A 57,671-nucleotide genomic window follows, 5' to 3' on the forward strand; every position below is an offset into this window, starting at 1 on the left:
ACAGGCCGGTAATTATGTAGGTATAAGTTAGGTTAGTAAAATGATGTAATCCCCCATAAGTGGCGGTACCTGTTAATAAAATACGGTGTACTAAATAAAACATCATCGAAGTTTGACCAAAAACTAACAATACGCCATTGGCACGTACACCTATTCGTTTCTCAAGTTGCATCATTCCCGCTAATATAATTGCCATTAGGCCAAGTTCAAGCATTAAGTAACTCGCCGAGGGTGGGTACTTACTTACATGTAACCATTGTTCCCAGGTATTATCTCCTCGGAATAAAAACATATTACCGTAGTCGTTAAAATACCTGATTACGGTAAAAGCAATTAAAGCGAGAAAACCTAGTCTAAATAATAATTGCGAGGGGGTTATTTTTATTTTCCCTTGCCCATAATCAAGAATATAGCGCCCAAATACCCAGCCTAATATCATTACAGCTAACCAAGGTATTACAGGATAAGAAATACTTAAATCATGGGTGTAATATTTACCAATAAGTAAAGCAACAATAATTGATTGCTCTTGCCCGTTAGTAAACCAAAATTGTGCCGTAACTAATTCACCACCTAGAATCCACGCCATGGCAATAATCAATAATTGCGCACTTGATAAACGCCTAAAAAATGCCATACACATCATGGCAACACCAATAGCATATAGCACTTGAAAAGTAAGGCGACCCGAAAAGAAGGAAGTAATAGTTGGGTCAAGTAGTGCGATAAAAGCACCACGCAACAAGATACCTTTATCAATACCTTTACTGTCGAAGCCTTTCGAAAGTTTTCGTTCGACACTAATGGCTAATGCAGTACCAGCAAGAAAAACAAACACTGGAGCACAGATGTGACTTATCCAACGAGTAATAAACTCCCATACCGGTAATGGCGTTCCAGCAACATAATTAGCAGCAGAGTCCGCCGCAATATGGCCTTTGTTATACGCCATAGACACATGATCAAGCACCATGATAATCATCACAAAGCCACGCATCCAGTCAATAGCAGCAATACGTGTACTTTTTACAGCTGGTGTCATTTACTATGTCCTTATTTTTTTATTAACGCGTGATATGTATTAACGCATGATATGAAAAATAAATTCTTTTGCTGGGGAGTTAGTATGAATTTTCATTTACACGTAAATCAGCTTAGCAAAAGACGAGCTAAGTTCTGCAAACTTTATGTATCAAATATTGTCATACCTTTCTGATGCCAGTTGAAGTTATAAATAAATCATCTCCAAATGGTCTTATCAAACTATAACATTATAACTTCCTTTATAAATACGAAATAAATACGAAAAAACGGTTAACACATTAGTTAATTTTACTAGCGTGTTAACCGTTTTTAATATCATTATCCAGAGTTCAGGTTAAATAAGGTGAAATCACTACAATTTTAACGATTACTTACCTAACCATTCTACTTTATACAAATCGCGACGGCGATCTAAGTAGTTTCTTACTGAGCCTTCATTTTGAAGCTTATTAAGCTTTTCAAGATCAAGGTCTACAATCAGGGTCATTTCAGTATTTGGTGTTGTTTCAGCCATAATCGCATCATGAGGAAACGAAAAGTCTGATGGTGAAAATACCGCTGATTGTGCATATTGAATATCTGCACCATCCACTTTAGGTAAATTGCCAACACTACCAGCAATAGCAACGTAACATTCATTTTCAATAGCACGAGCCTGTGCACAAAGTCGTACTCTAAGGTAACCGTTTTTAGTGTCGGTCCAAAAAGGAACGAAGAGCATTTGCATCCCTTGCTCTGACTGTAAACGCGCTAATTCAGGAAATTCAACATCGTAACAAATTAACACGCCAATTTTTCCAAAGTCGGTATCAAATACTTTTAATTCATTACCCCCTTGCATTATCCACGCTTTCTTTTCATGTGGCGTAGGGTGTATTTTATATTGCGCTTCTACCGTACCGTCGCGACGACATAAATATGAAACGTTTAACAGTTCATCGTCTTCTAAAACAGGCATTGACCCAGCAATAACATTAATATTATATGAAACGGCCAGTTTTGAAATAGACTCAACAATTTCCGCACTATATTCAGTTAACGCCTTAATAGAGTCGATAGAGTTTATATGATTTTCGATCCCCATCAACGGTGCATTAAAGAATTCAGGAAATAAAGCAAGATCACATTGATAGTCTGATAACGCATCAATAAAAAACTCAACCTGTTGCATTAATTCGCCTACTGAATTAAATGGACGCATTTGCCACTGCACACAACCAATACGTGCTGTGGTTCTATCCGCACCAATTAATGGCGATTTTTCAGGATCATAATAAAGGTTATTCCATTCTAATAAAGTAGCGTAACCATGAGATTCTTTATCTTCAGGTAAGTAACCTTTTATCACACGCTTAACATCAAATTCATTCGACAATTGAAATGTCAAAATAGGATCATAAATTTCTTTTCTTTTCACACGCTCTATATAAGCTTGCGGCGTTAATTCCTTAGAATAATTTTCGTAATTAGGAATACGACCGCCAGCAACAATCGCTTTTAAGTTTAGGTTTTGACAAAGCTCTTTTCTCGCTTCATAAAGACGTCGTCCTAAACGCATAGCGCGATAGTCAGGTGAAACAAATACGTCTACGCCATACAACACATCACCTAATGGATCATGTGTTGTTAAATACGCATCACCGGTAATTTCATCGTAAGTATGCTGATCGCCAAATTTATCGTAATCAACAATAACACTAAAAGCAGCGGCAACAACCACACCGTGATCTTCAATACAAATTTGTCCATCTTGAAAGACTTTGAGTTGCGCGCGAAACTTTTTCTCCGGCCAAGCACCGCCCAAACTAGGATAAACTTCATCCATTAATTTTTTAATATCAGCCCAATCATCAAGAGTTAGATGTCTTAGGTTAAGTTTATGCTCTGATTCTTCATTCATATCTATTGCTCACCGCTATGTGTTAGTTAATTAACTTAATCCTCAAGACTATTCTTAAAGAGCTAATTGAATAAAAGGGTGCTCTACTTCATTATTATGAATAGATAAATATCATAAAATATAGCGCGACACCTAGATTGCTAGATATACGACAGAGCTTAATAAAAGGCAAGAATTTAACATGACAATGTAAATATAATTTAAGGGCTAGATGACAATAATTTTGCTCGCCGCAACTACTTCGCGGCGTTAACTTATTTAATTAACTTAATTGATTAAGTCGTTAATTTACATTGTTCCACAATTTTTGATTAATTTTAGCAGAAAAATATTCATTGGCTTGCCAACATCGCGGTAATAAATCTAACTTTTTTCTCTCTTCGGGATTAGAACTTAACAGCTCTAGTATTTCATTTAAACGCGCTTTGCTTAGCCTAGCCAGTTTCTTAGCGGTTTGTGTAAAGTACAAGTTTTTATGAATCGGTACCGCAATATTTTGCCCATAACCGATATAAGCCAATTTTCTTGTCGCCATACGGCAATGTGGATGCTCAGGGTTATCAGGATATAGGGTATTTACGATAGCGAATTCGTAACAGTCTCCTTGTTCAATAAAACCACCATGTGGCATATAAACAACACCAAAACCCTGCGGAAACATGCCCGTTATTTTATATAGCGCATCAACAACTCTTTGCTCACATGCACCAAGTTCAGCATTTTTATTAAGCACTTGAAAAACTTGAGGCAATAATTTGTAGTTATAATTATCCTTGGTAGATAATATTATTGAGGTATAGATTTGTGGCACTTTTAAAATATTACCAACGCTGCCTTTAGGATTAACACTGGTTTTTAATAGTAATCTAATAAAAGCTAACTTGTCTTGCTCATCACGCTTAAATTGATCTCGCTCAGGCTTAGTATTTCCCTTAAAAGTAGGCATACCTATACCTTCTACAAGGTATCGAATAGTTTCACTGTAGTTTATTTGTAAAAGCTGTTTGCGTTGCTCAACTTCAAGTGTTCTAAATGGGTTTAAGTTACCTTCTTCTCCACACAGTATCGCTTGAGCTTTTGGGTGGTAGTTACCAATATCTTGTAATAATGCCGCCATGATTAATGGAATTTTAACTTGCTCTATAAATCGCTTGTACGCTTTATAATCATGATAGGCGAAATTAAGATATTGCTCCGCCGATACACCAACCAAAAACTTACTTATATAAGGCTCACTTATTTGCCCATTAATAATTAATTGGTCAAGTAAACGTAGTGATAATACAGCTTTATATACTGACTTACTCTGTTCATTGCTGGCAGCTACATTTTTTCCTTCTGTAGGACTAAGCAGTTGAATGGTTCCCAAAAACTGAGCCGATTTTTTATTATTTTCGACAAAATTTTCTCCTTCAGCTAACTCAAGAATATTACGAGTAATAGCCAATAAACTAGCATATCGTTCATCACTCAATATTTGTAAAACCTGAAGTTCTTGACCTGAGATTTGTTCATCTGTAGGGCGAAATTCTTCTTGAGAAAAATAACTAATCGCACGATCGAGTAAAGAGTCTTTTACGGCACTACGCCCGTAGACTTTTGCTAACAAAAAAGTAATTTGTCGTGTGTAATTTGTTTGGTGGGGAGAGTCTTTAGCCATTGTACCGCTAGGTTTAGTAAGTAATAACTATCATGTTAGTCATAATACCTAAAAACAATAGTTAGACAAGTACTGTTAGTTAACAAAACATTACGAAATGAAATCAGTCAATATCGTAATGTTTAAAGGCGAGGATATAAATGTCATCGCCTAACCTTTATCTTATTTTTGGCTTTGTTCTAGCCCGTGCGCTAAATCGGCCAAAATATCATCTATAAATTCGATACCAACAGAGATTCGAACTAATGACTGAGTAATACCTGCTTCTAACTGATCGGCTATTTCCATACCCGCATGAGTCATAGTAGAAGGATGACTAATTAAACTTTCAACACCGCCTAACGATTGTGCAAGAGTAAATAAGCTTAAGTTATCAAATAATTTTTTAACGGCTTCAACACCACCTTTAACTTCAAAGCTTAACATTGAGCCATAACCACTTTGTTGCTTTTTAGCAATTTGATGACCGGCATGATCTTCAAAGCCAGGAAAGTAAACCGCATCAACGCCAGAGTGGTTTTTCAGAAAGCTAGCGACTTGTAATGCATTTTCTTGATGTTGTTTTATACGTACCGGTAATGTTTTTAAGCCACGTAATGCTAAAAAGCTATCAAACGCGCTGCCAGTAATTCCAATACAATTGGCCCACCAAGCAAGAGTTTCACCTAACTCTTGAGTTTTAGTCACTAACACACCGCCAACTACATCACTGTGACCATTTATGTACTTAGTGGTTGAATGAAAAACAATATCAGCGCCCAGTGTTAATGGTAATTGCAACGCTGGTGATAAAAAGGTGTTATCAACCGCAACTAATGCCCCAACTTCATGGCAAGCTTTAGTAACTTCTTCGATATCAACTAACCGCAGTAATGGGTTACTTGGGCTTTCAATTAATACTAATTTAGGCTTTTGCGCTAAGGCATCGGTTAAAGCTTGCTGATCATTTTGATCTATCACAATAAGTTTAAACTGACCGCGTTTAGCTAAATGGGTAAATAGTCTAAAACTACCACCGTAGCAATCATGTGGAATAACAACGGTATCTTCGGGTGTTAGCAACTGACAAATTAAATGTACCGCTGCCATACCTGTGCCAGTAACAATACCTACACTGCCCTGCTCTAATTCAGCAATAGTTTCGCCAAATAATGCTCGCGTTGGATTACCGGTTCGAGAATAATCAAATTGACGTTTCTCATTAAAACCTTTTAATGCGTACGTACTTGATAAGTGGATAGGAGCAACTACGGCACCATGATGCGCGTCTTTATTAATTCCTGCAGTTACTGCTAAGGTATTAATATTTTTAATCGACATACTCTTCTCCGTTGGTAAATACGTGTTAACACGATTTTTTGAAATAATGATATACACAATAATGACATAAACATAGTTATGTATACATGCATCATGAGATATTTAAGTATCGATTTAAGTGACTATATTAAATAACCATAATACTAAATAAATTTAGATGTTTGGACGTCTATAACTCTAAACATTTTACTGATTTTGGTCAAGTAATTTTAGACATCTAAACTTCTACTTGACTGGTTTCTTCCAACAGGTAAAATCACTTATATAAAGTATTAATAGCTTATACCAATTTCATTAATTAAGTGCTCTATTTTAGACGGAGGAAAAATCATTAAATACAAGGCATTTATTTACATAACTAGTTGTTCTAATTATTAAATAAATAACGTTGTAGTTAGTGGTTTTAACCCGTATAAATGATCACTTAGTTTGTGATATTGGTATTATCATAGTATTACAGAGGAATACCCATGGCTCAGTGGAATGACGAGTACATAAATCCCTATGCCGAACACGGTAAAAAAAGCGAACAAGTAAAGAAGATTACTGTTTCTATTCCTTTACGTGTACTCAAAGTGTTAACGGATGAACGCACCAGACGACAAGTAAATAACCTTCGCCATGCTACTAATAGCGAATTATTATGTGAAGCATTCTTACATGCTTTTACTGGGCAACCGCTACCTGATGATGAAGATTTAGCAAAAGATAACAATGAAAAGTTACCTGCAAGTGTTAGGCGCTTACTCGAAGCAAAAGGCATCACCGATTTTAGTGCGTATGAAACTGATGACGCTGAACTTGATGATGTGAACGAATAAACGTTCATAATTTTTGAGTTAGAGCATTTAAAAAAGGTACTTTTATAAGTACCTTTTTTTAACCGCTAAAAACACCAACACTCTGTTAAAACTTCTCCGATAGACTAATGTAATTAAGCTCAATACTACTTTTTAAAGTTATGTGTTAATATCAAAAGCACTCTTTATACCTGCGTAAAATTAAATTACACCTACAATAATTTTATAGAGTAGTTCTTTTTATCTGTAAATAAGGCAACAATATTGAGTATAAATAAAAACACCGTAGCTGATTTTGATTACATCAAAGATCAAGTGCTCGACAGTATTGATTCATTTATTTATACCAAGGATTTACAGGGGAATTACACCTATGTAAACCAAGCCGTATTAAACCTATTTGAAAAATCACTTGATCAAGTGATCGGTTTTGCAGATACAAACTTTTTTGATTTATCACTTTCTAAAGAATTAAAAAATAATGACCGGGAAGTTATTGAAAAGGGTATACGAGTTGAGAATGAAGAAAGCAGCTTTATTCGTGCTAAAAATGAAGTGCGTATTTTTAAAGTTGTTAAAAAACCACTTTTTGATCTTCACGGAAATGTTATTGGTATTTGTGGCATTTCAACAGATATAACAGTAGAAAAAAAGCTACAAGAACAAGTAGCCGAGCAAAGTTTCTTACTGGACACTATGTTAAATAACATAGATTCACATATTTATGTTAAAGATTCAGAACGTACATTTTTATATGTAAATACCCGTACCGCAGATTTATTTGGCAATAGCGCAGCGAATATTATTGGTAAAAAAGATATTGATATATTACCCAAAAATATTGCCGATCATTTTTACACCTCAGACAAGAAAGTTTTCGAAACCAAGACTAAACAAGTTATTGAAGAGACAGTCAAAGATGAAAAAGGTAATAACTGTCATTATATCAGTACTAAAGTCCCTTTTAATCAACCCGGAAAGTTACCCGCGATAATAGGCTTTTCAACAGAGGTTACCGAGTTATTTGAACTAAAAGAGAAATTTAAACAGCTTGCCAATATCGACTCATTAACTAATTTGTATAATCGACGCTACTTTACACTACATATAGAAAAAGAATATTTGCGCGCTAAACGATATAGCCATCCAATGACACTCATTTCTATTGATATAGATCATTTTAAAAGTATTAATGATAAATACGGCCACCCTGGAGGAGATCAAATATTAATAGCAGTAGCCAATAAGCTTAAAGCGAGTTTACGACAAACAGATATATTGGCTCGTATTGGCGGTGAAGAGTTTTCGATAATTTTACCTAATACATCAATAGCATCTGCAATTCAATTCGCAGAGCGTATACGGGTAGAACAAAGTGAGCTGCGAATAACTGGCGAGTGGGATAGTGAAGCTTCTATATCGGTAAGTATTGGCGTATCTAGTTTACTCACTGGTGACAAGAGTTTTGATGAATTACTGTCTCGTACTGATAAAGCTTTGTATCAAGCTAAAAAATCGGGCAGAAATAGAGTTTGCCATCTATAACTTGTTTAAGCCTTCCGCCTAAATTTGAGCGATATTAACAAATGATAGCCAAACAGCACAAATTAAAAAGCCGCGGCTCAATTCTATAATAAGAAGTGAGCCGCGGCTTTTAGGTATAACATCACTTGGCTTTTCAGCTAATATTTTCAACTGAAAATTTACAGCTTACTTATGATAAGGCTTACTTAAACGGTGTACTGACTCAATAAAGTGACCTGCATGTTCTGGGTTCACGTCAGGGTGAATACCGTGACCTAAGTTAAATACATGGCCTGTACCGCCCTCACCAAAACCAGCTAATATTTTTGATACTTCTTGTTCAATACGAGGTAATGGTGCGTATAACATTGACGGGTCCATATTACCTTGCAAGGCTACTTTATCGCCAACACGTGCTTTAGCGTTTTCAATATCGATAGTCCAATCAAGACCAACAGCATCACAACCTGTTGCCGCGATAGACTCTAACCACATGCCGCCATTTTTAGTAAATAACGTTACTGGCACTTTACGTCCTTCATTATGACGCGTTAAGCCATCAACAATTTTAGCCATGTATCGTAATGAAAATTCATTATAATCACGTGGAGACAATACGCCGCCCCATGTATCAAATACCATCACTGATTGCGCGCCAGCAGCAATTTGTGCATTTAAATAGCTAATTACTGAGTCGGCTAACTTATCAAGTAATAAGTGTAACGTTTGAGGTTCAGCAAACATCATTTTTTTGATTTTAGTAAACGCTTTAGAACTACCGCCTTCAATCATATAAGTGGCTAATGTCCACGGGCTACCTGAAAAGCCAATAAGTGGTACTTCACCATTTAATTCTTTACGAATAGTACGTACTGCATTCATCACATAGCCCAATTCGTCTTCTGGATCAGGTATGCCAATTTTTTCAACGTCAGCTTTACAAGTAATAGGACGTTCAAATTTAGGCCCTTCACCTGTTTCAAAATATAAACCTAACCCCATTGCATCAGGAATAGTTAAAATATCACTGAATAATATAGCGGCATCTAAAGGAAAACGACGTAATGGCTGAATCGTTACTTCACAAGCAAGATCTGCATCTCTACATACCGACATAAAATCACCGGCGTCTTTACGTACCGCACGATATTCTGGTAAATAACGACCCGCTTGGCGCATCATCCATACCGGTGTGTAATCTACTGGTTGTTTTAATAGTGCACGTAAATAGGTATCATTTTTTAATTCTGTCACCAATAGTTCCTCTTATTTCTCATACTTAGATAGTCGCGTTAGATATCTTCTATAAATAAAAACAGGTTTGTTAGTACAGATAGTTGAAATGCCACTAAGACTTATTTGCTTAAATTAATTATTAGCACGACAGTTTAAATTTGTGACCATTAAAAAGTGTGACTAAAGAATTTATGCGCGCAGTTTAACACCGACTAGCCATTTGATCTATGTGCTAAATCAACACGACACGAAAAACCCGTCGTTAACCAAAATAACAGAAATACACAAACATATTACAAAAGTACAATTTATTTAACTTTATTTTATTTTGGCCATTTTATAGTTGATTTTTATCAACATATTTTGAATCAACAGCTTAGCGGCGTTTGCTTGTTAGACCAGTTTAGTACGAAAAAATTCGTGGAGTTTATGCTCTATTAAAGTTGTTGCGATGGCAAAAATGCTTTGATATAAAATGCCTGCGCTACAGAAAAACAATAATAAAAATAAGTAGTAGCAAGAAAAAATATAATAATAATAATAAAGAAAGTAAGCTGTTCTAGTAAATAAAAATAAAAATAAATGCGCTAGTGAACAAAAAATAAATAATAAGAAGCTTGGTACACAAGACCACAATGCGAGCATTTCAGGCCTTTCTCTATGAGAAAGGCCTTTTTATTTGCGGTAACATATTTCTTACTCTTTACTTTATATAGACTTAAGACCTAAAATTCAATTTCATAGTTCAATCAATATTGTTGCTAAATGTAAATAATAATGTTTTGGTTTTAATTAGATGTAATGTAAATCAAATTGAATGCTAAATTGAATGCTAAATTGAATAGAAATATATATTCAATTTAGCATGACCTATCCCACTTCATAACACTTTCATATAGGCGAGCTTCAATATAGGCGATTAGTGATGTCATTTTAATCTTGCACTACAATGGCGCAAAAATGCCACTTCAAGAAGCGTCAGTAAAAATAAGGCTTTACTGACTATAAATGTCATTGCCTCTCTAAAAAACAGAAAATAAATGCTAAAAAAATAAAAATTTATTTTAGTAAGGTTGATGCCAAAAAGTTATCCGCCAATATTATTTTATTTAATTAAATACAATAACTTAATAAAACAGGTTGTTAATAATTCGATATAATAACGAGAAAAAATACCAACTTCGGCTGAATATTCATGAAATTTATATAAATATTTAGTCAATGTTATTTGCTTATTAGTAATTAACACTATATTTTTGAAAATATATCTAATATCCACCAAATTAAACTAATTAACGAGAAAGAGTTCACCTATGAATGCACCACAACGCGACATTACCTTAAGATTTTTAGCCGAGCCACAAGATGTAAATTTTGGTGGTAAAGTTCACGGTGGCGCGGTAATGAAATGGATCGATTTAGCCGCCTATGCTTGCGCTGCTGGTTGGAGTGGCCGTTACTGTGTAACAGCTTACGCTGGTGGTATTCGTTTTATAGCACCCATTCATGTTGGTAGCTTAGTAGAAGTTGAAGCGAAAGTGATTTACACCGGTAATTCATCAATGCATATTGCCTTAGAAGTTAACGCATGTGATCCTAAGTCATTAAATCGTCGCCAAACCACAAACTGTATAGTTATTATGGTTGCCGTTGATCAAAATGGTCATCCTGAAAGTATTCCTCAATGGAAGCCAACAACGGAAGCAGATAAAAAACAAAACGCTACAGCCGTTAGATTAATGGAAATGCGTAAGAAAATTGGCGAAGAAATGGAAATTTTTGTAGATTAGCTAAGCGAAAATACTTGGTCGTTAATTCGCTTAGGTATAAGCTAGTATATAAATACTTTACCTATAAACATAATGACTAAAAACATACTACGTAAATCATTTTGTTTTCTCGCATTGCTCAGCGCAACACTCTTATATAGCCAACCAAGCTTTGCTTTAGCAAAGTTTGGTCATCAACTAGTTTGCCAGTTGGCCTTTGACCATTTATCTACAGCTAAGCAACAACGAGTTATTCAACTCTTGCATGCAGTCCCTAGAAAACATCAAACTTTAATCAATCAATACAATAACAATAAAATTGATTCACCAATGACTTTCGCCAAAGCCTGTACTTGGGCTGACGCTGTAAAAAAACAAAGTGAATTTAAACAATACAGCAGTTGGCATTATTTCAATGTTCCTCGAGATCTCGCACGCATAACAACTAAACCTTTATGCAGTAAAAACTGTTTACCACAAGCAATAATCACCCATCAAAAGCAATTACAAGCTAATCCGCGCTCATGGGAGTCAGCACAAGCATTATTATTTTTAGGCCATTGGTTGGGTGATATACATCAACCATTGCATGTAAGTTACGCCAGTGATTTAGGAGGCAATAAAATACGCTTTTCTGATACTAAAAGTTATTGTAAAAACTTACATAGTTATTGGGATACTTGCTTGATAAAAACGACCAGACGCACTAAAAAAGACTGGATAGCAAAATTAAACTCGCAATGGAATAGTATTTCCATTCCCCCATTTTATAATCAACAAGTATGGGGTTGGGCTGATGAATCATACCAACTGATACGCCAACCTGACTTTCAATATTGTAATTTATCAAGCCGAGGTGAGTGTCTTCAACCTCAAAATAGAATAACCTTAAGTGATAACTATGCACAAAAACACATACCACTTATGGAGCAGCAACTTTTAAAAGCAGCCAAGCGGCTAACACGATTGCTAGAAGTAAGCCTCTAAATCAAAACCGCAAATATCACTTTACCTCCGTTCAAATCATAAATAGCCGAAGACTTCTAAAACTTAACCTTGTCGTGGTGCACTATAGTTTTTTAAAAGTGTCCTCTTGGTGCATTTCTGCTTTAAACATCTATTTAAAAATAAAATAAACAACAATAACAATAACTTAATTTGTGGCTCGTATTTTGCTCTGCGATGCTAAGATTAATAAATTTCACTTATAAAAATAGTAGAAAATAATAAAATATTAACAAAACAAGGTATTGTATGAGTCAGTCGTCATTTAAACATAATTTTTTATCCTTTCAAGGTAGAGCCAAAATTCTTCATAGCACATGGCTTGCTTTTTTTGTTACTTTTCTGGTTTGGTTTAGTCACGCTCCTTTAATGTCAACCATACAAGAAACTATGGGGTTAACAGATATTGAAGTGAAAATACTTCTTATCTTAAATGTGGCATTAACTATACCTGCGCGCATTGTTACTGGTATGTTAGTTGATAAGTACGGACCTCGTAACTCTTATACTGCGATGTTAATAGCTACCGCTGTATTATGTTTTTTCTTCGCTTTTGCGCAAACATTTGAAACCTTAGCCTTAGCGAAGTTTTTAATGGGTTTTGTTGGCGCTGGTTTTGTTATTGGTATTAGGATGATCAGTGAATGGTACCCTGCCAATCAATTAGGTTTAGCTGAAGGTATTTATAAAGGTATGGGTAATGTTGGCTCAGCTGTTGGGGCTGGTAGTTTGGTTTATATAGCTAGTTTATTTGGCAGTGAAGACGGTTGGCGCTATGCAATTGCTTCAACAGGGGTTATAGCATTACTTTATTCCGCTTTTTATTATTTTGCGGTAACCGATACGCCTGTTGGTTCAACTTACTTTAAGCCCAATAAGTCGGGTGGTCTTGAACTAACCAGTAAGCGTGATTTTATATTTTGTTTACTGTTTAACATTCCTATGGTGGCAGCATTAGCTATTCTAACCTGGCGCGTAACAGACTCTGGTGTTGTAGCAGGAACAACGAACGAAGTAGTTGCAGGCGCAGGTTTACTCACAGATTTTTCAGCTTACTGCATCTATGGCTTATTATTAGCGCTTATCGGTTATCAGTCTTGGAAATTATACCAGGTCAATAAAGATATGTTGAAATCTCCTCCTGTGGATGAAATTTTACAATACAAGTTTAAACAAGTCGCTATTTTAAGTATTGGCTACGCGGTAACTTTTGGCTCAGAGTTAGCGGTTATTTCTATGTTGGCACAATATTTTGAAAATACCTTTTTGGTGGCGGCAGCGGCAGCTGGTGTTTTTGGTGCTTGTTTTGCTGCGGTTGATGTTATCTCTTGTCCATCTGGCGGTATGATCAGCGATAAGTTAGGAAGAAAAAAACCGTTAATTATATTACTCAGTGGGGCCGCTATTGGCTTTTTTATTATGTCGATGATAACGCCACAGTGGCCATTAGCTGCAGTTGTTGCAACCATGATGATTTGTTCGTTCTTCTTAGGCTCAGCAGCTGGCTGTGTATTTGCAGTAGTACCTTTAGTTAAACGTAAATTAACCGGCCAAATTGCAGGTACAGTTGGCGCTTATGGTAACGTTGGTGCAGTTGTGTTTTTATTAGTGTTCTCGTTTGTCACGCCGTCAGTATTTTTTATCACTATTAGTGCGGGCGTTGCCTTTGCTGTGATTTGCACTTTATTTTTAGATGAGCCAAAAGATAAAATGGCAGAAGTAATGCCTGACGGTACAGTACAAATGATTGATGTTCATTAGCTTAGTCGCTGATGGCAAAATAGATAATAAATAGTTTTATTGTCAATTAATTTTTAGCGACTTTACTTTTAACGACTTATACAAAGGTGAGAATAATGGCAGAGCAATCAAGTGAATTAAGCTTTACAGTAGCACAACGTTCAGTAGCAGGTAAAAAACCTCAGAACGAAGATGCTATTGGTATCCGGCTGCCTAAAGACTCTACCCTAATCAACAAAGGCGCTGTTGCCGTTATTGCTGATGGTGTTAGCGCTGCTGAAGCAGGTAAAGAAGCCAGTGAAACTTGTGTTCGCAACTTTCTTTATGATTATTATTCAACGCCTGAGAGTTGGAGCGTAAAAAAGTCAACTTCACAAGTGTTAACCGCACTGAACCGCTGGTTATACGGCCAAGGCCAACAATATAACGACGCCCAAAAAGGCTATATTAGCACCTTCAGTACAATTATCTTTAAATCACAAACCGCACACCTTTTTCATGTGGGTGATACTCGAATTTATCGTTTACGAAAAGGTGATTTAGAGCAGCTCACTCGAGATCACAGCACTTACGTTAACGCTACACAGACTTATTTAGCTAGAGCTATGGGGTTAGATGTAAAACTTGATGTTGATTATAAAAGTGTTGATATTGAACAAGGCGATATTTATTTTTTAAGTACTGACGGCATTCATGATTTCATTAGTCACAAAGTCATTACTACCGAGTTACAAGCACTTAAACCTGAAGATGATGAAATTTGTTTTGAGCAAGCTTGTGAAAAAATAATTGCTTTAGCTTTAGCTGCCAAAAGTGGTGATAACTTAAGTTGCCAGATTTTGCGTGTTGACAGCTTACCAACCAAAACAATAAGTGAAGTTGGCAGAAAGCTCTCTGAACTGCCCTTTCCACCCTATTTAGAAGAAGGTGTGATCTTAGATGGCTACCGCGTCGAAAAGTGCTTACATATAAATAACCGTAGCCAAGTGTATGTAGTGCGCGATGTAGACACTAATGAACGTTATTGTATGAAAACCCCGTCGGTTAATTTTGACGACGATCTTGCCTATATAGAGCGCTTTATCATGGAAAGCTGGATGGGCAGTCGTATATCAAATCCTCATGTCGTAAAAGTAATAGAAAATAACCGCGATAAAAAATGGTTATATTACTTAACTGAATACATTGAAGGTCGTACACTCGAGCAATGGATAAAAGAAAACCCAAAACCCGCGGTTCAAGATGTGGTTTATATTCTCGATCAAATTAGTAAAGGTTTACGCGCGATGCATAAGCGTGAAATCTTACATCAAGATATTAAACCCGGTAATATTATGATTGATAAGAATGGTGAAGCTACCATTATCGATTTTGGCTCATGTTATAGCAAAGGTATTGCTGAAATAGCCACTCCGCTAGACGAGCCCGGAATTTTAGGTACTGCTGGTTATTCTGCGCCTGAGGTTGTTATTACTGGCAAAAGTACTATTCAATCTGAAGTATTTTCTTTATCAGTACTTGCCTATGAAATGCTAACAGGAAAAGAGCCATTTTCAGGAAAACTTAGTAAATGTAGAACCAGTGAAGATTACTTAAAAACCAAATACACGCCGTGTTTTGATGAAAACCCTTTAGTGCCTATTTGGATAGATGGTGCGATTAAAAAAGGTTTACGTTTCAACGCTGAACGTCGTCACGAAGATGTATTAGAATTAATGCATGAGTTGCAAACTCCTAACTCTAAATATAAAACTACTCACAACGCCGCGTTAATGGATAAAAACCCACTGTTGTTTTGGCAAGTGATGTCTGGAGTTTGGTTTGTCGCTTTTATTGTGGCATTGGTATTTTAATTAAAAGTTAATTAATCAAGTCTAAAATAGGGCTAAAGTTACTCTCTTTTAGACTTGAAGCTTTTAGACTTGAAGGGCTTTTACGAAAGTTTATTAGCTAGCTGTTATCCTTTATTTTACCGTTATCGAATTCATCAATACTTTCAACAACTTTCGCCATCGCTTTCAGTCAATACTTTCAACTGAGTTTTAACATCAATCCATTGTGACATGTATTGTGTACTTTTATGGTGATGATGATTAAGCATACTGCCAATAAAATTGTTTTGTCGATGAGCATTAAGATCAGTAGCAACTTGCGTTAATTTGACGGCTAACTCGGTTAATATTACTTCGCTTTGATACATTAACTGCGCATTTTTTTGGCCTAAATCACTAGCAGCTTGCCAAAGTACTTCCTCTTGATAAAGCTTTACCGCTGCATCAGCAATAGCCTGGGGATCATTGGTTACAGCGCCAGCCCAAGGTAAACTTGTTTGCATGCTTTCAATGCCAATATCGGTAGTAACAGATGGTGTGCCACAATACATGGCTTCAGCTAACTTACCTTTAATGCCGGCACCAAAGCGTAGCGGCGCTAAACAGACTTTTGCACTTTGCATGGCAAGTACCGCATCATCAACCCAACCTTTAATTAGAAAGCCTGATTTTTCATCATGAAGATCTGTCGCTTTAGGCGGTGGATATGCACCGTAAACATTAAGCTTTACATGCGGTAATTGCTTACGTATTAAAGGCCATATTTGTTGCTTCAACCACAATACCGCATCCCAATTAGGCGCGTGTCTAAAGTTGCCAATTGCCATAAAATCATGACGTTGTGCATACTTAGGGTTAGTTTGAGTAAGTTGTGCTTGGCTTAACATAAACGGACAATAATGAATTAAGCTAGCATCAACCTTAAATAAGCGTTGTAGCAATTCAACTTCAACACTGGAGATCATCAAACTAATATCTGAGCGAAAAATAGCAGCTACTTCGCGCTTTGCCATATCACTTGTCAATAAATCAGTATCAGTCAGTGCACGTTGTTCCTTGTAAGCTTGATGGCGAGCATTGCGTAAACAAAATAAATCTTCTGTGTCTAAAATACGCATCGCATCTGGACAATGTTTACTTACCCGCCAGCCAAACTGCTCCTCCATCATAAAACGATCGAACATCACAACCGTAGGATTTAATTTTTTTATAAATTCATCAAAACTTGAGCAATTAAGGGCAATGTTTTCAACGCCAATATGCAAACTTCTTAAATCAACCATGTGCTCAGTTTCTAATGCAGGACTGGCAAAAGAAATGTCATAGTTTTGCATTTGAAAAAATTGAATTAATTGCATCATACGGCTACCTGCCGCCGAAGAATTAGGCTCGGGCCAAACATAACCAATAATAAGAAGTTTTTTCATGGAGGAAACATCAAGGTACTTAAACGTGGGTTTCATATTTTGCCATAAAATGAAAAGCAGTGTGTCATAAAACACCATCTAAAAATAAAAAAGCCACTCGTAATAACTTACGAGTGGCTTAATTTTTTGCTTAACCTTTGATAAAACTTAAAATAAATCTTATAAGGCTAAAGTTTTCTCGCTATATAAGGAGTGAAAACTAGTGAGCAGCGTGACCGTGCTCATCCATTTCTGCAGCTACAGCTTCAGCCGCTTGAATATCTAATAATTCAATTTCAAATTGTAATACAGCATTACCTGGAATACGTGGTGGGTTACCGTTAGGACCGTACGCTAATTCTGAAGGAATTGTAAATTTGTACTTAGAGCCAACAGGCATTAATTGTACACCTTCTGTCCAACCTTGAATTACACGATTAAGTGGGAAAACAGCAGGTTCGTTACGGTCGTATGAACTATCAAACGTTTCGCCATTTAAGAAAGTACCTTTGTAATGCACAGTAACAGTATCTTCAGCTGAAGGTTTAGCACCTTCACCTTCAGTTATTACTTCGTACTGAATACCTGAGTCAGTTACCATAACACCATCTTTTTTAGCATTTTCAGCAAGGAAAGCAACGCCTTCAGCTAAGCTAGCTTCAGAAGCAGCAACTAATGCTGCTTGTTGTTTTTCTTTCATACTTGCGTCAAGGTTTTGTAGTAATGCTTGAATTTCTTCTTTTTCGATTACTGATTTACCTTCAATGCTATCTACAAAACCACTAATGATTAGTGATTTATCTAGCGATAAACCTAATTTGTCATGCTCTTCTAAATTGCGTTGCATGTACATACCAATTGAGGCACCTAAACCATACGATTGTTTTTGAATTTCAGTATCAAGTACTGGCGCTTTTGCTTCTGCAACAACTTCTTCATTACAACCAACAACAGCAAATAATGCTAGGGCTACTAGGGTAGGTTTAAACAATTTCATTCATATCTCCATTTAATAATGTAATTGGAGTGTTCCCCAATCAAAACATAAAACTGTATTGTTAGCTTACAAATTTAAACTTGTCATTTAAGTTGCAAATTTAAGTAAGATAACAGTAAACAATTTCAAAAAAGAACTTATACTAACGATAAATGCCCAAATAAAAAAGTATTAATATCTTGTTAAATTGTAAATGGATTTTTCCATTAGTCTTATTCACCCTGATCGCTGCCTGCAAGCCCGTAACAGAAGAGCCATTACACCGTTGGCAACTTGCTGTAGAAGGTGCTTATGCCGGCGATATTTCAAGTAATGCAAAATATGCTGTAGTTTCTTCAATTCATCACGGATTAAGTGTTTGGGATTTAACACAAAATCAACGACTATATAATTGGGCTCAAGAGCAAGACAGCAGTGATAATTTAGTTCTTGCCATTGATATAAGTGATAATGCAAGTCATGTACTTACCGCTAACCGAGATAATTTTGCGCTTTGGAATTTAACAACGGGTAAATCTGAAGGCTATTGGCAGGTACGAGAATCTCATATTAGAGATATTGCAGTTAGTAATGGCGGTGATTACTTACTTATCGGTAAAAGCAATGGCACTGTGGTACATGTTAACGTCGATACTGGCAGACGGTTAGAGTTTTTAGGACACAAAGAAAAAATAAATACCGTAGATATGTTACCTAATGGCCGTGTCGCTATGTCAGGCGGTAATGACTTTACCGCTTATGTCTGGGACAGTGTATCTGGACAAGTCATTTATCAATTTAATCATAATTCACGAGTGTCTAAAGTCGCTTTAGATCCACACGGACGATACGCTTTTTCTGCGGATAGTATGCAAGGCGCTTATCTTTGGGACTTAAAAACGGGTAAACGCATCAGTAGTTTACAAGGGACTAAGCGACAAGAAGTATTTAGTTCAGTGAGTTTTTCACCCGACGGTAAAACCTTAATTACAGGCGCTGCGTCAAGAAAGGTCAGTATTTGGGATATTTCAACCGGTGAACGTCTTTCACATTGGTTTGTTACCCCTAAAGATGCAAATAGACCTACTGGCGCTGTTGTGTATAGTGTCGCATTTGGCGATAATAACAACCTCTTAACGATTAGCTCATCAGGATATGTTGAATCATGGCCAATCACGAAATAACTTTAAGTGCACACGGCACTAACACCAATTATGTTCAGCAACTTGAAGATCGTGTTGACGATTTAGAATCGCGCAACGTTTTTCAAGATGATGTAATTGAACAGCTAAGCCAAGAACTTGCCGCGCATAACAATCAAATATCGGAATTAAAACAACAATTACAATTAGTCGCGAATCGCTTAAAAGATGCAGGTACTTTATCAAGCGACGCTGAAGAAGTTGAACCACCACCACCGCATTATTAATCACCGAATAACTCAGTATTTAATAATGATAACCTTTGATGCTTTAAATATTTTCTAAATCCTTATTAATTTGAAGCTGTATGAGTTAATTAGAAAGAAGAACAGAGTTGACGCTAGTTAATAAGTACTTCTGATGCCCTAGTTAATTTATACAGCAATAAATAACGTCTTAAGGTTTAAAGACGCCAATAACCTGCTCATGCTCACGCACAACTTTTTCAACATGCTCTTCTGTTTGTACCATTTGCTCGCCACAACTTACACAGGTTACTTTTTCAACATTATTTTCTTTGGTTAATGCCATAGTGTCTATAGCTTTACATTTAGGGCAAACTGCGCCAGAAATAAATCTCTTTTTCGATACTTTACTCATTTTTATCTACTACTTATCTATTAATGTTCAATTATCACTATTTTACCTTGAATAGTGCCCATAGGAAAAGCGACAATGCATCAGCATTTTTTTAGCGGCACACAAAACGCTTGAATATCATCTCGCCACGCTATATTTATAATGCTTTTTATATTGTTATTTTACCGAGGAATTACCATTGATTATCGCCACAGACCTAAGTTTAGATAGAGGAGCTAAAAACCTCATTAAGTCATCTAGCTTTACAATTCATCCAAATCATAAAGTTGGTTTAGTGGGTAGTAATGGCTGTGGAAAATCATCTTTATTCGCCGCACTTTTAGGTGATTTAGCGCCAGATTCGGGTGATTTGTCTATGCCTACCAGTTGGGATATTGCTACGGTAAAACAAGAAACACCGTCGTTAGAGCAAAGCGCGATTGATTACGTCATGGATGGCGATACTGAGTTTCGTCAATTAGAAAAAGAGTTAGAACAAGCACGCCTTACCGAAAATGGTAACCTTGAAGCAACCATCATTAATAAAATAGACACTATTAACGGTTACAGCTTACCTGCTCGCGCCGGTGAATTATTACATGGTTTAGGCTTTTTACAATCACAACTTGATAACCCAGTAAAAGACTTTTCTGGTGGTTGGCGCATGCGCTTAAACTTGGCACAAGCGTTAATATCACGTGCTGATTTATTACTACTTGATGAACCAACCAACCATTTAGATTTAGACGCGGTAATCTGGTTACAGCGCTGGTTAAAGCGCTTTACTGGTACCTTAGTGCTTATTTCTCATGACCGTGATTTTCTTGATACCGTAATTGGTCAAATTCTACATATAGAGCACCAACGCGCCAACTTATACAGCGGTAATTATACGGCCTTTGAGCGTCAACGCAGAGAGCACTTAGCACAGCAAGATGCGCAATATCAAAAGCAGCAAAAAGAAGCAGCACACCTGACGGCTTTTGTTGATCGTTTTCGCGCAAAAGCCAGTAAAGCAAAGCAAGCGCAAAGCCGTTTAAAACGTTTAGAGAAATTACCTGATTTAGCGCCAGCCCATGTTGATAGCCAATTTACCTTTAGTTTTGAAGAACCAGAAAGCTTGCCCTACCCGCTATTATCATTAACCGAAAGCCAGTGTGGGTACGCTAAATCTGCCAAAGGTGAGCAAACTATTATTTTAGATGATGTTGGTTTAACTTTAGTGCCTGGTAGTCGTATTGGCTTACTCGGTAGAAACGGCGCGGGTAAATCGACCTTAATTAAATCACTCGCTGGTGAAATTGCCCTGCTTAATGGCGAACGTTACTGTGCTCAAGAATTAAAAGTCGGATATTTCTCGCAACATCAATTAGAACAATTACATGCGCCATCAAGCCCTGTTGATCATATTTTGCGCGCTAAACCTGAGTTAGGTGAACCGCAAGCACGTACTTTTTTAGGTAAGTTTGGTTTTAGTGGTGATCAAGCATTGTCACAAGTCGCAACCATGTCTGGTGGTGAAAAAGCGCGTTTAGTTTTAGCATTAATCGTTTTAGAGAAACCACAATTACTTCTACTCGATGAACCAACCAACCATTTAGATTTAGAAATGCGCCAAGCGTTAGTTATGGCTTTACAAGACTTTGGTGGGGCAATCATTTTAATTGCTCATGATAGGTTTTTATTAGAGTCTTGTGTTGATGAGTTTTATCTTGTTGCTAACGGTCGTGTAAGTGATTTTAGTGGCGATATTGATGATTATCAACAATGGCTGAACGATGATAAAAAACAAACCGTAAAATCAGTAAAAGCTGAACAACAAGGTAGTGACATTGGCAATGATAAAGGCTTAGACAAAAAACAACTACGCCAACAACAAGCCGAACTAAGAAAAAAAGCCGCACCACTGCGCAAAGAAGCCGATAAATTAGAGAAAAAGATCAATCAATGGCAAGCAGAAATAACCGCTATTGAAGTGTTACTAAGCGATACAGAACTTTATCAGGCGGAGCGCAAAACAGAGTTAACTGACTTATTAAAAAAACAGGCAGAATTAAAAAGTGACCTTGAAGAAAATGAAATGGTCTGGCTTGAGCTTGCTGAAGAAATAGAAGAGATAATGTCTGATCCTGAATAATACTCACCTATACTAATGAAAGTACTGAACAAAAATAAAATGAAACACAAAACACCAAGAGGAAATATTATGAACACTAAAATAGTATTGTTTACTTTAACACTACTTTGCACAGCACTAAGCAGTTTCTCTGTGTTAAGCCAAAACTATAGCCTTGATCAAGGTATTTATGAGTTAAATCGTGGTGAATTTCACGCCGCAATTGCGCAATTCGAGCCATTAGTTGCAGAAGGTTATGCACCGGCACAATACCAAATGGGCTTAATTTATCAAAATGGTTATGGGGTTTCTAAAGACGGTGCCAAAGCTATTGAATTATTCACTCTAGCCGCAGATCAAAATAACCCTGACGCACAATTTGAATTATCGCTTTATTACAGTAGTGGTAAATTTATCAAACAAGACCTAAAGAAAGCGTTTGAATTAACTCATAAAGCCGCTAAAAAAGACATACTCAGCGCACAATTTAATTTAGCGGTAATGTACGCTAATGGTTTAGGCGTAGAGCAAGATGATTTTAAAGCATCGCGCTGGTACAAAAGTGCAGCAAATCAAAACTATGCTTTGGCACAATATAACTTAGCGTTACTTTATAGTGAAGGTAAAGGCGTCGAAAAAAGTAAAGACTTATCATTTATTTGGAATACCATTGCAGCTTGGAATGGCTACCCAAATGCAGAAACAAGCCGAAAAATAGATGCTCGCGATATGTCACAAAGAATGATTGAAGAAAATACTCAAAAAGCAACCAAGCTTTACCACAAAATGGTTGCTGAACAAGAGAATGCAGCAAGACTAGCCGAAGCAGAGCTCTTATATTAATCGGTTCTTGAATTCATATATTAATCGATTATTATATTAAAAATAGCAAGTGTTAAAACAGTCGATGCCTCTAGGGTGAAAGAACTAGCATTAATGTTGATCTACATCAGGTAAATGAATGAGTTACTTAGTTACACTGAATATATAAATTTATTCAAACACTAACGGAGCTCATCATGAACCTATTATCTATGCTAACCAACGATCCTGTTGTAATGTTCGCTTTTGGTGGTATCGCTATAATGCTCGGTATTTGCACCTTTTATGTGTATTACTTTATGTCGCATATCAAAAACAACCAATAAAAAATATAGCCTAGCCATATTCATCTATATCACCGATAAATATGGCTAACTAATCGCTTCGCTTTAACTAATTAACCTTAGCAGGGATTAATTATTGAGAATACATTGGGTATTTTGTCATTCAGCGTTACAATCGATGCTAATACTAGTCCCATTAATTAAGTGTAAACCCTCCATATGATCATCCCTTTAGAACAACTATCTTCTGAAACCTTAGCCGCTATTATTGAAGATTTTATTTTACGAGAAGGTACCGAATACGGCGCAGAAGATGTAAGTAAAAAAGATAAGATATTTCAAGTTAAACAGCAACTTGAGCAAGGCAAAGCGGTTTTGGTTTATTCTGAATTACACGAAAGCGTAAATATTTTACCCAGTGATCAGTTTCAAGCAGGTATGGAAGAGCAAGAGTAAAAACCAGTATTTAGCACTGGTTTATCTATTGGCGAATTAACCGTATATTTTTCTATGCGGTTTAATAATTTGTTGCCAAGGAATATCTCTAGAACCTAAACTGACAAAATCAGGGTTAAGTAAACTTTCACGTTTATTATAACTAAGCGGGTTAAACTCGCTGTCAATAATATTACCGCCAGCTTGCTCTAAAATACATTGGCTAGCGCCTGTGTCCCACTCGCCGGTAACACCAACACGTAAATAACAATCGGCACCACCTTCCGCAATAAGACAATTTTTTAATGAACAACTGCCTAAAGCAACATGGTCATAATCAAAGTCATCATTCAGATATTGCCCCATTAGAGCTAACTGCTGACGACGACTTATTGCTACTTTGATACGGCGCTTTTCTTCATATTTTGCAACCTTTATGGCGTGGCTGGCTTCAAAGTTTTCTTTAAAAGCGCCGAGGTTGGTTTGCCCGTAATAAGTTAGACCATGATCAGGTGCATGAATAACCCCTATAGTTGGCCAGCCATTTTCAACCAATGCAATATTCACCGCAAAGTCGCCGCTGCCAATAATAAATTCACCTGTGCCATCAATGGGATCAAGCAACCAATATCGAGACCAATCTTTACGCTCACTTAACCCTACAGCACCAACTTCTTCTGAAATAATAGGAATATCTGGCGTTAGTGTTCGCAATTGATCCATTATAATATCATTGGCGGCAATGTCAGCACTGGTTACTGGGCTTTCATCAGCTTTTGTCACTTGCGTATAGTTACCTTGGCGATAATACTTCATTACTTCTACACCTGCTTTTTTAGCGCTCTGCAAAGCAATGTTTAGTAAGTTTTCTTGGCTCATATTTATATTCCGCCCATTTTTATTTAATCTTTGTGAGTTATTATCAAAATTAAGGCTTGTTCAATTTTTGAAAAATAACTACTTAAAATAACGTTATGAAAGTAGTTCGTAAAAACAGTTCATGAGGTAACGTTGTGAAAGGCTAGCTCAGCAAAAGCTAGCAGATGTAATACTAATCTTGCAGGAAATCACGCAATAACATTAATGCAGCAATACTACGTGCTTCAGTAAAATCTTCCTGCTGTAATAGTTCTTTATAGTCTTTAATTGACCAAGTTACCACCTCGAGTGGCTCTGGTTCATCACCTTCTAATACAGAACAGTATAGATCTGTTGCTAAAAATATTGTCATTTTGGCGTTAAAAAAAGCTGGAGCCATCATCAACTCAGACAGTTTATGTAATTGCTTACAGCCAAAACCAATTTCTTCTTGTAGTTCTCTATTGGCTGCATGCTCAGCTGACTCGCCAATATCAATAAGGCCTTTAGGAAAACCCAGCAAATAACTGTGCGTACCTGCACAGTATTCACGCACCAACATTAAAGTATCATCATCAACCATCGGCACTATCATTACTGCGCCACGCCCGCTGCCCATCATACGCTCGTATTGGCGTTGCTCACCATTACTAAACGTTAAATCTATTTGTTCAATACCAAATAGTGCACTTTTAGCAACTTGCTTTCGATGAGTTATTATTGGCAATTGGTTTTTATTAGGCATAATACAAACTACATTTGTTCATTATTTTTCGCTGAGTTATCACTATAATGCCACGATAAAGAATACTTTTGGAATAGCTAAATGGTAATATTTATCTGTATTAATCTGGTCTAAACATTTTTCATGAGGTTTGTCGTCAATGACGAATATTAATTGGTCAAAAATAAACACAGTTCTTCTTGATATGGACGGTACATTACTCGACCTTAATTTCGATACTGAATTTTGGTTGGAGCACATTCCTGACATTATCGCCCAAAAAAATAAGATCAGCTTACAGCAAGCAAAATCAGAAATGATGCAAAAATATGGCGCTGTTCAGGGTAAAATAGAATGGTATTGTTTAGACTATTGGCAAAAAGAATTAAACTTACCAATCCTCGAACTAAAACAGGAGCTAAGTCACTTAATAAAAATTAGAGATGACGTAATCCCTTTTTTAGACACGCTCAAAGCAGCAGGGAAAAGAATAGTTTTAGTAACCAATGCTCACCCAGATTCACTCAGTTTAAAAATTGAAAAAACACAGTTAGATTTACATATCAGTGAATTAATATCTTGTCATATTTTTGGTGTAACCAAAGAATGCCAAACGTTATGGCAACAATTACAAAGTACGCTTAATTTTGATAAACACTCAACCTTATTTGTTGATGATTCGCAGCAAGTTTTATTGGCAGCTCAAGAGTTTGGTATTAAGTACATTATGGCGGTGGCTAACCCCAATAGTACTATTCCTGCAAAGAACATTGACGGTTTTACCAATGTTCTTGACTATAGAAGCTTATTATCTGAAATTGAATAGAAATACATAACGATAGTATTTACACGTATAATCCAAATTCAAAAAGCGAAAATTACTGCCATATAAAAGAAGTTACGGCTTCGCTTTCTCGTATTGGACTACGAATAATTAAAACGATTGTAGATGCGCTAGTACAAATAGTTGATATTGTTATACTTTACAATTTCATTATCCCGAGTTCAGGTTACTTAATTGAGCTAACCAAATAATCTAAAATGCTCATTGGGCTATTCTGTTTAATCTCCAACGGAAATAATGATACTGGTTTATTAATAAGACCTCGTTCAATCATTTCTGAAATCACCCCGAAGTCTAATAAACCTGTTTTTCCAACCAATAAGTCTTCAATATTTGCTGAATTACGGACATTCAGAATATCTCTAAAGCCTTTCAAATAAAGGTGATCTTTAGTAAAGCCGCCACCTCGATAAACACGTGTAGTTAAGGTAAATGCATTAGCAGAGCTAACCCCATAATTAGTCATTAATAATTGATAGGTTTTAGTAAAGTCGCCATGCTCTAACATATACTTTACCGCTATCACGCGTAAGGCAAGTGTTTTTAAGCGCGATAAAGTTAAATTACCTGAGCAATATTCACTAAAAATAGCTAAACCTTCTTGGGTATGGGTATTACCAGTCAAACCTATTGAAAACACTTTCAGCTGAGACTCTTTCGCATTAATAGTCGTTAGCATGTGAATACCTAACTCATGAAATGCATAACCTTGTAATTCTGATTTAGTAAACGTGGCGTCTTTATTAATTAATAATAAACGTTTTTCATTATTCACCATGGCTTTAGCAACAAGCTTTGCTGATTTTTCTATTTTACACTGTAAGCCCCACTGACTCGCCTGCTCTATATAATATTTAACAGCGTAATCTGCGTCGTGAATAGACTCTTCAAATTCACCTTCTATTTCAGGTGCGCGTAAAATAAATTCAGCATTGGCAATATCTTGTCGGGTTGGCTCACCATAATAACGAAGAGAGTTATAAACAAAGTCGTCAGTACCAATGGAGGTTAACAAATCAATTTTGTTGGCCAAATTATCAATAGTATGACGGTACAGTTGTTGAATATCGGCATCCATAATGTCACTTACGGGTAACTTATAAAGCTGCTCTCTAAAATGATACGGGTCAATATTAAGTTGTTTATATCTAAAATCTGGTGAGCCGCTATTTTTAGGAGAGAAAAATTTTTTTCGCTCACTGGCAATGTTAATCGGGTTGATATAATTTAACGTTTCGACATTTTTACAAAGCTCAACCAGTTGTCGATCAAGATTAATAATTTCAGGCGCTAAAGAAGAAGTCAGAATGTCAGTGCTTTTTGCCGACTTTTGCTTATTATACTTACGCATGAAAAATGCCGTCGTTTCACCAATGGCTTGTTTAACACCCGCTTTTAGCTCTTCTAAAACTAATGGGAATAGTTCTCCATTGGTTTCATCCATAAACACTTTTTTAACTTCAATTGGCAATACCAAGGTATTATCGAAATGCGCACTAATATGGGTAATAAGATAGCCTCGACCGTGAAACACTTCATCAGTCGCCGCGTATGCATCCATATTAGGCAAGTCTATTTTATTTAACTCTAGCTGAAATTTTTTCGCGATTGCGCCCCAACGCTCCATATCAATTTGCGACGAGCCAATATTAAAGGTTGGCGAGGCTTTATTAATACGCTGGTAATTATAGGAGTGCACATCAAACACTATTGTGTTTTTAAATTGCTGCTCTAGTTTAGCTATTAATGCTTCAATCACATTATAAAATGAGTCGTGCTTGGCGTGGCTTATACTACGCTGCTTTGCAGTTAAGGCTTTTTTCCATACGGGCTTATCTTTTGTCGTTTTGGTTGAAGTAGATAAGGTTTTAGCGCGGTTAAGGTCGTATTCAAAGCGTGAATCATTACCAATAACAACTATAGGAAATGACGAAATTAAGTCTGCCGTATACGGTGACTCTTCATATCCTTGCTCTTTATTACTTAATAAAAACGTTTTTTGTAAATCTTCTCGAAGATGATGTCCATTATGGATGGCAGCACAAACTACAGGACTGTATTCATCTATTTTAATAATAAATGCGTCGTTTTCTACTGTCGCGTGAAAGCATTCACCTTTATTGATTAACTCAATACATTCAGTTTCAGATAATGTGAGCATCGTTTATCGCCTTTCTAAATTCATGTTTACGTTGTGCTAATGCCTCTTTAGCATTGACAACGCTTTCAACAAAATCGATTACTTTCTTTTGTAGTTTTACATTGTTCAATTTGTTAATACGCATAATACCACCAGGGCTTTGCACATTAACTTCAATCAATTTTTCATTAATCACATCAATGCCTACAAAATATAAACCATCGCGAACTAATTTAGGACCAATGTGCTTACACAAAGCTTTTTCATTTTTCGTCAGAACATGCTTTATTACAGAGCCACCAGCATGAATATTTGAACGTACGTCATTACTGGCTGGTACACGTTTCATAGCGCCAACAGGTTCACCATTTAACATCATAATACGTACATCACCAGCATCAGCGCCTTCTACATATTCTTGTAAAATAACGTAGTTACCACCTTTGCCACTATTAATATAAAACTCTAATAATGATTGGAAACTTTTGTGTGCGCTTTTTTCAACTAAAATAACCCCATGTCCGCCATAACCATCTAGCGGCTTCATGATCATTTTGTCAGACTTAGACTCTTTTAATACATCAACTAAGTATTCTGTTGTTTTAGATACATGCGTAACGGGAATAAAATGGTTAGTAGGATCATCAAAAGAAGCGGTATAAAGCTTAGTGTTAGCAATACGCAAACCATCTATATCGTTCATAATAAATACATCATCACGTACAGAATCTAGAAAATTTAGCGTAATAGGGTCTAATGGCGGATTAGCGCGCATGATGATGGTATCAAAACCAGCCAATGGTAACTGCGACTTTTGAAATTCCGCTTTTTTATAAAACGAGACAATATTAGCCGTAACTACATCGCTTTTCTTGAATACTTGGCAAAACGCACTGGAAACAGAATCACGCATGGTTAAGTTGTGTGGTGTTGCAATAGCAACAGTATGATTACGTGAAACGCATTCGTGGATTAAACGTAAAGTAGAATCCGTCTCAGGATCGATTTTATCCCAAGGGTACATCAAAAAAAGTATATTCATGGTATTACCTGTTTTGTAAAACGCTTATCCAAGGTAATAATGTATACGATGAATATTACAGAAACATAGTTAAGTGGAGTGATTTCACCTACGTTTGCGTTGATTACGCTTTTGAACGTATGAAAAAATAAAAATGGGAGTTATAAGATTAGTTTACAAAAAGCAGCTACATACGATAGCGTTAAACCTATTAGTTAAACGCTATCAGTCAAATTAAAGCTAAATTTGTTGATTAATCCCAATCATCATAATTGTCATCATCGAATTTGCTGCGTCGACTATCTTTTTGCAGTTGCTCTAACTTTTTCTTAGCAAGAAAGTTACGCTTGTTATTATGCTTAGAACTCTTCTCTTCAGTAGAGTGTACGCTTAATTCAAACTCAGCAATGTTATTTTCAATGTCGTCTGAAGCACCTTGATTGTCAAAGTATTCATTGTCAAAATCAGGTAATTCGTAATTTGTATTCATGGTCATTGTTATCTCACCAAAAGATAATCAGGGTTAAAATCGGATAGTCTACTTTTTTGACCACTAAGAAAAGCAAAAAATTTTTAAGCTAACGATAAATATAATTTACCTTTGTTGTAAATTCCGTCTGACCTGACTCTCATTTCATTATTAATAGCTAACCATAATTAACTTTATAGGATACTTTTTGAGTAATTATTTGAATAACTATTTGAGTTACTTTTTAATTAATAGCCCTTTCATTATACCAGTGGCGACATTATGGCTGGGGCTTCAGGTTGCTCTTTTCTGAGTAAATTTTTTATTTCTATAATGCGCTCTTCGTTTTCATTCTCTTTGTGAAAAGCACTAAACAATTCTCGCTCAAAAATAGGTAGGCTCTCAATCGCAAACAATTTGCCTTGTTCAATAAAAGGTTTTGCTAACATATCTGGTAAATAGGCGCTGCCACCACATTGCAACATTAAATCAAGCGCTATCCGTGCAGTACTCGTTCTAATAGCGGGAATAGAAATACCAGGTACTGCTTTGGCATGCCAATTTATAAAGCTAGTACCCCAATCAATCATAATATAGCGCTGTACTTGTGATGGGCAGGTAATCACATTTGTAAATGTAGTTACTGGCACCAAATTGAACATATGTAGCGATTCTATCCTCAACTCTTCGACTTTCGGCGGGTCAAACAAAATAGCTACATCTAAGGTCCGCTCAAGTAATTGCCGCGTTAATTGTTCACGCGAGAGGATCTCAGCAACTAAACTTATTTGCGGTTGATTAAGGTATATTTTTGAAATAGCGTCATGAATATAGACATCCCAAGTATTAGGTGTACCTGCAATAGAAATTTGGGTTACTTGCTCGGTGGTTAAGGCAACATCTTGTTTTGCCATGCGTAAAGTATTTAGCATGTTTTCTGCGTGCGGTACTAATCGCTCACCCGCCAAAGTCAGCTGAATATTGTTTCTTGCACGGTGAAATAAGCTGACACCAAAGTATCTTTCTAACTGCCTAACACGAGTGCTGATAGCGGCTTGAGTTAAATATAAGTTCTCAGCAGCTTTACCAAAGTGGCGACAATCTTTCACTTCTAAAAAAGTTTTAATTAACTCTATGTCCATCATGCATTCTCTTATCGTTACGATAAATATTAATTGTTTTACAGCCTAATTAGTTATCCGCATACTCCGCGAAAAGCTATAACCTGTCAACTGCGACAGCAGTGAAATGAATATAATAATTCACTAGGTTAAAGAATAAACCTGTAAAAAAGTATAGGCTTAAATTAACATAGAAAAACAGTAATATATCAAGTAAATATCAGGCTAAACAATGAATTTTAATCGAGCGGTAATCAAAGTAGGTAGTGCCTTAATTGCACCAGATAAAGACGGTTGTAGCGACAAGTATATTGCCGCTATCTCACACTTTATTAACCAGTGTCAAAAACAAGGTAAAGAGATTATTCTCGTATCGTCTGGCTCTGTAGCTGCTGGGCGCAGCCTAATTCATCATGGTTCTCCTGAGTTGTCAGGCGCTACCAGAAAAGCAATGGCTTCTGTTGGGCAAATGCAGATGATGGCTAATTGGCAACGTTTTTTTAGCATTCCTTGTAGTCAAATTTTAATAACCCAAGAAGATTTTACTAATAGAGAGCGCTTTATTAGTATTAAACACACCATAAAAATTCAGTTAGCTAATGGTATTTTACCAATTGTTAATGAAAACGACACAGTTGCGGATAAGCAAGCAACTGTTGGTGATAACGACAATCTTGCCGCTTTAGTGGCGCAAGTTTGTGAAGCCGATGCTTTATTCATTTTAAGTGATATTGAAGGAGTATTTACTAAAGACCCTAAAGTAAATGCTGATGCGGTTCTGGTTCCTGAAATAGCTGAAATTACCGATGAAATATATGCTATGGCAGGAGTAACACGAAGTCACCTTGCTACTGGCGGCATGAAAACAAAAATTCAAGCTGCTGAAAAAGCTGTTGAGCACGGTATAAATACTTATATTGTTAATGGTACACGTAGTGAAGTATTTGAGTCTTTATTAGCAGGAGTAAATCCTGGTACACGTTTTATTGCCAATAAGAATATCTCTTCGAGAAAACATTGGCTTAAACATAGTTTAAAAAGCCAAGGGAAAATTATTTTAGATGCCGGCGCAGTTAACGCTATTTTGAATAAAGGTGCGTCATTACTTCCTAAAGGCGTTAAATCAGCTGAGTCACCTTTTAAACCGGGTGATTCTGTAGATTTAATTGATGAGCGTAATAATAAAATAATAGCCAAAGGTATTAGTTTATACAGTCAACATGACTTACAGCGCATAATGGGTCAACACAGCGATAGCATTGACAGTATTTTAGGGCACGATCAAGGTGATGCTGTTGTACACCGTGATGACATGGTTATTTTATAAAAATAGACTACTTTATAAATATCAGAAGTGGTTAACAAACTAGCCGATAATACGTTTTGTAACCGGCTAGTTGTTTTGCTTGCTGTAGCTATTTGGCTTTACTAGTAGCTTGAGCCTGCTATAAATATTGTATAAGCAAGCTGCTAACTAAGATTTTAACCATACAGTCGCATCTGCAATATTGTCAAAATACTTTACTTCACCTGAAATAAACCAAGTACCAATTTTAGCTGCTAACTCTTGCCATTTTTTGTTACCTAAAATAGCAATCTTATGAAACTCATTATTATGTTTGAGACCTAATTTAAAGTCATCCCATGCAGCTCGAATTTCCCAACCATCTAATTCAGTACCATCAACTAACATGTCTACACTAGGCTGTTTTACTGTAGCTAATGCTGAGTCAATTAACGGCGTGATAACTTCATAGTCTGCATGAGTAAGTGTACCGACCGCTTTTAATGAAAGAAAAAAGTTATCTCCAGATCTTTCAATACCAATTGATAAACCGTGTCTATCTGTACTCATAATCAACGCTCCTTTTAAATTATAAAAATATTATACTAAGCAACAACACTAGTTTAATCCCCAGCTAACTTAGTACCTTCAATAGCTGATAAATAATTAAAATCAAAAACAACAGCGCTGTAGAATAAAAGGTTAAAGCAAAGCCTAAAGCACGGGAAGCAGCTCCATCTTTATAACCTTTAAAAAACAGCACTCTACCAATCACAAATAATAGCGAACAAAACGGTATCGCCGATAACCAAGTAATGGGCATTAATAAACACCATGCGCTATAAACTGCTACGGCAATAACAAATTGCTCCAGGGTATTTTGTAGTATACTTTGTAGCAGAATTGCTTGTTTCGAGCCTTTAGTTAAACCACTACCATCAATATCTTCAGCGCTTAAAAATCGAAATTTAGCCAATCGACCAATTGAAACGATAATAGTTAAAGTTGGTAGTATGAGTGAAAAACCAAACATTACAAATCTACTTTCAATGCTACTACCACCCTCGCCTTTAATATAACCAACAAAAGACGTTGAAAAAGGATCAAAATATATGCTGGCTGAAATAATAACCGCAACTAGCATCATAGCTGTTGCCATACCTTTAATCACACCCTTTTGCTTAACTGAAAGCTTCATACTTTGATCTCTTTTCTTCTCTTGTTTTTCAAAACATCTAAAATAAGTAAACACTGCGATTACGTTTAGTTGGCTCGGGTTAATGTTAACAAGAAACTACAACGGAAGTGATAAGGTTACAAAAGCAGAACCACCTTCAACACGGTGCTTTGCTGCGAACTCCCAGTAACCACGAAGATTAATATAAGCGGCTTGATTATTCATAGTGAATGAATAGCCAATTTCGGGGCCTACGGCTGCAATGCTAGATTTAATATCATCAGCAAATACCGAATCTCCTGAGTCAGCAGTTATTTGTCCGTAAACATAACCAACAATACCTATTTGCCAATGTTGGTTAAGAAACTGTGATACCCCCCAATCTAAATGCACATCGATGCCGTTTTGATAATTAGTATCATCATTTTCTATATTGTAGGTAAAACCAAGTACTGCTGAAAGCTCACGTCCTGTCGTTTCATTGAAATAGGTGTAACCACCGCCTAAATCAACTGCGCCATGACCAATACCAAGGTTACTTAAACTAGAAGCATTGTAATCACCCGTTGGTATATCACCAGTTAGGTAGGTCATCCAATTATCATTACCATTATTCCAAGCAAGACTTACAACAGGGTACAAATCTGTCATGCCTGTAACTGTATCTTTCTCGTTTTGCAAAAGTAATGGATCACTAATAGCTATATCAGCGCTTGTGGTATTACTACCCCAGCCAAAACCTAAACCAAAAGATAGTTGTCCATCCCAAAGTTTAGTATGTGGTGAATATGTTGGTTGCACAATCAGCACTGGCAAGCTTGAATCTACGTCACCTGAAAGCACATTACCACGTGGCAAGGTTTTACTCTTTGCTGCGCTACCATTGTAATAATAACCTTGCGCTGGTATTGACCAACCCGGTGTCGCCGGAACAGCAGCAAAGCTAGCATATTGGCCTGAAAACCAAAAAGCAACACCGCCTTCATCAGCCATTACAACAGGTGCAAAACTAGCTGAAAAAACGCTCGCTAATGTTACACGCAGCGGTGTTAATTTAATAATTTCTTTGATTCTACTCATTTTATATCCCTTAAAAATTTATATTCATCTTATCTAGACTGATTGTTTTTTCCACTAAATTTACAGCTGAATTTACAATTAAGTAACTTGTAGTAACATTAGTTAATCTTAGCAGCAGGTATTTAATCGATCTAACATGAGTTAAAAATAATGAAAGTGATTAGCACATAATATCAATCACTTAGATTTTTTCTTCGACAATAATTTTAAGTATTCGTAGTACTAGGCGGAAAAGCGAAGCCAATAAGTGGTTATAGTTAACTTTCATAACACAGCTAACTATAAGAAAAACGAATAAATAAGGCTGTTGTAGTATTTTGCTTATCGAACTCAGCTTTCTATATAAAACATCATCAATATCAAGATTAAAATTGTTTATAAAAAAATCAAAAAATAATATATTACAGCCAAACTCTATTTTGATTTTGTGATGTTTTAGTGCATTATGATCGGGTTTTAAGTGTAGTGCATCACTTAAAAAATTTTAATTTCTAAATAAATTTCTAAGTAATGAAGTTCACTAGCTTTACCTAAAAAGAGCTTATATTTTAATAAATTGCTCTTAACGATTAATAACTACAGGGATTTGACATCATTATTAAACACATTGTACTCATCATCGCCCTGTTTTCTTTATCAGTAAATGCCCAAGAAAAAGAAGCAGTAAAAGATAAAAAAAGCACTCTCAACAAGGCTACACAAGCCGTGGCTAATCTTATTCCTGAATGGACAACAGATTTACGCAATGAGAAAGAACATGCGCAAGGTCAAAAAGGATCTTTTTTTGCGGTGCCAATCCCCATTGTAGATCCAACTCTTGGCTCAGGCATTGTTATTGATGCCGCTTATTATCATAGTCAAAGCGCTGAACAGAAAGCAACGCAGCCTTCTTCGGCGACACAAGGCGTTGCAGCTTACACTAATAATAAAAGCTATGCTTATGGCTTAATTCAAAAAAACTACTGGGAACAAGACACTTGGCGTTTTGTTGGAAGTGGCGGATATACAGCACTGGAATTAAATTTACTCGATCCACAATATTCAGCAGATGGTAATCAGCTTGATTGGTATGTAGCAGGTACTTTATTTAAAGCTGAACTACTTCGTCGTTTTGGTAGTCATTGGTATATAGGCGGACAAACTAGATTCGTGCATAACACGCAAAGCATTTCAGGAAATATTGAAACTGATGGCAACAGTTCAACAACGACGACAACTACTACAGCGGGTAACTCTGGCTTCCAATCAACCACTGATACATCAAGCTCCAACGGACTAGGTGTGTTAATACAATATGACACTCGAGATAGCCAAACAAATGCTTATAAAGGACAACGGCTCAGCATAGATACTCTATTCAATAACACCTCAATGGGTAGTACCAACACCTACCAATCTTACAATGCGCGTTATCGTTATTATACTGAGCTGACTGACAACTTAGTGTCGGCAACGGAAATAAGAGCCTGTGCAAAATCAGGAGAAGCGCCTCTTTGGGATTATTGTACTATTTCATTACGGGGTTTTTCGGCGACAAATTATTTAAATAAAGCCTCTGCCTCAGCACAAACAGCACTTCGATGGAGGGCTTGGCGAAAACTTGGTTTTGTCGCTTTTGTTGGTATTGGCTATGACGCACAAACCATTAAAGAGTTGGGTGATCAAAGTAATGTAAATAGCTACGGTTTAGGTATGCGTTATATGGTATTAGAGTCGCAGCGTATTAACTTCCGCGTAGATTATGCCCGTTCTGGTGATAATGATGCATTATACGTTTCTGTTGGAGAAGCTTTCTAGTTATAGTTACTTAATTTTAAACATAAAAAAACACCGTCTTCTCAAAGAGAACACGGTGTTTTTATCAATAACTTGCATTAATAGCTTAACGCTATAATAAGTTATTCAGCTTCAGCGATAACTACCACTTTGATGCTAGTATCAACATCTGTGTGTAAGTGAATTGCAATTTCGTATTCACCTGTTTCGCGGATAGCACCTAAAGGTAAACGTACTTCAGCTTTTGTAACTTCTACGCCAGCTTCAGTGATCGCATCAGCGATATCACGAGTACCAATAGAACCGAATAATTTACCAGCTTCACCAGATTTTGATGCGATAGTAACTTCAGCTAATGCCACAACTTTAGCTGCGCGTGCTTCTGCTGCTGCTAATACTTTAGCTAGGTCAGCTTCAATTTCAGCACGACGTGCTTCAAAGTGCTCAACGTTAGCTTGAGATGCAAAAACTGCTTTACCTTGCGGTAATAAGAAGTTACGTGCATAACCTGATTTAACAGATACCTTGTCACCAAGGCCGCCTAATTTGGCGATTTTATCAAGAAGAATTACTTCCATTTTAAACCCCTATTAGCTTACTTATGTAAGTCGGTGTATGGTAACAATGACAAGTAACGAGCGCGTTTAATAGCACGAGTTAATTGACGTTGATATTTAGCAGCAGTACCAGTGATACGGCTAGGAACAATTTTACCACTTTCAGTGATATAATTTTTTAACGTTGCAATATCTTTATAATCGATAGATGTTGCGCCTTCCGCTGTGAAGCGGCAAAACTTACGACGTCTAAAAAAACGAGACATGGAGTTCTCCAATATGGTTTTATCTAATTAACCTGTTTGTTATAAACCGTTAGTAAATAAAGCCTAATTAATCATTTCAATATGCTGGGCGTGTAATACTAAAAGCGGATTACCGTTTCTAGATTCATGACGGTTTATAAAACCAGACACTTTTATTACCTTTCCAGCAACTAATTCACGTGTTAAGTGTGATAACTCACCTGTAGCCACAACCTGTATTCTGACAAATGCTTGTCGGTTCATACCAGCTTCATTTTGTATAGATTTGTGGTCTATTGAAAACTGACTATGAGCAATACCTGCAGGGCTTGTTGATTGTTTGGGGCTTCTAACCACCTCTCCAGTCAACACCAGATGATTCTCTTGCAAGCTACCTTGCGAGACAATCACAAATTACTCTTATTCAGCTGCTTCTTCAGAAGTCTCTTCAGAGTCTTCGTTAACTTCAGCTTCATCAGTAACATCTTTCTTAACTTCGCGACGATCGTCACGACGGTCTTCTTTAGCAGCAGCCATTGGCGATGCTTCAGTTACCGCGTCTTTAGTACGCATGATCATGTTACGAATAACAACATCGTTATAACGGAAAGCTGTTTCTAGTTCATCAATAACTGACTGAGGCGCTTCAATGTTCATAAGAACATAGTGTGCTTTATGTAATTTATTGATTGGGTATGCTAATTGACGACGACCCCAGTCTTCTAGACGGTGGATTTTGCCTTCAGCAGCATTGATCAAGTCTGTGTAGCGCTGGATCATACCAGACACTTGTTCACTCTGATCAGGGTGAACCATAAATACGATTTCGTAATGACGCATTACGAGCTCCTTACGGTTGTAGCCTCATAATCTGGCTCAGCCAAACACCAGTTGAGGCAAGGAACAAAAAGTTCAGGCTGAATTAAGGATGCGTATTGTAGGGAAAACAACCAGTAATAGCAAGTAATACTGTTAGAGCAAGCGCATTAAATTAACTGCTTGGTTAATTAATCTCAACTAGGATTAAAGGATATATTATGATATTGATTTTTAATAATATTTATTCAATTCAATTCAATATTATTTTCTGGTCCGTACCAGTATTGTCGTACTCGAGCTGGGGTTAATTATCCTTAATTCGCTCAAGGTTAACTATCTCAGAGCGGTTTAAAGTGATTTTAAAACGCTGTATAGATTCTTCATCTTTATATAAGTGTCGTAAAACAAGATTAATTTGATAACGACGCTCTACCGCTTGATTCGATATTTTTTGCCCATCTAAGCTATATAACCGACCTGCACCTTTCTTTAAAAAACGCACAAAAGGCGTTAAATTAAAAAAGGTTTGTTGCTGTATTTCATCGTAACCAGGTAAAAACTTTTTCGCTAATACCTTATTATCACAACGAAAATGCAACAACTGTGCATCCTGCTTATTTTGCTGGCCACGCTCTTGAAATAAATTGTTTACTGAATTAGGTAAATCTTTAGGGTTTATATACTCTAACCATAATATCTGACTCATAATACGTTTTTTAGTCACACTATGAGTAAATAGGTTTTGCCACTTAGGTCGACCTTTTTGAATTTTCCGCCATATAAGATCGGTTAAATCATCTTTAAATGTTTCACGTAAACCATAAATAACGCCTAAAAAGGCAACAAGTGCAATAGTTACTTCAGTGAAGTTGGTGCGCGCGTTAAGCACTAACAACATAACAAATGCCATAATAAAAGCGGTTACAACACCGCGAACAAAGCGCTTTAGGTTCACATTTAAATAGCGAGGCTTACGTTGAAAAACAACGCCGTACTCAATCAAGCGTTGCAATAATCGCATTTTATTGGTGATCCGATTAGCATCATCAAGGGTCACTTGTGAGTTATATTTATTTTCAATACGATACTCATTTTCTGAGCGACACAAAGTCAACAATAACTCACGTTCAGTGGTAAAGTCTGAGCTTTTTGGTCCTCTCGATAAAAGCCTTAAAAACGATTGTTCTATATGCCAGCTCAAATAGTTATCGGCATTTTCAAAGAATGAGTTCAATTTTTTGTCTGACGGCGTATATCGCCTCAACTTTTTAGTCAGCGCAATAGTTTGCTCAGCTAACTCAACGGCTGCAGGATAAAACTCCTCCGCGGTTTTTAGCTTTAAAGTGAACTTAATATCAGCATCAAGGGCTTTTTTAACTTGGTAAGAATATAAATTAAGATTTAACCGATAATCACCTTGTTCACCTTTATTTTGGCTAATAAAACGACTTCTCACTAAAGGCAAGTGTAATTGATCCGCGTAATAAGCACTCTGGTTTTTAATATTGGCGTAGAAGAATTCCTCTACATTTAGGGTGCTCGGATTTATACCCATTTCAACGGGTAATGAAAAGTAAAGATCGATACGTTGGTAGTCTTCTGGTAATAACTGATGACTAACCCTAAAAGACAAGTTTTCGTCTTGAATTAATTTAGCTCTATTCACTCGTAGAAAAGCCTATATTCTTACTATTATAATGATTAAAAAACTGCATTAAGAATAGCAAAAACAAGGCTTTTAGATAGTATTTTCAGTGCTTTTAGTTAAAAATTTAAACTAATGGCTATAAACGCTTAGTTAAACAGAGTTAATCTAAGTTATGGGTAAGTAACCTTAGTATAGGTTAAGCCATGCCACTTAAATCTTTATGAATATTTTACGTTGATATAATTTTAATGACACATACCAAAAAAATATAACATGCGACAAAGCAAATAAGAATGACGCCAACTTAAGCGGAAATATTATACAAAATTGCGCGTATAACCATCCATACATTGAACTGTCACCAATATGAATATTCAAATATAAAGTCACTACTAAAAAAGATAAAACGTAAACAAAAAGCGGGTTAGTGCCATATACCAATAAAGGCTCAGCCAACTTCATTTGTTTTTTTATGTCGATTAACCAAATAAAAGCCGCGAGTAATAAGCAAGCATAGCCCGTAGTATAAATAACATAAGACGGCGTCCAAAGTGATTTATTAATCGGCAGCACTAACCCCCAAAGTAAACCAAAGCCTATTGCTAACCCACCTATAATTATTAACCTAATGGCACTCGTTCTTTTATCTTCTATACTGGTTAAATACCGAGTTAACTCAAAACCAAGCAACATATTAACGACCGCAGGAATAGTACTTAATAATCCCTCAGGTTCAAAAGCAATACCGCGCATGTTATACATGTGATTAGCACCTAATACGGTTAAATCTAACTGGCGGATAACATTACCTTCAAGTGTTAAAGCACCATCACCAACACTTAACAATATCCCCCAGTAAACCAGTAAAATTACTGCTGATACAATAATAACTCCAGTACGATTAAGTAATAAAACTAAGCATGCAGCTATGACATAAGCGATACCAATACGTTGTAATACTCCCATAATACGCCAATCATCCATGTTAGTAGTAAAAGGGATAACATTGAGCATAAAGCCAATAAAAAACATAATGAAACCGCGTTTTATTATTTTTCTAAACTGCTCAGGCGAAGCAGTGAAATTGCTCTTTTTAAAAGAAAAAAACATGGCTGAGCCAATGATAAACAAGAAGAATGGAAAAATTAAATCTGTGGGTGTAGCGCCATTCCAATCTGCATGCAGCAAAGGCGCGTATACTTGTGACCAGTTCCCTGGTGTATTAACTAAAATCATTAAGGCGATAGTAATGCCTCTAAAAGCATCGAGCGCGAGATAACGAGTCATATTATTTTCCTAGCAGAATGAATTGGTTAGTCTATGTTTTATAAACTACACACATAAAAGACAGCGCTGTCTTTTTATTTTCATTCTAAACGAAGGGCTTATAAATGGCGAATGGTTTATAAAACGTTTTTTACTAGTAGTATGCCAGAACTTCCTATGTTTTTGATCGACTTACAAAATTATGAGATTAAAATAAATAAATTAAATAAAGAGAACCCGACGGATACCTAGTTGAATTGTCGGTTGTAAAGTAAAAATATTTTCGTGCCGAGAACGAGTATGTTACACTACGCAGATTATTACCCCCTTTAAATTATGTAATCTGACAGCCATATGACGCCAGAATCTTTATTAAACCAAGCACAACTTGTTTGCAAAAAAAAAGGTGCTCGTTTTACACAAGTTAGAGAACAAGTTTTTTTATTGTTAGCAAACCGACAAGGTGCTGTTGGTGCTTACGATTTATTAGCAGAACTAAAAAAAATAGACGCGGCAGCTAAGCCTGCAACCATTTATCGCGCTTTAGATTTTTTATCTAAGCAAGGTTTTGTTCATAAAATAGAATCAATAAATGCCTTTGTAATGTGTCATCATTTTGGTGAATGTAATCATCCAGTGCAATTATTGATTTGTGATGCTTGTGGTCATGTTGAAGAAATTCAGTCAAATAATTTTGATTTGGCGTTACGCGCAATGGCTGATACTAACGGCTTTACTATTAGTCATCAAATTGTAGAAGCTCATGGAAGCTGTAAAAATTGTACACAAATGGGCTAAATCTACTGGCTATTTGTACTTATCTTAAGGGATTTAGTTTATCTCTATTGGGATAATTAACAAATCTACACTATTGTAATAAAGTTGTAGTAAAAACTTTTCTATAAATAGTGGTAAAAAGTACAATAGTCACCGATACTTACCTCAAGTTAATGATTACTGCTAATTTTCTAGGTGATTATCTAAGTATTTTTTTAGGTAAATAATTTCAAGGCATTGTGCTTTTCTTTTTATAGTTTAGTTTTCGACTATTTTATCAATTAAATGAAATTGTTGCCTAAATTACCGTTCGTACCATAATCTCGTAATTAACTAGAGTTAGTTAGACAAGTATCGCGCTATTTGATTTACATTTATAAAATAAGCATGCAAAATCAATTTGGCAATTTATTAAAACAGTTAAGATTCGGAATCTCCATGAATGTAGAGTTTATCAATCCCTTTTTATCTTCAATGCTTAATGTCATGTCAACCATGGCTCAAATGGAATTAGTTCCAGAAAAGCCACGCCTTAAAAAAGATGAAATCGCTATGGGCGATGTATCAGGCTTAATCGGCATGGTAAGTGATCAAGCCAAAGGTTCATTATCTATTACTTTTGAAGGCCCTTTAGCACTAGCCACCATGAAAAAAATGGTAGGTGAAGCCCCCGATGAAGTAAACGAAGAAATTACTGATTTGGTAGGTGAAATTACTAATATGGTAACGGGTGGTGCGAAGCGCTTATTAAGTGAAAAAGGCATTGAGTTTGATATGGCAACACCTATTGTTGTTTCAGGTCCAAATCATCGTATTCACCACAAAGCGAAAGGTCCTATTGTTATCATTCCATTGAAAAATGAATTAGGTAAAGCATATATTGAATTTAGTTTTGATGACTAATTATTCTTTATAAATACTTCTATTATAGTAAATACATAAAATGCTTCGGTTAAAGTAACTAAGTATTAAACTCCCGATTATTTAAATTGACTACCTAAATTAATCGACATAAAAAAAACGACTAAAGTCGTTTTTTTTATGTCGAAAATCAATAAGATTATCGTTAAGGGTTAATTTATTACATCAATGCGTATAGCCCCACCGTGGCATAATATTTTGCTCTATTTCTAAATGATCTAAGACACGTCCTACCATAAAATCAATCAAGTCATTAATTGACTCAGCTTGATGATAAAAACCAGGTGAGGCTGGCATAATAGTAACCCCTTGTTGCGACAAGCTGAGCATATTCTGCAAATGTAAGGTAGAAAAAGGCGTTTCACGGATCATTAAAATTAATTGACCACGTTCTTTTATCACCACATCCGCAGCTCGTTCAATAAGATTATCACTCATGCCATGACAAATAGCAGCCATGGTGCCTGTTGTGCATGGACAAACTATCATTTTTTTAGGTGCAGCTGATCCCGAAGCAACGGGGGAAAACCACTGCTCTTTACCAAAAACCGTTATTTGTCCTACCTGTGCTTTATACATTTCAGTCAAAAATTTTCCTGCCGCTTCAGGTGCACCAGGCAGCTTAATGCCCACTTCGGTATCTAAAACTATTCGTCCCGCGCTTGAACATAGTATATAGAGTTGGTAGTTTGCTGAAATTAAACATTCAATTAAACGCATCGCGTAAGCAGCACCAGATGCGCCAGTTATCGCAAGGGTTATTTTGCCCTTGAATTTATCTTCCATTTTATTCACCTTGTCTACACAACTTAGCTAACCACTTTAAAATTACAATTTACGTTTCAATTTAGATTTCAGTAAACAACCTAACACTTACAAAAATGATTAACCATTTTTGAGAGTTTTCTTTACTTTTTTCAGCGCCATTTGTTGTTTAAGTGGTGATAAATACTCAATAAATAACTTACCTTTTAAATGATCCATTTCATGCTGCATGACAATGGCAAGAAAATCATCGCTAGTAATAGTTTGCTTTTTACCCTCTCGATCTAAAGATTCAACGGTAACATTTGTAAAGCGTTCTACATCAGCATAATAACCAGGTACAGATAAACAACCTTCTTGCCCTTTAGCTGTCTCTTCGCCATGAACAATTTCAGGATTTACCAAAACAAGGGGCTCATCACGGTTTTCAGAAATATCAATAACCACTACAGCTGCACTACTACCTACCTGTGTTGCCGCTAGACCAACACCATCATCTGTAGCGTATAACGTTTCAAATAAGTCATCTATTAAGGTTTGAACTTCGCTAACATCTGTAACAGGTACTGCAGGTCTTAAAAGTTTTTCATTCGGTGCGGTAAGTATGGTTAAAACTGTCATTTTCTTTAATCTCTTTCTTTTTAAATAATAATTAGCGAATGAATTATTTTAGTCCGCTATTTGATTGAATGTATATTGTTTATTTACATATTGAATTCAAGTATTAGTTATTTTCATATCAATGGCCTTAAGCCAAGTAATTAATCAATATTAATACAATTTATACGTTCGGTGTCGCCAAGCAGTTCAATAATTTTTCATGTATTCCAGCAAAACCGCCGTTACTCATAACTACAATTATATCGCCAGCTTGAGCATGTTTAGTAATATTATTAATTAATACATCAATATTATCTTCCACATGACAAGGTGCGTTGCACTGTTCAATTAAATCACTAACCGACCATGTAACTTTATCACCTTGGAAAATAAACACTTCATCAGCGTCATTAAGCGACGCTGGTAATGAATCTTTATGAACACCAGATTTCATAGTATTTGATCTTGGCTCTAGAACCGCTAATATACGTCCTGGCTTTGCTTGTTGTGCAAGTTTAGCACGAACACCTGCTAATGTTTTTGCTATAGCCGTTGGATGGTGCGCAAAATCATCATAAACACTAATATCATTAATAATACCGCGCAGTTCAAAGCGACGTTTGGTGTTAATAAACTCACCTAGTGCATCAATAGCAATAGCACTTGGTACACCCGCATGACGTGCTGCAGCAATAGCCATCACACCATTATCAATATTAAAGTCACCAATAAGACTCCACTTTACTGTGCCCTGCTCTTTACCATTAAAGCTAACAATAAATTCACTGCCTTCACCATTAAGCTTTTCAACGTACCAGCCAGTACTCATGTCTGCGATATTAATGTCTGAGGCATGAATTGAAAGCTCGGTATGTGAGAACTCTGTAGGTGTCCAACAGCCCATATCTAATGTTTCGCTAATAGCATTTTCATTTGCAGGAGATAAAATTAAACCATTACTTGGCACCATTCGGATAAGGTGATGAAACTGTTTTTGGATATCACTAAGATCATTAAAAATATCGCCATGATCAAACTCTAAATTATTGATAACTAAAGTTCGTGGTCTGTAATGAACAAATTTAGAGCGTTTATCAAAGAACGCACTGTCATATTCATCAGCTTCTATGACAAAAAATGGTGCACTCCCTAATCGTGCAGAGCAGCTGAAGTTTTGTGGTACTCCGCCAATTAAAAAGCCTGGCGTTAAATTTGCGTATTCTAATATCCACGCAAGCATACTACTGGTTGTTGTTTTACCATGCGTACCTGAAACCGCTAACACCCATTTATCTTTAAGCACATTATCGAGTAACCACTGCGGCCCTGAGGTATAAGGAATATTGCGATCTAGCATATACTCAACCATAGGGTTACCACGAGACATGGCATTACCCACGATCACTAAGTCAATATCATCGTCAAAATTATCTACTTGATAACCAGACATTAACGCTATGCCTAATCCTTCTAACTGTGTACTCATCGGCGGATATACGTTTGCATCAGAGCCACTGACTTTAAAACCAAGCTCTTTAGCTATGGCAGCTATACCTCCCATGAAGGTGCCACAAATACCTAAAATATGAAGGTGTATTTTGTTATTACTCATAGATATATTCAAAACCTCAATTCACGATATAAACGAAGCGTCATAATGCCGATATCATACCTTAATATCTCAGCTTTGGCTGCAATCAAACGGCTAATACCAATTGAAATAAACATACAAAGTTAGTGTTAATTGATTTTATTCCCGAACGAAAAAATGATGCCACGAGAAATACCATTAGAAATACGTTATGATGCTGACTATAAAGTTTTAATTTTATCAGTGATAAAGGGTGAACAGTGGTAAAGCAGAGCATTAACAAAAAAGTATCTATTCATTTCAAGCGTTGGAACAAAACGTTTAACGGTAATACGCAAGATTCACTTTTAGATCAAGGTGAGGCTGCAGGGTTAATTCTTCCTTATTCCTGTCGTGGCGGCTCTTGTGGTCGTTGTCTAGCTAAATTAATTAGTGGAGAGGTAAAGCAGAACTCAACTGATGGTTTGATGCCAACAGAGCAAGAACAAGGTTATATTTTACTTTGTTGTAGTCAAGCTCTAACTGATGTCGAAGTAAGCCATGAATAATATATATTCATCTTAAGAAATATTAGAAATTATAACTCAAACTAGTTATTAATTGATAATCGTTAGGTTTAGGAATTTCTCCAGCCTCATTAACTACAGGCTTTGCAACTCTATTAAGTACGAACGCTAGATCTAAGTCAAAGTCGTGATGAATTTTATATTCGAAAGAAGCTTTAAAGTAGGAGTTTCTTTTTCCTGAATCTTCTTTAACAAACTGTAACTGGTAATCGATAAGAAAATCTATTCGACTGGTTATTGAGTAATCGACTGCTGTACTTAATGCGATAACCGCACTGGTCTGATTATTGTCCACTACGGTATTGTAATATTCGGTTTGTTGGTAACTAGGACCTAAGGTCATATCCCATTTTAAACGTTTATTATTAATAAAGTGATAACCTAAACTGACACCAAGAGTATTTCTGTTCTCAATATTTTGCTGTAAGTCTTGTACGTATTCAAAATCGAATACCCGAAAGAAAATTCTGTAAGAATAAAACCAATCAATATAAGCCGTTAAACGACTATTGTTGGTGACAACTTGGGTTACATCCCCTACCCTCGATTTACTATAGTTAAAGGTATAATCTACATTGAAGCTGGTATAAGGGGTTACTCGTTCTATATTTGAACTAACAGTATAATTAACTTGGTTAGTATTCCCTGACTCAATATCAATACCTAGGCTTATTTTTCCACTCCAAAAACCTTTTCGGTCATCAGCAGCTGAAGTAATTGAAAGTAAATCAGATAAGGGATAATGCTGCTCTTTACCGTTACTGATTATCACAACATGATCTTCTTTTACAATCAAAAAGCCTTGTTTTACTTCGCCACTGTCAAAGCGTATTTGTTTGTCATAGCGGCTACGAAGTTCATCCACATCCTCCCAATCAAAAGTATGTGTATCAAACTCTTTACTGTCAAACTCAAGTTCATCATCATACATTGAGATAATATCGCCTTTTAGCCACTCACCAGATTTAAGCTTAAGCCAATCGTATTTTTGAGAAAAAACAGGTGTTGCAGGACTCCATTCGACAATAGGTTTAGCCTGTTCTTCTGCCGAACTGACAAAAGCAATTATGGCTAAACCTATAGTGAAAAATTTAAGTAGGGTACTCATACTTTTAATTGCTTAAAAATCATAACCCAAACTAATTACTAGACGAAAATCATTTTGCTCTGGAATGCTACCATCACTTTCTTCTTTCGGATTTTCAGTGCGATCTGCATAAAACGTCACATCAAGATCAAAATCATTCATCAGATCTATTTCTAAGCCTGTTTGAAATTGCTGAATTCGTCCACCAGACTCTTCATTAATAAATTGGATACTATATGATGCAGAGTAATCAATATCACCGGATATTTCATAAGTAAAATCAGTCCCTAATGAGATACCAAAAGACTTTTCGATATTACTATCAGGTGCTTTTACATCAATAAACTTACTCTTTTGATAACTTGGCCCAAGATTTAAATCCCAAGTCGTTTGACTAGTATCAATAACATTATAACCAAGACCTATACCGTAATTGATTCGGTAATCAAGGTTTAAGAATGCGTCTGAAGAGTACTCAAAATCTGCCGCTCGGAAGTAAATTTTAGGATTGAAAAACCAATCGTATGATCCTGTTAACTGCTCACTGTCTGCTGTTACAATTTTTTCTTCTGTATCTTGGTCTTTATAGCGACTATAGTCTGCAATAAAATCAGCTTTAAAACGGCTACTTGCACTTCTTCGTTGTATACCTGCAGCAAAGGTATAATCAATCTGTGAAGTATTACCATTACTTATATTAAAACCTAAATTTACATAACCATCCCATAGGTCACGCTCATTTACACCTGATGAAGCGACTGACAGTAACTGATCTAAAGTATAGTAAGTGGTCACGCCATTCCTAGTTAACGATAATTTTTTGTCCTTAACGACTAAATAGCCTTCCGCAACTGTACCATCATTCATACGGATACTTTGCCAGCCTTTACTTCGTAATACGGCAATATCTTCCCAGTCTATGTTTTGTACATCAAGCTCCTCACTGTCAAACTCTAAGCTGTCATCATACATAGAAACAATATCACCTTTAAGCCATTCATCAGAGGTTAATTGTATCCAATCAAAATCTTGCTTAAAAACAGGCGTTGGTTTTATCCATTGCGACTTTTCTTCGCCGTTTGCAGTAGCAGAAACATCACCTGCGACAGGAGTGTCGGTCGCATAAGTGGTAGCTGAACTAGCTAGAAAAGATAAAAATAAGAATAGTTTAGAGACTCGATCAAGTATCAAGTAAGACATGAAGACTTTACCCCTTTAAGGTATTTATGAAATAAATGTTTTAAATGTGATTTAAAGCGTAATTGAGCAAATACATTGGTCAATCATTGATATTACAAAACTAAGACATTTTAAACACTTCGATTAAAAAATTAAACTTTTCAATACAATTAATCCATAACTTTTTAAGTATATTTAATAAATTTTAGCGAACGATTAAACCTTAAAGTCATTCTGATGGCACCAAAATAGCCCACAAAAAAACCACGACGCTCCAAAAGAGTGCGAAGCAGCATAAAACTATACATAATGACTATGAATAACGGCAAGCATAATGCTATTGATAATACCGACTTGATAATTTCAACCCGGTAATAGCACTAAGCTAATAATAGCCCGCTGTTCAAATTCTTTCACTCAGCGATAATTAATAGGTTTAAGGACATGATTTTGATTGAAGCAATGGTTATTCAGGAGCATATGCACCTACATCCTCTAATAACACCATCTTTGTAGCAGCGTCCTTTCGAAATTAATAACGCAGCATATAAGCCTTTAAGAACGTCATTTGGAAACTTGATCGAGTAGATAATAAATTTAATAAAATTACGATTACTACCGTCAGTTTTTATTCTTATTGATCACTTTTATTAAAACGAAGTAAATGAAAGTTAATTATTAAACTACACTTTAACGATAAAATACCCACAAAATCGTGAATTTTTAAATAAATTAACGCTAAAAACTAGAAAAATAATAAAAAACATTTTTTTGTCCAAACTATAGATATATACTTAAAATTATTAACATTATGAAATAGTGCAGTTTAAATAATAGTTTCATAATGCTAAAACATAAGGAAATAAAAGGTTTTATGCTCAAGTTATTACTGCTTACACTATTCATTTTCACATTGGCTGCTCCTGCATTCGCCAATGCGAGTAAAACAACTAAAATTTATGTTTGGCACAATGAACAAGGCACCTTAGTTTTTTCCGATTCTCCAAGAGCTGGTGCTGAAGAAGTAGAGGTAGAGCCTGATAATGTTATTCAATCACAAACAGCTTTAAAAACTGAAATTCTTGATATAACACCGCAAAAAACCGTAGAAAAATATGACATTGTAATTAACACTCCGAAAAACAATGCAACAATACGTGATAATACTGGCTCTGTTTATATAGAAGGAGGTATCAAGCCGCGCTTTAAAAAAGGTTTAAAAGTTCTGTTAGAACTTGATGGACAACCTTATAACCCCCCTCAAGTACACTCAATGTTTTCTTTACGCGATATAAATCGAGGCGAACATAAAATTAAAATGTTATTACTTGATGATAAAGGCAAGGTTATTGCATCATCTTCATCAGTAACGTTTTATATGCATAGAGCTTCTTCACAGTAAGTTAGCAAAACTATTTACAACCCTTTGTTATTAAATGGTTTTAGATTTATAACTTTGTTTAACTTGAAAATTTATTATTGCAAATAAAACCAATTTTTAGTAAATCTACATTGTTCGCACCAATTAAGTGCGTGCAATTAATTCTCCTAAGGTTTTTTATGCATAGCCGTAGTTTTATACAAGAACAGATTGCACCTTATCAACAATCTCTTGCTAACCATTTAGTAACAGCCGTCATTATTCTAAATGGCGATCTTGCTATCGTTTATGCAAATCCTGCCGCAGAAGCTTTATTAAATAAAAGTCTATATCGATTATACAGCACAGACTCAGAAGTTATTTTTGCCAATACGAGTATAACTACAGCTCGATTAGAACAACTCCTTGCTACAGGGCAAGAGTTTACCGATAGTGATATTATGGTTGAACTCAGTCCGAATCATCGTTTTACAGCGGAAATAACCGCTTCTTCCGTTGAGTTTAAAAAAACACCTCATGTTTTATTGGAATTAAAGCAAATAGATCAACAGAAACAAATTAGCTTAGAAGTTTTTCAACATCAGCAATGGCTTGCTGCACGTGATCTTATCAAAGGTCTTGCTCATGAAATTAAAAATCCTTTAGGTGGACTTCGTGGCGCAGCACAATTATTAAGTAAAGAAGTAAACAATGATCAGCAAGAATACACCAGCATGATTATTGAACAAGCTGATCGGTTAACTAATTTAGTTGACAGATTACTTGGTCCAAATCAACTACCTCAAATTCAAGCTCAAAATATTCATGGCATACTTGAGAAAGTATGTAAGTTAGTGAGTTATTCTAACGAAAAAAATATTCACTTACTGCGAGACTATGATCCATCAATACCTGCGGTTGAATGCGATCAAGAAAAACTACAACAAGCTGTACTCAATATAGTCAATAATGCGATTCAAGCGATTGATGAGGGAAATACTATTACCCTAAAAACACGTATAGCCAGTAATAAAACTATTTACGGAAAACGTATAAAACTGGCCGTTCATATAAGTATTATTGATAACGGTCCAGGCATTCCTAGTGAAATTCAAGATACACTTTTTTATCCTATGGTGTCAGGGCGATCTAATGGTACAGGTTTAGGTTTATCTATTTCTCAAACATTAATTAACCAACACCAAGGCAAATTATCTTGCCATAGTATCCCTGGGCATACCGAATTTACTATTCTGCTTCCGTTAAAGCAGCAAGCGTTAAAACAACAACCTTTACCCCAAGCACTTTTATCACAAGAGAATAAATTATGATCACCGAACAAATATGGATAGTTGACGATGACAGTTCCATCAGATGGGTACTTGAGAAAGCTTTTGCTAATGCAAATATCAGTTGTGCCGCTTTTGAGAGTGCTGAGAATTTATTAGTTGCTTTAGATCATGGGCAGCCTGAAGTTATCATTTCTGATATTCGCATGCCAAATATAGATGGTATGGAACTACTGGACCGATTACGTAAAGATTATAGCCATATTCCAGTTATCATTATGACTGCACATTCTGACTTAGACAGCGCCGTAAATGCCTATCAAGGTGGTGCTTTTGAATATTTACCTAAACCTTTTGATATAGATGATGCTATCAACCTTAGTAAGCGTGCACTTACACATGCCAGAGAGCATAGTCCTAAGAATAAACAAAAATCAAACACACCTCTAGCTGTAGGCTTGATTGGTGAAGCACCAGCCATGCAAGAAGTTTTTCGTGCAATTGGTCGTTTATCTCGCTCAAGCATCAGTGTATTAATAAACGGGGAATCAGGTACGGGTAAAGAATTAGTTGCACAAGCGCTACACTCTCATAGTCCGAGAGTTAACGAACCTTTTATTCCTTTAAATATGGCAGCTATTCCAAAAGATCTTATTGAATCTGAGCTATTTGGCCATGAGAAAGGAGCTTTCACTGGTGCTAATGCGGTTCGTCAAGGGCGCTTTGAACAAGCCCATAAAGGCACCTTATTCTTAGATGAAATAGGTGACATGCCATTAGATATTCAAACACGTTTACTACGTGTACTTTCTGATGGTCAAGTTTATCGTGTCGGTGGACATTTACCTGTACAAGTTGATGTGCGAATTATTGCCGCGACCCATCAAAATCTTGAAGAAAGCGTGAAGAAAGGAGAATTTCGAGAAGATTTATTCCATCGCCTCAATGTAATTCGCATTCACTTACCGAGTCTTAGAGAACGAAAAGAAGATATTCCGCAACTTAGTCAACATTTTCTAACTCAAGCAGCAAACGAGCTTAGTGTTGAAGTAAAAACATTAGGTAAAAAAGCCAGTGATTTTTTGAATAATTGTCAATGGCCTGGCAACGTTAGACAATTAGAAAATATTTGTCGATTTTTAACCGTAATGGCCAGTGGCCAAGAAATTTTAGTTGAAGATTTACCAAATGAATTAACCGAAAAATCAGTGCCTTTACAACAAGATTCAAATGCTTGGCAAGATGTGCTCAGTGCTTGGATGGATCAAGAGTTAGCACAAGGAAAAGATGCTATTTTAGATTACGCACAAGTTGAATTTGAAAAGATCATGCTTGAACGAGCTTTGATTTTTACCCAAGGCCATAAACAAGACGCTGCCAAGAAATTAGGTTGGGGAAGAAATACTTTAACCCGAAAATTAAAAGAATTTGAGAATTAAACGAATGTTTCTAAATAGCGGCAGTATATTGTTCAAGAATATTGAATAAATGAGTCTGAAATAAACTAATACCATTTCGTTTACGTATTTATGCGAAATGGTATTACTGTAATTATTATGCTTTTCGTCAGTGGTTTTAGCACTTTAGTGACTTTATGTTAAAATAAAAGCTTTAGCAGTCAATAATTAACCGCTACAAACCTCTTCATCACATTGCTTACAACTATTACATAATTTTATATTAATAAAGTGAGCGGCGATAATAAGACTCGCACCACCAATAATAAAATAAGGCTCTAGATCTACCGAAAAATCATGCTTTATCCAGTATAATGTCACACCTAAATAAAGTAAGTAAAAAGGATACAAACGTTTATGATAACGTTTAAATCCAGAAAATAATGCAATAGTACCTAACGCAGCAGTTAAAAGAAGAAAAACATGCTCCCAGGCATGATCGGCTAAAAAGCTTAAACCGACTAAAGGAAGTAATGGTAATAATATAGGCAATAGTATGCAATGTAATGCGCATAAAGAAGTTGCCGTAATACCTATTCTATCTAACATGATTATTCCGCGAAGCTAAATTAATTTACTATTATTGATAAGCTAACTTGAACAGCTTATCGTACTAATTGAGATATTATCACAATTGATACAATATAACATTATAAATTAATGTAACGGCAACGACCATCTTTTTATTCTTAGATTACAATTAAAATTAATTAAGCTAATTCTAGATAGTTATTAATTTCTATCGCTATTAATTAAAAAATAATAACTAAGTTTATTTTTTAAATGTTCAAAGAAGTCATCATTACCTTTATCACCTATTAACTGGGCTAATTCACTACCAAGTGGGGTAAATTTATAAAATTGTAGACTCACATCCGCTTTTATTGCCGTCAATCTCATCGAGCTACCGTTGTACATAAATTGTAATGTTTCACCTTTATTTATTAAACTCGATTCACTTTCTTGTATATAAATCAGATGATTTTCTGAGAGTGCAAGTAAATCGGCATGATTTAAACCGTATTGACTTAAATTGCAAAATTGTAGGCGTTGTTTAGCAAGAAAATTTAACAGTCCTGGTTTTTGGTATGCCCCCGTAATTAAACGTATATTTTTATGGTTAGGATCTTTTACTGCTAATGAACAAGCTTTCGCTAATAATTTAGCATCATGTATTCCCATATCACGAAAAATTTTTAAAGCTTTATATGAAAAAGATCCCGATTTAGTTAACTCCCCAGCCAAAATTTTTGCCCAAAGGTCCTGCATTGTAGGATTACTTACCTCTTCTGATAAAGCGATATATCGATTAAACCAATCAAGATCAATATTTGGCCCGATCTCAAAGTTTGAGCAGTAAGGTAATGCTTTCAAAATGATAGTTTCAATATTTTTTTGTTTGTGTAATTCGGTTAATCGAGCGCGTTTTAATGTTCTATCTTCAAGAAGAGCTTTTTTATTCTCAGCGAATAAAGCACCATCGATCCCTAGCTTTTTAGCTAACTTAAAAAATTGTGGAGACGTCGAACTTTCAGGAGGCGATTGCTGAGTCGTTTTGCAAGTATCAATAACTCTAGTGCTATCATCTGTTTGATTATCATCTTCATTTTGCACTAAGATTGACTTATCGCGACTCATGTTGATTTACTCCTTTTATTATAATGTGCAATCAGGTATAAATTCTATCTAAGCTTAAGCCAAGCAAAAATAATACTTTACTAATCTAGCAAAAACATTCAAATTATCTAGATATTTAAATTGTAGCGTGTAATTAATAGTAATGGTTCTAATTTATTATAACGTAACAAATGTAATCAAATAAAATTATTGAAATGGACTTTTTTATTCATTTCAATAGTGTAAAAAAGTTGTATTAGGTTATAGTTAATCTAAATATAATAAATTTCATTTTTAACTAAGAACTTTCAAAAAAATAATACTCTTAGTTATGAGGACAGTATGCAAGCATCAGAAAACTCTAACGATGACTTTTTATTTATCGATGATAGTGATGAAGACGAGGTATTAGCGTTTGGCAGTAATGAAACTTGGCAAGTTTTGATTGTTGACGATGATCCTGAAATTCATTCTGTTACGCAACTTGCGTTATCTGATTTACTCGTATTAGGCCGTCGTCTTGAATATTTACATGCTTATTCTGGCAAAGATGCATGTCAAATTATTGAAGAAAATGATGGTATCGTATTAGTGTTGCTTGATGTGGTAATGGAAACTGACGATGCTGGTTTAAACGTTGTTAAACATATAAGAGAAACACTACAGCGTAAAGATATACGGATAGTATTGCGTACAGGCCAACCTGGTTATGCCCCTGAAGAAAGTGTCATTAAAGAATATGACATCAATGACTATAAAACCAAAACGGAATTAACTCGTCGTAAACTTGTGACCACCGTATTTGCCGCAATTCGCTCTTATCAACAAATAGCTACCGTTAATGAAAGTAGGTTAGGCTTAGAGACTATAGTTTCAGGCGCTACTAAATTATCTGCACAACATTCTCTATCAAGCTACAGTCAAGGTGTATTATTACAATTACGAGCCTTGATCCATAACGATATTTCCGCGGTATTTTGTGCTCGAGGGCAAGGGATAATTGATAATATCGATGATCTAAGCTTCTATGTATTAGCACAACTAGGTTTTGAAGATAGCCTGCTTAATCAAAAGCTTGATAAGCTACAAAATGAAGAGGCAAACAAACAAGTTAAGCTATGCTTTTTACAACAAAAACATCAGTTTTTGGATACTAGTATCAATCTCTACATTGCCAAAGGTGATCATCGGGCAGTTATCCATGTAGTATTACCGCATCCCTTAACTGAAGTACAAATTCAACTACTCAATGTCTTTTTAACTGCTGTTGCTGTTGGTTATGAAAATGTTCATTTGTTCCAAAAACTGACTAATGCCGCATATAAAGATTGGCTTACTAATTTACCGAACCGTTTAGAGTTTGTGCGTTTACTAAACTGTTTTGCACAAAGCGATAAACAAGATCAAGTCGCGGCCTTAATTGATATTAATCATTTCAGCGATATTAATGATGCTTTAGGGCAAGATATTGGTAATCAATTACTCACAGCTGTTGGTCAGCGCCTGCAACAAATCGATAATAATTGTCAATTTGCACGTGTAGGTGCTGATGTGTTTGGCATTATTGGACCTGCTGATTGTTTAACCCCAGATAACCTAATTGCTTTATTTCATCAACCATTCTCGGCGGGTGAGCAACACCTTCCTATTAATGCTTGTTTTGGTCTTTGTACTAAAGAGCATGCACAAAGTAGTGGTGTACAAGTTTTAAATCAGATTAATATCGCCTTAAATATAGCCAAGAAAAATAGACTCGAGCACTTTGCTTATTATCATTCTGATATTGAAGATCAAATGCAATGGCGTCTGAATATGATCCGTCAACTACGCAATGATTTTTCAAATAATTGTCTTGAGCTATGGTACCAACCGCAATTGTCTTTAAGCTCTGGTAAAGTTATTGGTGCTGAAGCATTATTACGTTGGCGAACTACCGATGGAAAGTTTGTTTCTCCTGCGGTATTTATTCCTTTAGCTGAATATTCAGGATTAATTATCGAAATAGGCGATTGGGTCATTAGTCAAGCATGTAAAAAACTACAAGAATTAGAAGAGACCTTTCCTGATATTAGTATCTCAGTCAATGTTTCTATCCCACAATTTCGACAAGAAAACTTTGTTGATAATATAATAGAGACGATGAAAGATCATAAAATTAAACCGTGTAAACTTGAGTTAGAAATAACGGAAAGTATTTTGATGGATGAGCCTCAAATCATCATTGATGCTTTAACTAAGTTAAAATCTCAAGGAGTCAGTATAGCGTTGGATGATTTTGGTACTGGTTTTTCATCTTTAAGTTATTTACAGAAGCTACCTTTAGACAGATTAAAAGTAGATCGTGCATTTGTTACTGATATAAATAAAGAAGGACAGTCTATTATTGCTGCAACTATTATTAATTTAGGTAAACAAATGAAACTTAAAGTTATTGCTGAAGGCATTGAAGAAATTGAGCAACAAGAGCGTTTAATTGAATTAGGTTGTGATGAAGTTCAAGGTTTCTATTACGCCAAGCCAATGCCTGCCGAGGAGTTTCTCACTTTTCTTAATCAGCAAAAATAATATTAGAATAACTAACCTGATCTGGATAACTATTTTTGAACGCCTAGTAGAAGTTTAAAAGTTGAAAAGTAAAGCACTTACCCAATTTTTTGGGGAGTGCTTTTTTTATGTTTTTTATATTGTTCAACTCAAGTATTTATCAAAATTCAATACGGATAAATAGTCCACTGCATAAATTGATATTTCAATTGTTATTATTTATTCACGAACTAAACCATCAACTAAACCACCGAAATAAAACAAACAATTAAAACAAGTGTTTTAATTGTTTGCATTTAGCTTTTGTTCAAGGCACACTCAATCAACTATTATTCTGAATGAAGTAAAAACAGCTATAGTTAAGAGCATCAATATAACAATTAATATAGTAAAGCTATTCAGCAACCATTATTAGTGAAGGAGACTAGGTATGATATATCAAGGCAACAGCCTTTCTGTCCAATTATTAGAAGCCGGAATTGTCGATCTTAATTTAGACGCTAGCGGTTCAGTTAATAAATTTGACCAAGCAACACTGCAAGAATTAATCGCAGCTATTAAAGCGATTAACAATTGCGTTGAAGCCAAAGCAGTTATTGTTACATCTGCAAAACCTGCATTTCTTGTTGGTGCTGATATAAATGAATTTTTAGACATATTTAAAAAACCAGAGGTAGAATTACTTTCATGGATTAAAGCAGCAACAGATATCTTTGATTCTCTTGAAGATGTTAACTTGCCAACTATTGCTGTAATTAACGGAATTGCTCTGGGGGGCGGTTGTGAATTGTCACTAGCGTGTGATTATAGAATTGCAGATACCACAGTCAATATTGGTTTACCTGAAGTAAAATTAGGTATTATGCCTGGCTTTGGCGGCACAGTTCGCTTACCTCGAATCATAGGTACTGATAATGCTGTTGAATGGATAAGTACTGGTAAAACTCATAAAGCTGAACAAGCACAAGCTGTAGGTTTACTCGATGCTGTAGTTGCTCCAGAACACTTACGTGACGGTGCTATTAAAATACTTAAACAAGCGATGGCAGGTAAACTCGATTGGCGTGCAAAACGTCAAATGAAACTTGAACCAATAAAGCTTAGTAAAATTGAAGCCATCATGAGCTTTAGTACGTGTAAAGGAATGATTGCAGCTAAAGCAGGTAAGCATTACCCTGCACCTATGGTCATGGTTAAAACATTAGAAACCGCTTCAACTTTAGATAGAGCCAGTGCGA

At 35.9% G+C, this 57,671-nt stretch carries 53 protein-coding genes (2 of these 53 cut by a window edge); 23 read left to right on the forward strand and 30 right to left on the reverse strand.

What is annotated here, in order from left to right:
* The 4 genes from CWS31_RS11405 to metB form a co-directional block, all read right to left on the reverse strand.
* Positions 1 to 1,042, reverse strand: the 5' portion of a protein-coding gene (locus tag CWS31_RS11405; protein ID WP_101345644.1) for an acetyltransferase domain-containing protein. 86 nt of this gene lie to the left of the window's left edge; 1,042 of the gene's 1,128 nt are visible here — the first part of the coding sequence; its start codon is at positions 1,040 to 1,042; its stop codon lies off the left edge, out of view.
* Positions 1,043 to 1,411: 369 nt separating this feature from the next.
* Positions 1,412 to 2,944 (reverse strand): bifunctional GNAT family N-acetyltransferase/carbon-nitrogen hydrolase family protein, encoded by a 1,533-nt coding sequence (locus CWS31_RS11410; protein WP_101345643.1) that lies wholly within the window; start codon positions 2,942 to 2,944, stop codon positions 1,412 to 1,414.
* Positions 2,945 to 3,227: 283 nt separating this feature from the next.
* On the reverse strand, positions 3,228 to 4,604 hold the full coding sequence (locus CWS31_RS11415) for a hypothetical protein (protein WP_101345642.1): 1,377 nt from the start codon (positions 4,602 to 4,604) through the stop codon (positions 3,228 to 3,230).
* Between the two features lie 162 nt (positions 4,605 to 4,766).
* Positions 4,767 to 5,924, reverse strand: a complete 1,158-nt coding sequence (metB, locus tag CWS31_RS11420) for a cystathionine gamma-synthase (protein ID WP_101345641.1) — start codon at positions 5,922 to 5,924, stop codon at positions 4,767 to 4,769.
* A 470-nt stretch (positions 5,925 to 6,394) separates the two neighbouring features.
* Here metB and metJ point away from each other — a divergent pair, with 470 nt between their 5' ends.
* Both metJ and CWS31_RS11430 read left to right on the forward strand, forming a co-directional pair.
* Positions 6,395 to 6,745, forward strand: coding sequence for a met regulon transcriptional regulator MetJ (gene metJ / locus CWS31_RS11425; protein ID WP_101345640.1), 351 nt, complete (start codon positions 6,395 to 6,397; stop codon positions 6,743 to 6,745).
* 243 nt (positions 6,746 to 6,988) lie between these two features.
* Positions 6,989 to 8,269 (forward strand): sensor domain-containing diguanylate cyclase, encoded by a 1,281-nt coding sequence (locus tag CWS31_RS11430; protein ID WP_246143496.1) that lies wholly within the window; start codon positions 6,989 to 6,991, stop codon positions 8,267 to 8,269.
* Positions 8,270 to 8,434: 165 nt separating this feature from the next.
* Here CWS31_RS11430 and hemE read toward each other — a convergent pair whose 3' ends face one another.
* Complete coding sequence (gene hemE, locus CWS31_RS11435; protein ID WP_101345638.1) at positions 8,435 to 9,502, reverse strand: uroporphyrinogen decarboxylase; 1,068 nt, start codon at positions 9,500 to 9,502, stop codon at positions 8,435 to 8,437.
* 1,295 nt (positions 9,503 to 10,797) lie between these two features.
* Here hemE and CWS31_RS11440 point away from each other — a divergent pair.
* From CWS31_RS11440 to CWS31_RS11455, 4 genes are all read left to right on the forward strand, one after another.
* Positions 10,798 to 11,274, forward strand: coding sequence for an acyl-CoA thioesterase (locus CWS31_RS11440; protein WP_101345637.1), 477 nt, complete (start codon positions 10,798 to 10,800; stop codon positions 11,272 to 11,274).
* Positions 11,275 to 11,346: 72 nt separating this feature from the next.
* On the forward strand, positions 11,347 to 12,240 hold the full coding sequence (locus tag CWS31_RS11445; protein ID WP_101345636.1) for a S1/P1 nuclease: 894 nt from the start codon (positions 11,347 to 11,349) through the stop codon (positions 12,238 to 12,240).
* Positions 12,241 to 12,507: 267 nt separating this feature from the next.
* Entirely contained in the window at positions 12,508 to 14,019 is a 1,512-nt protein-coding gene (locus CWS31_RS11450; protein WP_101345635.1) for an MFS transporter, read from the forward strand.
* Positions 14,020 to 14,114: 95 nt separating this feature from the next.
* Positions 14,115 to 15,851: a bifunctional protein-serine/threonine kinase/phosphatase gene (locus CWS31_RS11455; RefSeq protein ID WP_101345634.1), complete on the forward strand. Its 1,737-nt coding sequence runs from the start codon at positions 14,115 to 14,117 to the stop codon at positions 15,849 to 15,851.
* Between the two features lie 143 nt (positions 15,852 to 15,994).
* Here CWS31_RS11455 and CWS31_RS11460 read toward each other — a convergent pair whose 3' ends face one another.
* Together CWS31_RS11460 and CWS31_RS11465 are read right to left on the reverse strand one after the other, a co-directional pair.
* Positions 15,995 to 17,257: a glycosyltransferase gene (locus CWS31_RS11460; RefSeq protein ID WP_101345633.1), complete on the reverse strand. Its 1,263-nt coding sequence runs from the start codon at positions 17,255 to 17,257 to the stop codon at positions 15,995 to 15,997.
* Positions 17,258 to 17,456: 199 nt separating this feature from the next.
* Positions 17,457 to 18,233: an FKBP-type peptidyl-prolyl cis-trans isomerase gene (locus tag CWS31_RS11465; RefSeq protein WP_101345632.1), complete on the reverse strand. Its 777-nt coding sequence runs from the start codon at positions 18,231 to 18,233 to the stop codon at positions 17,457 to 17,459.
* A 179-nt stretch (positions 18,234 to 18,412) separates the two neighbouring features.
* On the opposite strand from CWS31_RS11465, the gene CWS31_RS11470 reads away from it, so the two are divergent.
* Positions 18,413 to 19,396 carry a WD40 repeat domain-containing protein gene (locus CWS31_RS11470; RefSeq protein ID WP_101345631.1) on the forward strand — a complete coding sequence of 328 codons (984 nt, stop codon included), beginning with the start codon at positions 18,413 to 18,415 and terminating at the stop codon, positions 19,394 to 19,396.
* Positions 19,378 to 19,641, forward strand: a complete 264-nt coding sequence (locus CWS31_RS11475; RefSeq protein ID WP_101345630.1) for a SlyX family protein — start codon at positions 19,378 to 19,380, stop codon at positions 19,639 to 19,641. The genes CWS31_RS11470 and CWS31_RS11475 overlap by 19 nt, the downstream gene beginning before the upstream one ends.
* A gap of 169 nt (positions 19,642 to 19,810) precedes the next feature.
* On the opposite strand, the gene CWS31_RS11480 is transcribed toward CWS31_RS11475, so the two are convergent.
* Positions 19,811 to 20,014, reverse strand: coding sequence for a YheV family putative zinc ribbon protein (locus CWS31_RS11480; protein WP_101345629.1), 204 nt, complete (start codon positions 20,012 to 20,014; stop codon positions 19,811 to 19,813).
* A 178-nt stretch (positions 20,015 to 20,192) separates the two neighbouring features.
* Between CWS31_RS11480 and CWS31_RS11485 the strand changes: the two genes are divergently transcribed.
* The 4 genes from CWS31_RS11485 (at position 20,193) to CWS31_RS11500 (ending at position 23,671) form a co-directional block, all read left to right on the forward strand.
* Positions 20,193 to 22,130 carry an ATP-binding cassette domain-containing protein gene (locus tag CWS31_RS11485; RefSeq protein WP_101345628.1) on the forward strand — a complete coding sequence of 646 codons (1,938 nt, stop codon included), beginning with the start codon at positions 20,193 to 20,195 and terminating at the stop codon, positions 22,128 to 22,130.
* 69 nt (positions 22,131 to 22,199) lie between these two features.
* Positions 22,200 to 22,952, forward strand: coding sequence for a tetratricopeptide repeat protein (locus CWS31_RS11490; protein WP_101345627.1), 753 nt, complete (start codon positions 22,200 to 22,202; stop codon positions 22,950 to 22,952).
* A gap of 176 nt (positions 22,953 to 23,128) precedes the next feature.
* On the forward strand, positions 23,129 to 23,257 hold the full coding sequence (locus CWS31_RS11495) for a DUF3149 domain-containing protein (RefSeq protein ID WP_101345626.1): 129 nt from the start codon (positions 23,129 to 23,131) through the stop codon (positions 23,255 to 23,257).
* Between the two features lie 177 nt (positions 23,258 to 23,434).
* Entirely contained in the window at positions 23,435 to 23,671 is a 237-nt protein-coding gene (locus CWS31_RS11500; protein WP_101345625.1) for a YheU family protein, read from the forward strand.
* Between the two features lie 36 nt (positions 23,672 to 23,707).
* Here the strand turns inward: CWS31_RS11500 and cysQ are convergent, their stop codons facing one another.
* On the reverse strand, positions 23,708 to 24,529 hold the full coding sequence (cysQ, locus tag CWS31_RS11505; protein WP_101345624.1) for a 3'(2'),5'-bisphosphate nucleotidase CysQ: 822 nt from the start codon (positions 24,527 to 24,529) through the stop codon (positions 23,708 to 23,710).
* A 172-nt stretch (positions 24,530 to 24,701) separates the two neighbouring features.
* Entirely contained in the window at positions 24,702 to 25,253 is a 552-nt protein-coding gene (gene nudE / locus CWS31_RS11510; protein ID WP_101345623.1) for an ADP compounds hydrolase NudE, read from the reverse strand.
* Between the two features lie 139 nt (positions 25,254 to 25,392).
* On the opposite strand from nudE, the gene yrfG reads away from it, so the two are divergent.
* On the forward strand, positions 25,393 to 26,058 hold the full coding sequence (gene yrfG, locus CWS31_RS11515) for a GMP/IMP nucleotidase (RefSeq protein ID WP_101345622.1): 666 nt from the start codon (positions 25,393 to 25,395) through the stop codon (positions 26,056 to 26,058).
* A 184-nt stretch (positions 26,059 to 26,242) separates the two neighbouring features.
* On the opposite strand, the gene CWS31_RS11520 is transcribed toward yrfG, so the two are convergent.
* The 4 genes from CWS31_RS11520 to CWS31_RS11535 form a co-directional block, all read right to left on the reverse strand.
* Entirely contained in the window at positions 26,243 to 28,237 is a 1,995-nt protein-coding gene (locus CWS31_RS11520; RefSeq protein ID WP_101345621.1) for a flavohemoglobin expression-modulating QEGLA motif protein, read from the reverse strand.
* Positions 28,221 to 29,258 carry a glutathione synthase gene (gene gshB, locus CWS31_RS11525; protein WP_101345620.1) on the reverse strand — a complete coding sequence of 346 codons (1,038 nt, stop codon included), beginning with the start codon at positions 29,256 to 29,258 and terminating at the stop codon, positions 28,221 to 28,223. The genes CWS31_RS11520 and gshB overlap by 17 nt, the downstream gene beginning before the upstream one ends.
* Positions 29,259 to 29,490: 232 nt before the next feature.
* Positions 29,491 to 29,733: a hypothetical protein gene (locus CWS31_RS11530; RefSeq protein ID WP_101345619.1), complete on the reverse strand. Its 243-nt coding sequence runs from the start codon at positions 29,731 to 29,733 to the stop codon at positions 29,491 to 29,493.
* Between the two features lie 236 nt (positions 29,734 to 29,969).
* Entirely contained in the window at positions 29,970 to 30,848 is an 879-nt protein-coding gene (locus tag CWS31_RS11535) for a LysR family transcriptional regulator (RefSeq protein WP_101345618.1), read from the reverse strand.
* A gap of 211 nt (positions 30,849 to 31,059) precedes the next feature.
* On the opposite strand from CWS31_RS11535, the gene proB reads away from it, so the two are divergent.
* Positions 31,060 to 32,154 carry a glutamate 5-kinase gene (proB, locus tag CWS31_RS11540; protein ID WP_101345617.1) on the forward strand — a complete coding sequence of 365 codons (1,095 nt, stop codon included), beginning with the start codon at positions 31,060 to 31,062 and terminating at the stop codon, positions 32,152 to 32,154.
* Positions 32,155 to 32,301: 147 nt separating this feature from the next.
* Here the strand turns inward: proB and CWS31_RS11545 are convergent, their stop codons facing one another.
* From CWS31_RS11545 to CWS31_RS11555, 3 genes are all read right to left on the reverse strand, one after another.
* Entirely contained in the window at positions 32,302 to 32,682 is a 381-nt protein-coding gene (locus CWS31_RS11545) for a SpoIIAA family protein (RefSeq protein ID WP_101345616.1), read from the reverse strand.
* A gap of 64 nt (positions 32,683 to 32,746) precedes the next feature.
* Positions 32,747 to 33,310 carry an MAPEG family protein gene (locus CWS31_RS11550; RefSeq protein ID WP_101345615.1) on the reverse strand — a complete coding sequence of 188 codons (564 nt, stop codon included), beginning with the start codon at positions 33,308 to 33,310 and terminating at the stop codon, positions 32,747 to 32,749.
* A gap of 96 nt (positions 33,311 to 33,406) precedes the next feature.
* Positions 33,407 to 34,369, reverse strand: coding sequence for a SphA family protein (locus CWS31_RS11555; protein WP_101345614.1), 963 nt, complete (start codon positions 34,367 to 34,369; stop codon positions 33,407 to 33,409).
* A 705-nt stretch (positions 34,370 to 35,074) separates the two neighbouring features.
* Between CWS31_RS11555 and CWS31_RS11560 the strand changes: the two genes are divergently transcribed.
* Entirely contained in the window at positions 35,075 to 36,166 is a 1,092-nt protein-coding gene (locus CWS31_RS11560; RefSeq protein WP_101345613.1) for a BamA/TamA family outer membrane protein, read from the forward strand.
* Between the two features lie 101 nt (positions 36,167 to 36,267).
* Here CWS31_RS11560 and rplI read toward each other — a convergent pair whose 3' ends face one another.
* The 6 genes from rplI to CWS31_RS11590 form a co-directional block, all read right to left on the reverse strand.
* Complete coding sequence (gene rplI, locus CWS31_RS11565) at positions 36,268 to 36,723, reverse strand: 50S ribosomal protein L9 (protein ID WP_101345612.1); 456 nt, start codon at positions 36,721 to 36,723, stop codon at positions 36,268 to 36,270.
* A gap of 17 nt (positions 36,724 to 36,740) precedes the next feature.
* A complete protein-coding gene (rpsR, locus tag CWS31_RS11570; protein WP_011041278.1) occupies positions 36,741 to 36,968 on the reverse strand; it encodes a 30S ribosomal protein S18 in 228 nt (75 codons plus the stop codon).
* Between the two features lie 63 nt (positions 36,969 to 37,031).
* Positions 37,032 to 37,358 carry a primosomal replication protein N gene (gene priB / locus CWS31_RS11575; protein ID WP_101345611.1) on the reverse strand — a complete coding sequence of 109 codons (327 nt, stop codon included), beginning with the start codon at positions 37,356 to 37,358 and terminating at the stop codon, positions 37,032 to 37,034.
* A 9-nt stretch (positions 37,359 to 37,367) separates the two neighbouring features.
* The gene (rpsF, locus tag CWS31_RS11580; RefSeq protein ID WP_101345610.1) at positions 37,368 to 37,787 is read right to left on the reverse strand and encodes a 30S ribosomal protein S6; all 420 of its coding nucleotides are present in this window, start codon (positions 37,785 to 37,787) and stop codon (positions 37,368 to 37,370) included.
* 283 nt (positions 37,788 to 38,070) lie between these two features.
* Positions 38,071 to 39,432 carry a hypothetical protein gene (locus CWS31_RS11585; protein WP_101345609.1) on the reverse strand — a complete coding sequence of 454 codons (1,362 nt, stop codon included), beginning with the start codon at positions 39,430 to 39,432 and terminating at the stop codon, positions 38,071 to 38,073.
* Between the two features lie 192 nt (positions 39,433 to 39,624).
* Positions 39,625 to 40,701: an acyltransferase family protein gene (locus CWS31_RS11590; RefSeq protein WP_101345608.1), complete on the reverse strand. Its 1,077-nt coding sequence runs from the start codon at positions 40,699 to 40,701 to the stop codon at positions 39,625 to 39,627.
* 333 nt (positions 40,702 to 41,034) lie between these two features.
* On the opposite strand from CWS31_RS11590, the gene CWS31_RS11595 reads away from it, so the two are divergent.
* Positions 41,035 to 41,478, forward strand: coding sequence for a transcriptional repressor (locus CWS31_RS11595; protein WP_101345607.1), 444 nt, complete (start codon positions 41,035 to 41,037; stop codon positions 41,476 to 41,478).
* 417 nt (positions 41,479 to 41,895) lie between these two features.
* Positions 41,896 to 42,360, forward strand: coding sequence for a chemotaxis protein CheX (locus tag CWS31_RS11600; protein WP_101345606.1), 465 nt, complete (start codon positions 41,896 to 41,898; stop codon positions 42,358 to 42,360).
* A 183-nt stretch (positions 42,361 to 42,543) separates the two neighbouring features.
* On the opposite strand, the gene CWS31_RS11605 is transcribed toward CWS31_RS11600, so the two are convergent.
* From CWS31_RS11605 to mpl, 3 genes are all read right to left on the reverse strand, one after another.
* A complete protein-coding gene (locus CWS31_RS11605; RefSeq protein WP_101345605.1) occupies positions 42,544 to 43,164 on the reverse strand; it encodes a flavin prenyltransferase UbiX in 621 nt (206 codons plus the stop codon).
* 99 nt (positions 43,165 to 43,263) lie between these two features.
* Positions 43,264 to 43,764: a peptide deformylase gene (def, locus tag CWS31_RS11610; protein ID WP_101345604.1), complete on the reverse strand. Its 501-nt coding sequence runs from the start codon at positions 43,762 to 43,764 to the stop codon at positions 43,264 to 43,266.
* A gap of 160 nt (positions 43,765 to 43,924) precedes the next feature.
* Positions 43,925 to 45,340: a UDP-N-acetylmuramate:L-alanyl-gamma-D-glutamyl-meso-diaminopimelate ligase gene (mpl, locus tag CWS31_RS11615; protein WP_101345687.1), complete on the reverse strand. Its 1,416-nt coding sequence runs from the start codon at positions 45,338 to 45,340 to the stop codon at positions 43,925 to 43,927.
* Between the two features lie 254 nt (positions 45,341 to 45,594).
* Here mpl and CWS31_RS11620 point away from each other — a divergent pair, with 254 nt between their 5' ends.
* Positions 45,595 to 45,882 carry a 2Fe-2S iron-sulfur cluster-binding protein gene (locus CWS31_RS11620; protein ID WP_101345603.1) on the forward strand — a complete coding sequence of 96 codons (288 nt, stop codon included), beginning with the start codon at positions 45,595 to 45,597 and terminating at the stop codon, positions 45,880 to 45,882.
* Between the two features lie 22 nt (positions 45,883 to 45,904).
* On the opposite strand, the gene CWS31_RS11625 is transcribed toward CWS31_RS11620, so the two are convergent.
* The gene (locus CWS31_RS11625; RefSeq protein ID WP_101345602.1) at positions 45,905 to 47,008 is read right to left on the reverse strand and encodes a DUF481 domain-containing protein; all 1,104 of its coding nucleotides are present in this window, start codon (positions 47,006 to 47,008) and stop codon (positions 45,905 to 45,907) included.
* Between the two features lie 12 nt (positions 47,009 to 47,020).
* Complete coding sequence (locus tag CWS31_RS11630) at positions 47,021 to 48,187, reverse strand: DUF481 domain-containing protein (protein WP_101345601.1); 1,167 nt, start codon at positions 48,185 to 48,187, stop codon at positions 47,021 to 47,023.
* Between the two features lie 853 nt (positions 48,188 to 49,040).
* Here CWS31_RS11630 and CWS31_RS11635 point away from each other — a divergent pair.
* The 3 genes from CWS31_RS11635 (at position 49,041) to glnG (ending at position 52,254) form a co-directional block, all read left to right on the forward strand.
* Complete coding sequence (locus tag CWS31_RS11635) at positions 49,041 to 49,568, forward strand: DUF4124 domain-containing protein (protein ID WP_101345600.1); 528 nt, start codon at positions 49,041 to 49,043, stop codon at positions 49,566 to 49,568.
* Positions 49,569 to 49,726: 158 nt separating this feature from the next.
* On the forward strand, positions 49,727 to 50,857 hold the full coding sequence (glnL, locus tag CWS31_RS11640) for a nitrogen regulation protein NR(II) (RefSeq protein ID WP_101345599.1): 1,131 nt from the start codon (positions 49,727 to 49,729) through the stop codon (positions 50,855 to 50,857).
* On the forward strand, positions 50,854 to 52,254 hold the full coding sequence (gene glnG / locus CWS31_RS11645) for a nitrogen regulation protein NR(I) (protein WP_101345598.1): 1,401 nt from the start codon (positions 50,854 to 50,856) through the stop codon (positions 52,252 to 52,254). Before glnL ends, glnG begins: the two co-directional genes overlap by 4 nt.
* A 186-nt stretch (positions 52,255 to 52,440) precedes the next feature.
* Here glnG and CWS31_RS11650 read toward each other — a convergent pair whose 3' ends face one another.
* Together CWS31_RS11650 and CWS31_RS11655 are read right to left on the reverse strand one after the other, a co-directional pair.
* Positions 52,441 to 52,821, reverse strand: a complete 381-nt coding sequence (locus tag CWS31_RS11650) for a MerC domain-containing protein (protein WP_101345597.1) — start codon at positions 52,819 to 52,821, stop codon at positions 52,441 to 52,443.
* 183 nt (positions 52,822 to 53,004) lie between these two features.
* A complete protein-coding gene (locus CWS31_RS11655) occupies positions 53,005 to 53,886 on the reverse strand; it encodes a TIGR03899 family protein (protein ID WP_246143497.1) in 882 nt (293 codons plus the stop codon).
* Between the two features lie 345 nt (positions 53,887 to 54,231).
* Between CWS31_RS11655 and CWS31_RS11660 the strand changes: the two genes are divergently transcribed.
* A complete protein-coding gene (locus tag CWS31_RS11660; protein WP_101345595.1) occupies positions 54,232 to 56,454 on the forward strand; it encodes a two-component system response regulator in 2,223 nt (740 codons plus the stop codon).
* Between the two features lie 409 nt (positions 56,455 to 56,863).
* Positions 56,864 to 57,671: the beginning of a fatty acid oxidation complex subunit alpha FadB gene (gene fadB / locus CWS31_RS11665; protein ID WP_101345594.1), read on the forward strand. The gene runs 1,373 nt beyond the window's last position; only the first 808 of its 2,181 coding nucleotides appear in the window; its start codon is at positions 56,864 to 56,866; its stop codon lies off the right edge, out of view.

Origin of the sequence: Colwellia echini (genome assembly GCF_002843355.2) — a bacterium.
Lineage (GTDB): Bacteria > Pseudomonadota > Gammaproteobacteria > Enterobacterales > Alteromonadaceae > Colwellia > Colwellia echini.

Coding starts and splice junctions, on each gene's coding strand:
- CWS31_RS11595 (WP_101345607.1), top strand. CDS start 41,035: ATGACGCCAGAATCTTTATTAAACCAAGCACAACTTGTTTGCAAAAAA.
- CWS31_RS11465 (WP_101345632.1), bottom strand. CDS start 18,233: ATGAAATTGTTTAAACCTACCCTAGTAGCCCTAGCATTATTTGCTGTT.
- CWS31_RS11480 (WP_101345629.1), bottom strand. CDS start 20,014: ATGAGTAAAGTATCGAAAAAGAGATTTATTTCTGGCGCAGTTTGCCCT.
- CWS31_RS11500 (WP_101345625.1), top strand. CDS start 23,435: ATGATCATCCCTTTAGAACAACTATCTTCTGAAACCTTAGCCGCTATT.
- CWS31_RS11635 (WP_101345600.1), top strand. CDS start 49,041: ATGCTCAAGTTATTACTGCTTACACTATTCATTTTCACATTGGCTGCT.
- CWS31_RS11490 (WP_101345627.1), top strand. CDS start 22,200: ATGAACACTAAAATAGTATTGTTTACTTTAACACTACTTTGCACAGCA.
- CWS31_RS11475 (WP_101345630.1), top strand. CDS start 19,378: ATGGCCAATCACGAAATAACTTTAAGTGCACACGGCACTAACACCAAT.
- CWS31_RS11590 (WP_101345608.1), bottom strand. CDS start 40,701: ATGACTCGTTATCTCGCGCTCGATGCTTTTAGAGGCATTACTATCGCC.
- metB (WP_101345641.1), bottom strand. CDS start 5,924: ATGTCGATTAAAAATATTAATACCTTAGCAGTAACTGCAGGAATTAAT.
- CWS31_RS11520 (WP_101345621.1), bottom strand. CDS start 28,237: ATGCTCACATTATCTGAAACTGAATGTATTGAGTTAATCAATAAAGGT.
- CWS31_RS11660 (WP_101345595.1), top strand. CDS start 54,232: ATGCAAGCATCAGAAAACTCTAACGATGACTTTTTATTTATCGATGAT.
- CWS31_RS11455 (WP_101345634.1), top strand. CDS start 14,115: ATGGCAGAGCAATCAAGTGAATTAAGCTTTACAGTAGCACAACGTTCA.
- CWS31_RS11550 (WP_101345615.1), bottom strand. CDS start 33,310: ATGAAGCTTTCAGTTAAGCAAAAGGGTGTGATTAAAGGTATGGCAACA.
- cysQ (WP_101345624.1), bottom strand. CDS start 24,529: ATGAGCCAAGAAAACTTACTAAACATTGCTTTGCAGAGCGCTAAAAAA.
- def (WP_101345604.1), bottom strand. CDS start 43,764: ATGACAGTTTTAACCATACTTACCGCACCGAATGAAAAACTTTTAAGA.
- rpsF (WP_101345610.1), bottom strand. CDS start 37,787: ATGCGTCATTACGAAATCGTATTTATGGTTCACCCTGATCAGAGTGAA.
- CWS31_RS11460 (WP_101345633.1), bottom strand. CDS start 17,257: ATGAAAAAACTTCTTATTATTGGTTATGTTTGGCCCGAGCCTAATTCT.
- CWS31_RS11625 (WP_101345602.1), bottom strand. CDS start 47,008: ATGAGTACCCTACTTAAATTTTTCACTATAGGTTTAGCCATAATTGCT.
- rplI (WP_101345612.1), bottom strand. CDS start 36,723: ATGGAAGTAATTCTTCTTGATAAAATCGCCAAATTAGGCGGCCTTGGT.
- yrfG (WP_101345622.1), top strand. CDS start 25,393: ATGACGAATATTAATTGGTCAAAAATAAACACAGTTCTTCTTGATATG.
- rpsR (WP_011041278.1), bottom strand. CDS start 36,968: ATGTCTCGTTTTTTTAGACGTCGTAAGTTTTGCCGCTTCACAGCGGAA.
- CWS31_RS11545 (WP_101345616.1), bottom strand. CDS start 32,682: ATGAGTACAGATAGACACGGTTTATCAATTGGTATTGAAAGATCTGGA.
- CWS31_RS11495 (WP_101345626.1), top strand. CDS start 23,129: ATGAACCTATTATCTATGCTAACCAACGATCCTGTTGTAATGTTCGCT.
- CWS31_RS11450 (WP_101345635.1), top strand. CDS start 12,508: ATGAGTCAGTCGTCATTTAAACATAATTTTTTATCCTTTCAAGGTAGA.
- CWS31_RS11445 (WP_101345636.1), top strand. CDS start 11,347: ATGACTAAAAACATACTACGTAAATCATTTTGTTTTCTCGCATTGCTC.
- CWS31_RS11530 (WP_101345619.1), bottom strand. CDS start 29,733: ATGACCATGAATACAAATTACGAATTACCTGATTTTGACAATGAATAC.
- CWS31_RS11440 (WP_101345637.1), top strand. CDS start 10,798: ATGAATGCACCACAACGCGACATTACCTTAAGATTTTTAGCCGAGCCA.
- glnL (WP_101345599.1), top strand. CDS start 49,727: ATGCATAGCCGTAGTTTTATACAAGAACAGATTGCACCTTATCAACAA.
- CWS31_RS11650 (WP_101345597.1), bottom strand. CDS start 52,821: ATGTTAGATAGAATAGGTATTACGGCAACTTCTTTATGCGCATTACAT.
- metJ (WP_101345640.1), top strand. CDS start 6,395: ATGGCTCAGTGGAATGACGAGTACATAAATCCCTATGCCGAACACGGT.
- nudE (WP_101345623.1), bottom strand. CDS start 25,253: ATGCCTAATAAAAACCAATTGCCAATAATAACTCATCGAAAGCAAGTT.
- CWS31_RS11415 (WP_101345642.1), bottom strand. CDS start 4,604: ATGGCTAAAGACTCTCCCCACCAAACAAATTACACACGACAAATTACT.
- CWS31_RS11605 (WP_101345605.1), bottom strand. CDS start 43,164: ATGGAAGATAAATTCAAGGGCAAAATAACCCTTGCGATAACTGGCGCA.
- proB (WP_101345617.1), top strand. CDS start 31,060: ATGAATTTTAATCGAGCGGTAATCAAAGTAGGTAGTGCCTTAATTGCA.
- CWS31_RS11535 (WP_101345618.1), bottom strand. CDS start 30,848: ATGGACATAGAGTTAATTAAAACTTTTTTAGAAGTGAAAGATTGTCGC.
- gshB (WP_101345620.1), bottom strand. CDS start 29,258: ATGAATATACTTTTTTTGATGTACCCTTGGGATAAAATCGATCCTGAG.
- CWS31_RS11410 (WP_101345643.1), bottom strand. CDS start 2,944: ATGAATGAAGAATCAGAGCATAAACTTAACCTAAGACATCTAACTCTT.
- CWS31_RS11600 (WP_101345606.1), top strand. CDS start 41,896: ATGAATGTAGAGTTTATCAATCCCTTTTTATCTTCAATGCTTAATGTC.
- glnG (WP_101345598.1), top strand. CDS start 50,854: ATGATCACCGAACAAATATGGATAGTTGACGATGACAGTTCCATCAGA.
- CWS31_RS11630 (WP_101345601.1), bottom strand. CDS start 48,187: ATGTCTTACTTGATACTTGATCGAGTCTCTAAACTATTCTTATTTTTA.
- CWS31_RS11555 (WP_101345614.1), bottom strand. CDS start 34,369: ATGAGTAGAATCAAAGAAATTATTAAATTAACACCGCTGCGTGTAACA.